55 protein-coding genes and 1 tRNA gene (2 of these 56 cut by a window edge) are annotated in these 56,520 nt (G+C 65.7%); 35 read left to right on the forward strand and 21 right to left on the reverse strand.

Going from position 1 to position 56,520, the window contains the following annotated elements; genetic code table 11:
* Positions 1-2,358 carry the 5' portion of a DUF3772 domain-containing protein gene (locus tag ICJ04_RS16745; RefSeq protein WP_188327372.1) on the reverse strand. The gene continues 15 nt to the left of window position 1, outside the view, so the window shows 2,358 of its 2,373 coding nt (coding positions 1-2,358); it begins with the start codon at positions 2,356-2,358; its stop codon lies off the left edge, out of view.
* Between the two features lie 120 nt (positions 2,359-2,478).
* A complete protein-coding gene (locus ICJ04_RS16750; protein ID WP_188325295.1) occupies positions 2,479-2,727 on the reverse strand; it encodes a hypothetical protein in 249 nt (82 codons plus the stop codon).
* Positions 2,728-2,889: 162 nt separating this feature from the next.
* On the opposite strand from ICJ04_RS16750, the gene ICJ04_RS16755 reads away from it, so the two are divergent.
* From ICJ04_RS16755 to ICJ04_RS16765, 3 genes are all read left to right on the forward strand, one after another.
* A complete protein-coding gene (locus tag ICJ04_RS16755; protein WP_188325296.1) occupies positions 2,890-3,384 on the forward strand; it encodes a lipocalin family protein in 495 nt (164 codons plus the stop codon).
* A gap of 4 nt (positions 3,385-3,388) precedes the next feature.
* Positions 3,389-4,603: an FAD-dependent oxidoreductase gene (locus ICJ04_RS16760; RefSeq protein WP_188325297.1), complete on the forward strand. Its 1,215-nt coding sequence runs from the start codon at positions 3,389-3,391 to the stop codon at positions 4,601-4,603.
* Positions 4,604-4,813: 210 nt separating this feature from the next.
* Entirely contained in the window at positions 4,814-5,314 is a 501-nt protein-coding gene (locus tag ICJ04_RS16765; protein WP_188325298.1) for a hypothetical protein, read from the forward strand.
* A gap of 113 nt (positions 5,315-5,427) precedes the next feature.
* Here the strand turns inward: ICJ04_RS16765 and ICJ04_RS16770 are convergent, their stop codons facing one another.
* Complete coding sequence (locus tag ICJ04_RS16770) at positions 5,428-5,871, reverse strand: PepSY domain-containing protein (protein ID WP_188325299.1); 444 nt, start codon at positions 5,869-5,871, stop codon at positions 5,428-5,430.
* Positions 5,872-5,992: 121 nt separating this feature from the next.
* Between ICJ04_RS16770 and ICJ04_RS16775 the strand changes: the two genes are divergently transcribed.
* Genes ICJ04_RS16775 through ICJ04_RS16785 form a run of 3 tightly spaced genes read left to right on the forward strand, consistent with a single transcriptional unit; the run spans position 5,993 to position 8,291 of the window.
* Positions 5,993-6,289: a PepSY domain-containing protein gene (locus ICJ04_RS16775; protein ID WP_188325300.1), complete on the forward strand. Its 297-nt coding sequence runs from the start codon at positions 5,993-5,995 to the stop codon at positions 6,287-6,289.
* Positions 6,289-6,951 (forward strand): response regulator transcription factor, encoded by a 663-nt coding sequence (locus tag ICJ04_RS16780; protein WP_188325301.1) that lies wholly within the window; start codon positions 6,289-6,291, stop codon positions 6,949-6,951. The genes ICJ04_RS16775 and ICJ04_RS16780 overlap by 1 nt, the downstream gene beginning before the upstream one ends.
* An 11-nt stretch (positions 6,952-6,962) precedes the next feature.
* On the forward strand, positions 6,963-8,291 hold the full coding sequence (locus tag ICJ04_RS16785) for a sensor histidine kinase (RefSeq protein WP_188325302.1): 1,329 nt from the start codon (positions 6,963-6,965) through the stop codon (positions 8,289-8,291).
* 71 nt (positions 8,292-8,362) lie between these two features.
* Here the strand turns inward: ICJ04_RS16785 and speA are convergent, their stop codons facing one another.
* The gene (gene speA / locus ICJ04_RS16790; protein ID WP_188325303.1) at positions 8,363-10,252 is read right to left on the reverse strand and encodes an arginine decarboxylase; all 1,890 of its coding nucleotides are present in this window, start codon (positions 10,250-10,252) and stop codon (positions 8,363-8,365) included.
* 175 nt (positions 10,253-10,427) lie between these two features.
* On the opposite strand from speA, the gene speE reads away from it, so the two are divergent.
* The 6 genes from speE to ICJ04_RS16820 all read left to right on the forward strand — a co-directional run bounded on the left by speE (position 10,428) and on the right by ICJ04_RS16820 (position 15,677).
* On the forward strand, positions 10,428-11,282 hold the full coding sequence (gene speE, locus ICJ04_RS16795) for a polyamine aminopropyltransferase (RefSeq protein ID WP_188325304.1): 855 nt from the start codon (positions 10,428-10,430) through the stop codon (positions 11,280-11,282).
* 164 nt (positions 11,283-11,446) lie between these two features.
* A complete protein-coding gene (locus ICJ04_RS16800; protein ID WP_188325305.1) occupies positions 11,447-12,337 on the forward strand; it encodes a sugar phosphate isomerase/epimerase in 891 nt (296 codons plus the stop codon).
* Positions 12,334-13,035 (forward strand): AzlC family ABC transporter permease, encoded by a 702-nt coding sequence (locus ICJ04_RS16805; RefSeq protein WP_188325306.1) that lies wholly within the window; start codon positions 12,334-12,336, stop codon positions 13,033-13,035. The genes ICJ04_RS16800 and ICJ04_RS16805 overlap by 4 nt, the downstream gene beginning before the upstream one ends.
* Positions 13,032-13,376, forward strand: coding sequence for an AzlD domain-containing protein (locus tag ICJ04_RS16810; RefSeq protein ID WP_188325307.1), 345 nt, complete (start codon positions 13,032-13,034; stop codon positions 13,374-13,376). The genes ICJ04_RS16805 and ICJ04_RS16810 overlap by 4 nt, the downstream gene beginning before the upstream one ends.
* Before the next feature lies 1 nt (position 13,377).
* Complete coding sequence (locus ICJ04_RS16815; protein WP_188325308.1) at positions 13,378-14,688, forward strand: aminotransferase class I/II-fold pyridoxal phosphate-dependent enzyme; 1,311 nt, start codon at positions 13,378-13,380, stop codon at positions 14,686-14,688.
* Positions 14,685-15,677, forward strand: a complete 993-nt coding sequence (locus ICJ04_RS16820) for a PDR/VanB family oxidoreductase (protein ID WP_188325309.1) — start codon at positions 14,685-14,687, stop codon at positions 15,675-15,677. The genes ICJ04_RS16815 and ICJ04_RS16820 overlap by 4 nt, the downstream gene beginning before the upstream one ends.
* A gap of 16 nt (positions 15,678-15,693) precedes the next feature.
* On the opposite strand, the gene ICJ04_RS16825 is transcribed toward ICJ04_RS16820, so the two are convergent.
* Positions 15,694-16,599 (reverse strand): aspartyl/asparaginyl beta-hydroxylase domain-containing protein, encoded by a 906-nt coding sequence (locus ICJ04_RS16825; RefSeq protein ID WP_188325310.1) that lies wholly within the window; start codon positions 16,597-16,599, stop codon positions 15,694-15,696.
* Between the two features lie 444 nt (positions 16,600-17,043).
* On the opposite strand from ICJ04_RS16825, the gene ICJ04_RS16830 reads away from it, so the two are divergent.
* On the forward strand, positions 17,044-17,709 hold the full coding sequence (locus tag ICJ04_RS16830; protein WP_188325311.1) for a kinase: 666 nt from the start codon (positions 17,044-17,046) through the stop codon (positions 17,707-17,709).
* 208 nt (positions 17,710-17,917) lie between these two features.
* Here the strand turns inward: ICJ04_RS16830 and ICJ04_RS16835 are convergent, their stop codons facing one another.
* Complete coding sequence (locus ICJ04_RS16835) at positions 17,918-18,256, reverse strand: P-II family nitrogen regulator (RefSeq protein ID WP_188325312.1); 339 nt, start codon at positions 18,254-18,256, stop codon at positions 17,918-17,920.
* A gap of 99 nt (positions 18,257-18,355) precedes the next feature.
* Here ICJ04_RS16835 and ICJ04_RS16840 point away from each other — a divergent pair, with 99 nt between their 5' ends.
* On the forward strand, positions 18,356-18,613 hold the full coding sequence (locus ICJ04_RS16840) for an accessory factor UbiK family protein (protein WP_188325313.1): 258 nt from the start codon (positions 18,356-18,358) through the stop codon (positions 18,611-18,613).
* A gap of 59 nt (positions 18,614-18,672) precedes the next feature.
* Here the strand turns inward: ICJ04_RS16840 and ICJ04_RS16845 are convergent, their stop codons facing one another.
* The 11 genes from ICJ04_RS16845 to ICJ04_RS16895 form a co-directional block, all read right to left on the reverse strand.
* Positions 18,673-20,499 carry a peptidoglycan-binding protein gene (locus tag ICJ04_RS16845; RefSeq protein WP_188325314.1) on the reverse strand — a complete coding sequence of 609 codons (1,827 nt, stop codon included), beginning with the start codon at positions 20,497-20,499 and terminating at the stop codon, positions 18,673-18,675.
* Positions 20,500-20,590: 91 nt separating this feature from the next.
* Complete coding sequence (locus ICJ04_RS16850; RefSeq protein WP_223202924.1) at positions 20,591-21,187, reverse strand: hypothetical protein; 597 nt, start codon at positions 21,185-21,187, stop codon at positions 20,591-20,593.
* A gap of 67 nt (positions 21,188-21,254) precedes the next feature.
* Positions 21,255-21,767: a hypothetical protein gene (locus tag ICJ04_RS16855; RefSeq protein ID WP_188325315.1), complete on the reverse strand. Its 513-nt coding sequence runs from the start codon at positions 21,765-21,767 to the stop codon at positions 21,255-21,257.
* A 282-nt stretch (positions 21,768-22,049) separates the two neighbouring features.
* Entirely contained in the window at positions 22,050-22,382 is a 333-nt protein-coding gene (locus ICJ04_RS16860) for a hypothetical protein (protein WP_188325316.1), read from the reverse strand.
* Positions 22,383-22,732: 350 nt separating this feature from the next.
* Complete coding sequence (locus ICJ04_RS16865; protein WP_188325317.1) at positions 22,733-23,803, reverse strand: tartrate dehydrogenase; 1,071 nt, start codon at positions 23,801-23,803, stop codon at positions 22,733-22,735.
* A gap of 98 nt (positions 23,804-23,901) precedes the next feature.
* Positions 23,902-24,300 (reverse strand): glycine zipper 2TM domain-containing protein, encoded by a 399-nt coding sequence (locus ICJ04_RS16870; protein WP_223202925.1) that lies wholly within the window; start codon positions 24,298-24,300, stop codon positions 23,902-23,904.
* Between the two features lie 192 nt (positions 24,301-24,492).
* Positions 24,493-25,443 carry a glutathione S-transferase family protein gene (locus ICJ04_RS16875; RefSeq protein ID WP_188325318.1) on the reverse strand — a complete coding sequence of 317 codons (951 nt, stop codon included), beginning with the start codon at positions 25,441-25,443 and terminating at the stop codon, positions 24,493-24,495.
* 156 nt (positions 25,444-25,599) lie between these two features.
* Entirely contained in the window at positions 25,600-25,842 is a 243-nt protein-coding gene (locus ICJ04_RS16880) for a hypothetical protein (protein WP_188325319.1), read from the reverse strand.
* A gap of 20 nt (positions 25,843-25,862) precedes the next feature.
* Positions 25,863-26,387, reverse strand: coding sequence for a hypothetical protein (locus ICJ04_RS16885; RefSeq protein WP_188325320.1), 525 nt, complete (start codon positions 26,385-26,387; stop codon positions 25,863-25,865).
* A gap of 99 nt (positions 26,388-26,486) precedes the next feature.
* Positions 26,487-27,110, reverse strand: coding sequence for a hypothetical protein (locus tag ICJ04_RS16890; RefSeq protein ID WP_188325321.1), 624 nt, complete (start codon positions 27,108-27,110; stop codon positions 26,487-26,489).
* 221 nt (positions 27,111-27,331) lie between these two features.
* Complete coding sequence (locus ICJ04_RS16895; RefSeq protein ID WP_188325322.1) at positions 27,332-27,589, reverse strand: hypothetical protein; 258 nt, start codon at positions 27,587-27,589, stop codon at positions 27,332-27,334.
* Positions 27,590-27,642: 53 nt separating this feature from the next.
* On the opposite strand from ICJ04_RS16895, the gene ICJ04_RS18420 reads away from it, so the two are divergent.
* From ICJ04_RS18420 to ICJ04_RS16920, 5 genes are all read left to right on the forward strand, one after another.
* The gene (locus ICJ04_RS18420) at positions 27,643-27,822 is read left to right on the forward strand and encodes a hypothetical protein (protein ID WP_223202926.1); all 180 of its coding nucleotides are present in this window, start codon (positions 27,643-27,645) and stop codon (positions 27,820-27,822) included.
* A gap of 323 nt (positions 27,823-28,145) precedes the next feature.
* Positions 28,146-35,351: an autotransporter-associated beta strand repeat-containing protein gene (locus ICJ04_RS16905; protein WP_188325323.1), complete on the forward strand. Its 7,206-nt coding sequence runs from the start codon at positions 28,146-28,148 to the stop codon at positions 35,349-35,351.
* A 701-nt stretch (positions 35,352-36,052) separates the two neighbouring features.
* Positions 36,053-37,555: a YifB family Mg chelatase-like AAA ATPase gene (locus ICJ04_RS16910; RefSeq protein WP_188325324.1), complete on the forward strand. Its 1,503-nt coding sequence runs from the start codon at positions 36,053-36,055 to the stop codon at positions 37,553-37,555.
* A 334-nt stretch (positions 37,556-37,889) separates the two neighbouring features.
* Entirely contained in the window at positions 37,890-38,561 is a 672-nt protein-coding gene (locus tag ICJ04_RS16915; protein WP_188325325.1) for a VOC family protein, read from the forward strand.
* 40 nt (positions 38,562-38,601) lie between these two features.
* Positions 38,602-39,165, forward strand: coding sequence for a hypothetical protein (locus ICJ04_RS16920; RefSeq protein WP_188325326.1), 564 nt, complete (start codon positions 38,602-38,604; stop codon positions 39,163-39,165).
* A gap of 22 nt (positions 39,166-39,187) precedes the next feature.
* Here ICJ04_RS16920 and ubiA read toward each other — a convergent pair whose 3' ends face one another.
* Complete coding sequence (ubiA, locus tag ICJ04_RS16925) at positions 39,188-40,078, reverse strand: 4-hydroxybenzoate octaprenyltransferase (protein ID WP_188325327.1); 891 nt, start codon at positions 40,076-40,078, stop codon at positions 39,188-39,190.
* 178 nt (positions 40,079-40,256) lie between these two features.
* Between ubiA and ICJ04_RS16930 the strand changes: the two genes are divergently transcribed.
* The 5 genes from ICJ04_RS16930 (at position 40,257) to ICJ04_RS16950 (ending at position 43,983) form a co-directional block, all read left to right on the forward strand.
* Positions 40,257-41,423, forward strand: coding sequence for a nucleotide sugar dehydrogenase (locus ICJ04_RS16930; RefSeq protein ID WP_188325328.1), 1,167 nt, complete (start codon positions 40,257-40,259; stop codon positions 41,421-41,423).
* A gap of 136 nt (positions 41,424-41,559) precedes the next feature.
* Positions 41,560-41,636, forward strand: a tRNA-Arg gene (locus ICJ04_RS16935).
* Positions 41,637-41,970: 334 nt separating this feature from the next.
* Positions 41,971-42,366, forward strand: coding sequence for a hypothetical protein (locus ICJ04_RS16940; RefSeq protein ID WP_188325329.1), 396 nt, complete (start codon positions 41,971-41,973; stop codon positions 42,364-42,366).
* A 303-nt stretch (positions 42,367-42,669) separates the two neighbouring features.
* Positions 42,670-43,122 (forward strand): PA2169 family four-helix-bundle protein, encoded by a 453-nt coding sequence (locus tag ICJ04_RS16945; RefSeq protein WP_188325330.1) that lies wholly within the window; start codon positions 42,670-42,672, stop codon positions 43,120-43,122.
* A gap of 510 nt (positions 43,123-43,632) precedes the next feature.
* The gene (locus ICJ04_RS16950; RefSeq protein ID WP_188325331.1) at positions 43,633-43,983 is read left to right on the forward strand and encodes a transcriptional regulator; all 351 of its coding nucleotides are present in this window, start codon (positions 43,633-43,635) and stop codon (positions 43,981-43,983) included.
* A 55-nt stretch (positions 43,984-44,038) separates the two neighbouring features.
* Here the strand turns inward: ICJ04_RS16950 and ICJ04_RS16955 are convergent, their stop codons facing one another.
* Complete coding sequence (locus ICJ04_RS16955) at positions 44,039-44,725, reverse strand: ComF family protein (RefSeq protein WP_188325332.1); 687 nt, start codon at positions 44,723-44,725, stop codon at positions 44,039-44,041.
* A gap of 270 nt (positions 44,726-44,995) precedes the next feature.
* Between ICJ04_RS16955 and ICJ04_RS16960 the strand changes: the two genes are divergently transcribed.
* The 5 genes from ICJ04_RS16960 to bioC all read left to right on the forward strand — a co-directional run bounded on the left by ICJ04_RS16960 (position 44,996) and on the right by bioC (position 49,098).
* On the forward strand, positions 44,996-45,262 hold the full coding sequence (locus ICJ04_RS16960) for a hypothetical protein (protein WP_188325333.1): 267 nt from the start codon (positions 44,996-44,998) through the stop codon (positions 45,260-45,262).
* A gap of 97 nt (positions 45,263-45,359) precedes the next feature.
* Positions 45,360-46,559: an aminotransferase class I/II-fold pyridoxal phosphate-dependent enzyme gene (locus ICJ04_RS16965; RefSeq protein ID WP_188325334.1), complete on the forward strand. Its 1,200-nt coding sequence runs from the start codon at positions 45,360-45,362 to the stop codon at positions 46,557-46,559.
* Between the two features lie 9 nt (positions 46,560-46,568).
* Positions 46,569-47,366 (forward strand): pimeloyl-ACP methyl ester esterase BioH, encoded by a 798-nt coding sequence (gene bioH, locus ICJ04_RS16970; protein WP_188325335.1) that lies wholly within the window; start codon positions 46,569-46,571, stop codon positions 47,364-47,366.
* A gap of 36 nt (positions 47,367-47,402) precedes the next feature.
* Complete coding sequence (locus tag ICJ04_RS16975; protein WP_188325336.1) at positions 47,403-48,185, forward strand: SDR family oxidoreductase; 783 nt, start codon at positions 47,403-47,405, stop codon at positions 48,183-48,185.
* A 28-nt stretch (positions 48,186-48,213) separates the two neighbouring features.
* Entirely contained in the window at positions 48,214-49,098 is an 885-nt protein-coding gene (gene bioC, locus ICJ04_RS16980) for a malonyl-ACP O-methyltransferase BioC (RefSeq protein WP_188325337.1), read from the forward strand.
* A 35-nt stretch (positions 49,099-49,133) separates the two neighbouring features.
* Here bioC and ICJ04_RS16985 read toward each other — a convergent pair whose 3' ends face one another.
* Complete coding sequence (locus ICJ04_RS16985) at positions 49,134-49,751, reverse strand: YdcF family protein (RefSeq protein WP_188325338.1); 618 nt, start codon at positions 49,749-49,751, stop codon at positions 49,134-49,136.
* Positions 49,736-50,695: a pyridoxal-phosphate dependent enzyme gene (locus ICJ04_RS16990; protein ID WP_188325339.1), complete on the reverse strand. Its 960-nt coding sequence runs from the start codon at positions 50,693-50,695 to the stop codon at positions 49,736-49,738. The genes ICJ04_RS16985 and ICJ04_RS16990 overlap by 16 nt, the downstream gene beginning before the upstream one ends.
* A gap of 157 nt (positions 50,696-50,852) precedes the next feature.
* On the opposite strand from ICJ04_RS16990, the gene ICJ04_RS16995 reads away from it, so the two are divergent.
* The 6 genes from ICJ04_RS16995 to ICJ04_RS17020 form a co-directional block, all read left to right on the forward strand.
* Positions 50,853-51,389, forward strand: coding sequence for a hypothetical protein (locus tag ICJ04_RS16995; RefSeq protein WP_188327375.1), 537 nt, complete (start codon positions 50,853-50,855; stop codon positions 51,387-51,389).
* A gap of 455 nt (positions 51,390-51,844) precedes the next feature.
* Complete coding sequence (gene mnmG, locus ICJ04_RS17000; RefSeq protein WP_188325340.1) at positions 51,845-53,734, forward strand: tRNA uridine-5-carboxymethylaminomethyl(34) synthesis enzyme MnmG; 1,890 nt, start codon at positions 51,845-51,847, stop codon at positions 53,732-53,734.
* A gap of 94 nt (positions 53,735-53,828) precedes the next feature.
* Positions 53,829-54,365, forward strand: coding sequence for a gamma carbonic anhydrase family protein (locus ICJ04_RS17005; RefSeq protein ID WP_188325341.1), 537 nt, complete (start codon positions 53,829-53,831; stop codon positions 54,363-54,365).
* 236 nt (positions 54,366-54,601) lie between these two features.
* A complete protein-coding gene (locus ICJ04_RS17010) occupies positions 54,602-55,294 on the forward strand; it encodes an RDD family protein (RefSeq protein WP_223202927.1) in 693 nt (230 codons plus the stop codon).
* Positions 55,291-56,292: a stage II sporulation protein M gene (locus ICJ04_RS17015; RefSeq protein WP_188325342.1), complete on the forward strand. Its 1,002-nt coding sequence runs from the start codon at positions 55,291-55,293 to the stop codon at positions 56,290-56,292. Before ICJ04_RS17010 ends, ICJ04_RS17015 begins: the two co-directional genes overlap by 4 nt.
* Positions 56,282-56,520: the beginning of a DUF4129 domain-containing protein gene (locus ICJ04_RS17020; RefSeq protein WP_188325343.1), read on the forward strand. The gene runs 1,399 nt beyond the window's last position; 239 of the gene's 1,638 nt are visible here — the first part of the coding sequence; the start codon lies at positions 56,282-56,284; its stop codon lies beyond the right edge, outside the window. The genes ICJ04_RS17015 and ICJ04_RS17020 overlap by 11 nt, the downstream gene beginning before the upstream one ends.

Genomic DNA, 56,520 nt, shown 5'->3' on the forward strand with positions numbered 1-56,520 from the left:
GGGGTCACGCACCAGATGAATGTCCGTGGGCGCAGACAACGCGATATCCCGCGCGGCCAATTCCTGCAGCAGGGTGAAAAACAGGTCGCTGCGGGTACCGTATACCTGCCGCGGGCTGGGCACGTAGGCAAAGCTGTTGATCGCCACTTGGCCACCGCTGATCGAATCGATGAACACCGATGGCGCCGGGTCGCTCAACACGCTCGAATGCGCCTCGTAACTGTCCAGCAGCACCTGCTTCACCGCTGCCACGTCTGCATTCAACGGCAGGGTGAACTGGATCTGGATGCGGCCCTGCGCGCTGCCCATGGTCATGTTGCGCACCGTCTTGGTGATCAGCTCCGAGTTCGGCACGATCAGCGTCGACTTGTCGCCCACGGTGATCTCGGTGGAGCGCACGTTGATCCGGCGGATGTCGCCTTCCTGGTCACCGATCTTGATCCAGTCACCGATCTTCACCGGCCGCTCGGCCAGCAATATCAAACCAGACACGAAGTTCTGCGTGATCGCCTGCAGGCCGAAACCAATACCCACCGACAACGCACTGACCACCAGCGCCAGCTGCCCGAAGCCGATACCCAGTGCACCCAGCGCCCACAGCACCGCCAGGATGATGCCCAGATAGCGCGCCACGGTACTGATCGAGTTCTGCGCACCCGAGTCCAGCTCGGTCTTCGGCAGGTAGGTATCGACCAGCCAGCGCTGCAGGGCCTGCATCAGCGCCAGCCCAGCCAGCAGCACCACCACGGCCAGCAGGATCTTGCCGGGCTGCAGCCTGATGTTCGGGCCGATCGGGATGCCGTTCGACAGTGCCTCAACGCTGCCCATCACCGAACCAAGATTGCCGAACGGTGCGGTGAAGATCAGCAGCGCCATCAGCACCAGCGCGATGCGGCTGAACGCAGACAACAGCACGCCCGCCTGTTCCACCTGCGCCGCGCTCAAGCCGGTGGTCAGCACCACGGTGCGGCCAACCCGGCTGTCCGGGTGCAACATCCACGTGCACAGGTCATCGGCGAATTTCAGCAGCAGACTGGTCGTCAGCGCGACGATGCCGCCCCATACCAGCTGCGAGGTCACGAACTTGGCGAAATTGAGATAGCCCAGCAGCGAGGCAATGATCGCCGCCACCACCACCACGTTGCCGGCGACGCGGGTCAGTACGATCCAGCCACTGCGCTGGGCCGGACCGCGTGCACGCGAATCGGCAGCCTGCGCTTCGGCACGCTCGGCGGCCTCGGCGGTCTGCCGCCGATGCAGGCGGGACAAGGTCACCAGCATGGCCATGATCAGGCACAGGTAGATCAGTGCGATCACCCCGTCCAGGGCGATGGTGTTGATCTCACTGGTGCGCGCCGCCCGGTCCACGGCCGCCAGCATGATGCTTACCCAGCTCACCACTGCCGCGCTCCACGCATACTTGCGCAGGTTGCCGGCGGCCCGGTCGTCCAGCTCCAGCAGCCGCCACGACGGGCGCTTCGGGGCCAGCAGACACGAGCTCAGCGCCACGATGAAGGCGGAGAAACACGTCGCCCCCAGGAAATAGTTGGACAGGGTTTGCAGACGCGGCGGGATGGCCCCCACCGCATCCATCGCCGACACCAGTGCCCACGCAGCAAGCCCCGGCAGCAGCGTGCCGACCACCAACAGCCACACGGCCAGACCGGTGCGGCGCAGGCGGCCCTTGGGGGCATGCTCTGCGGCCGCGTACCGCCGTCCCAGCGCGCGCAGCCACAGTCGCACAGGGAAGAACAGCACCAGGGCAACGCCAAGGCCCAGCAGCGGCAGGCCCCAGCCCTTGCGCTTCACCGCATCGCGTACGGCGCCTGTCCCCAGCCGATAGAGGGCCAGCACCCGGGTGGTATCGGTCGGTGCCGTCGCCGCCACCTGTGCCCACAGGGCCGGTGACAGCGGCGAGGCCACCTTGCGGCCCAGCTCTTCGCTGAACTGGCTGGCGCGCAGTTTTTCTATGTCGGCGGTGAGCTGATTGGCGTTGACCACTGCCAGTTCGGCGCGCTTGATCGTGCCGTCTACCGCGTTGCGTTGCTTGGTCAGGCTCGTCCGCTGCACGGCCACTTCGCGGGCCTCGGTGCTGCCCTCGGCCACCTCGCCCAGCGGCACCAACTGTTCGGTCAGCTGCGCCAACTGCGGCTGCAGCGCCTTGGCCGCCGCATTCGCATCATCCTTGGCCGACTGCGCGCGCTCGCTCAGCGTCGCCAGCGTGTCGGGGGTCTCGGCGTCCTCCAGCGATGCCCGGGCGGCCTTCAGCGTGGCCTCCGCCCGGGTCACCTGCGCTTCGGGGGTCAGCTCGGCCGGCTCCTGCGCCAGCGAGGGGGCACTGAGCAGGAACAGGAACATCAGCAGGCCGGCAAGGGCACCGCGCTTGGCTATCAGGCTGGAAAGAGACAAAACAAGGCACCGTCATGCACGGACCACCGCGCGTGCGCGGACTATACGACGACCCACGTGGTGAACGGATCAGTACTTCAGGCGCAGCTCTTCCACCTGCGGCTGCTGGGCCAGGTACCAGTCCTGGAAATCCTCTTCCGGGATCTCTTCCGGGGCATACACCGCAATGGGGTCCCACGCGTGGTCGGTCGGCAGCGGCTGGCGCGGACCGGCACGCAGCGTATAGGTCACGCCGTCGTGCTCCACCACGTCCTCGGCCTGCTCCCAGCGGGCGCGTTCGAAACTGGATTCGGTTTTCAGCAGGATCACCTGGTACATCAGCATCACTCCTTGGTACGTGCCATCAGCATGGGCCCGCACAGCGGCCCGTTAAAGCCATCCCCTGTTACGCAGCGTTGCGGCTACGCCACGAGAAGGCGGTTTCACCTGTCCATGTCGGCACGGGCGGCAAGGTGGCCTACCCCTTCAGGGACAAGACCCATGACCGCCCATAACGACCTCAAGACCGTCCCCGATCTCAAGCTGCCGCGCTACCTCGGCACCTGGTACGAAATCGCGCGCCTGCCTATGCGCCACGAGCCGGAGGCCTGCACCGATGTGTCGGCCCATTACAGCCTGCAGGACGACGGCAACATCCGCGTGCACAACCGCTGCCGCATGGAGGGCGAGATCGAGGAGGCCATCGGCGAAGCAAGCGTGGTCGACAATGACAGCGCCCGGCTTGCCGTCAGCTTCCTGCCCAAGGGCCTGCGCTGGCTGCCCTTCACCAAGGGCGATTACTGGGTCATCCAGATCGCGCCCGACTACAGCGTGTCGCTGGTCGGCAGCCCGGATCGTGACTACCTGTGGTTGCTTTCGCGTACCCCGCACCTGGACAAGACCATCCGCGATCATTATCTGGCCACTGCGCGCCAGCAGGGCTTCGATCTGTCCAAACTGATTGATACCCCGCACACCGGCAACCCGACGGCCTGATCCCATGGACCTGAAGAGTGGCTACCCGTACTGGTCCATCCGCAATGGGCTGATCCAGGCGTTTCCTCCGCTGGAGGCCGACCTGCACTGCGACGTGCTGATCGTGGGGGGAGGCATCACCGGCGCCCTGATTGCCGATGAACTGTCCGCCAATGGGCACGAGGTGGTGCTGATCGAACAGCGCGACATCGGCTGGGGCAGCACGGCAGCCAGCACGGCGCTGCTGCAGTATGAGATCGATACCCACCTGGTGGACCTCGCCAAGCAGTACGGCGAGGACGATGCCGCACTGGCCTACCAGGCCTGTGCGGACGCGCTGACACAGCTGCGCGAGGTGACATCCGGCCTGCGCGGGGTGGACTTCAAACAGATGGACAGCGTGTACCTGGCCAGCAAGTCGCGCCATGTGGCGGTGCTGCAGGACGAAGGTGCCGCACGCCGACGACACGGGCTGGATGCGCGCTGGCTGGACAGCGACGCGCTGCGCGAGCGCATGGGCATGGACGGCGCCGGCGCGCTGCTGACCCGTCAGGCCGCCCGTGTCGATCCTTACTGCCTGACCTACCGCTTGCTGGAGCGGGTAAAACGGCGCGGTGGCCACGTGCATGACCGCACCGTGCTGCATGCCCTGGAGCCCACCACACGCGGCGTCACCGCCCGCACCGAATCCGGGGTGGAGATCCGCGCGAAGCACGTGGTACTGGCGCAGGGTTACGCCAACCAACAGTGGCTGGACAAGCGCGTCGCGCGCAATCGCAGCAGCTACGCGTTGATCACCGACCCCCTGCACGAAGACGAACTGGGCGCATTGGCCGGCACGATGGTGTGGGAGAGCGCACGCCCCTATCTCTACCTGCGCAGCACGGGCGACAAGCGACTGCTGCTGGGCGGCCTGGACGACACGGTGGATGTGCCCGCGCGCCGCGACCGGCGGGTGGACAGCAAGTCGAAGAAGCTGTTGAAAGGGTTGAAGCAGTGGTTCCCTGCGCTGGATCCCACTCCGGCGTTTGCGTGGGCCGGGACGTTCGCCGAAACCGCGGACGGTCTGCCCTTCTTCGGCGTGCACGCGCAATGGGGCCCGAGGGTGCAGTTCGCGATGGCCTACGGTGGCAACGGCATCACCTATTCGACGATAGGCGCCGGGCTGCTGCGTGCCAACATCGAACGCCGACGCCACCCGCTGCAAGCGTTGTTCTCGTTCGAGCGGCTGGAACGCTGACCGCCCGTACGACACCCTGACGGTAGCGCCGAGCCACGCTCGGCGAGCAACGCGGCGCCTTCCCATCAGCCGTCGGCCGTCCGGCGCCGCCCGGGCAATCACCGCACGGCTACCGCAACCGCGCCACGACAGGCATCATTCAAGCTGCAGCTGCTAGCGTCGCCATGAGGGCCGCGCGCCCTGCCCCGTCCGCTGCTGGAGCGTTCCGTCATGATCCGCCCCCTGATCCTGCTCTGCCTGGCCTGCGCACCGTCCCTGGTGATGGCGCAGAGTGCAGCCGGTGCCACCGGCCCGCAGTCCGCGACCGGTCTCAATCTGGCCGTACCCAGCGAGCCGCTGCGCTATCTCAACGATCCCAGCTTCCAGCAGGACGCACCGGGCACGTATTACGGCGACAAGAGCGGCCCGCTGCCGCGTGGCGAGGACGGACGCGTGGCCGAGGTCACCGATGACAAGCTGCGCGTATCAGGCAGTGTCAGCACCGGCATCGGCTATTCCGAGGGCTACGGCAACAGCCACTACAACGCCGCCTCGTTGAACCTCAGCAAGAACTACACCACCGACGAGGGCAAGACCCGCGGCGTGAACGTCAACATCCATGTCAGCGAAGGCAAGGGGCCCGGGTTCTACGGCCCTTGGGGTGGCGGTTACGGCGGCGACTTCGGTCCCGGCCCGGGGTACTGGGACCGCCCGCCACCGTTCGGCTGGTAAGCCCCGCCACGCTGGGCGGGATCTGGGCACGTCGCGGGATCCTGACCGGTTCGCCGCTGCGCTCGCCGAGCATGGCTCGGCGCTCCCAGTCCGGGATCCGCCTTCGGCGTGGATCAATCCAACCAGCCATCACGCTCGCTGGCCAGCAGCCGGCCGTCATGCCCGCTCAGGCGCACGTCCACTTTCTGGTTGCGGTCATTACGCGCTTCCAGCTTCCACGTCGCGCCGTCCCGCTCGACCGAATGGATCTCACGCAGACCCTGGTCCTTCGCCTTCGCCAGCAGCTGATCGATGCTCAGCTGTGCACGGCCATCGAACTCGTCAAAGATCTCGCCGGTCTTCGGGTCGACATAGACCTCGCGGAAACGACCATCGTCGCGGGTCACGTCCGCTTCCCACAGACCATCGTCCTTCTCGATTTCATGGATGCGGCTGTAGCCGGCATCGCGCAGTTTCTGTTCCACCTGGGCCAAGCCCAGCGGGGCCGCATGGGCGGCGGCAGCGGTGCCCAGCAGGGCGGCGACGGTAGCAGTGGCGATCAGGGACAGCTTCTTCATGGGGTTCTCCTGGGGGGTGGACCAATGCAGGTCCGGCCAACACAGTCTGCGCACCCCACCTAACAGCTGCTTAGCCCACGCTGTTAGCCAACGGTTAGTCGGCCGCGCTATTACTACGCCCATGTATCCGTACAAAGCCGCCCTCATCGTTGCCCTGGCCCTGCTGCCCATCGTGCCGGCAGTCGCTGGCGACGACCATGCCCAGCAGACCGCGCGTCGCGCCGTCGAGCAGGGCCGCTATGTGCCGCTGGAAAACGTGGTGCGCGATGCCGTCCGCCGCCATCCCGGCAAACTGCTGGAAGTGGAGTTGGACGACGGCGTGTACGAGGTCGAGATCCTGCGCGCGGACGGCGTGGTCGTCGAGCTGGATTATGATGCCCGCAGCGGCAAGCTGCTTAAAACCGAACTGGATGACTGATGCGGATCCTGCTGGCCGAGGATGACACCGAACTGGCGCAGCGCCTGCAGCCCCTGCTGGAGCAGGCTGGTTATGTAGTGGATGCCTTCACCGATGGTCGTCTTGCTGAAGAGCACGGCCAAGTGGAGGACATCCAGGCCGCCATCGTCGACCTGGGCCTGCCGGGGCTTGATGGACTGAGCATCATCGAGCGCTGGCGCGCCAACGGGCGGGGCTTCCCCGTGCTGGTGCTGACAGCGCGCGGACGCTGGCACGACAAGCTGGCCGGCTTCGATGCCGGTGCCGACGACTACCTGACCAAACCGTTCCAGCCGGATGAACTGGTGCTGCGCCTGCGCGCCCTCATCCGTCGCAGCACCGGCCATGCCAGTCCGCGCCTGCAGTGTGGGCCCCTGCAGCTGGACGTCAACGCAGGGCGTTTCAGCCTCGATGGCCACGAGCTGGCACTGAGCCCGCAGGAGTTCCGGCTGCTCGGCTATTTCATCCACCACGCGGACAGCGTGATCGGCCGCGAGCGGCTGGGTGAGCATGTGTTCGACAGCGGATTCGATCCGGACTCCAATGCACTGGACGTGCTGTTGGGCAGGGTGCGACGCAAACTCGGCGTCGATCTGATCCAGACCGTGCGCGGCCAGGGCTGGCGCTTGACCGCGCCGGCATGAAGGTCGCGGGCATGAAGCGTGCGTCGCTGCGCAACCGTCTGTTGCTGGCCGGTGGCCTCGGTCTGCTGCTGGTGACAGCGCTTGCCAGCGCCCTGCTGGGACACCTGTTCGAGCGCGCCGCGCGTGACAGTCTGGATGCTGCGCTGGAACAGGACCTGCTGACCGTTCTCGCGCAGGCCGAAGTGGATGCCGAAGGGCGCGTGGTGTTGCGGCAAGAGCCCAATGAAGCACGCTTCCAGCGCGTGTTCTCCGGCGCTTATTGGCAACTGAGCAGCGCCGAGGGCGCGCCGCTGCTGCAGTCACGGTCGCTGTGGGACCAGAGCCTCACCGCGCCGGTAGCCCCCGGCGAGGGCACCGCCAGTGACATCGAAGGCCCGCTGCAGCAGCCGCTGCGCGTGTTGGTGCGCGAGGTCAGGCTTCCGCGTGCACACGCCCCGCTGCAGCTGCTGGTCGCGCTGGATCGCAGCGACCTGCAGGCGCAGGTGGCGCAGTTCCGGCAGCGCAGTGCGTTGGCGCTGGCGGTGCTGGTCGCCGCCTGGCTTGCCGTATTGGCCAGCCAGATCCATTTCGGCCTGCGCCCATTGCGTCGGCTCGGGCAGCAGGTGGAACGCGTGCGGCGCGGCGACGCGCAGCGCGTGGATACCGCCGGACTGAGTGCGGAGATCGCGCCGCTGGGCGATGAGCTCAATGCGCTGCTCGACCATCACCAGCGCATGGTGGCGCGTGCCCGCACCAGCGCCCAGGATCTGGCGCACGCACTGAAGACACCGCTGACCGTGCTGGCGGCCGAGGCGGACCACGATGCAGCCCAGGCCACGTGGCGGCAGACCGTGCGCGAGCAGGGTGCCCGCATGCAGGGCAGCATCGACCGGTATCTCGCGGCGGGGCTGGCGGTCGATCACCGGCAGCGCGCGGACGTGGCCCCGGTGTTGTCCGCGCTGTGTCGGCTGATGGCACGCGTGCATGCCGGGCGCGGCGTGGCGTTCGCCAGCGAGGACATCGATCCTGCGCTGCAGTTCGCCGGTGATGCGGCGGACCTGGAGGAGATGCTGGGCAACCTGATGGACAACGCAGGCAAATGGGCCACCCAGCAGGTGCAGGTGCTTGCCCACGCAGAAGGCGGCCGGCTGCGTATCGACGTGGTGGACGACGGCCCGGGCCTGCAGCCGACCCAACTGCAGGCAGTGCTGCAGCGTGGCGTCCGATTGGACCAGCGCGAAAACAGCAGCGGCCTGGGGCTGGCCATCGTGGCCGACATCGCCGCCAGCCACGGCGGCGAGCTGGCGCTCGACAACGCCCACCCCGGCCTGCGGGCCACCCTGTGGTTGCCGGCAGGCTGACCCGCCGGTAGTGACGGCCGCTGGCCGTCAACCAGATGACGGCCAGCGGCCGTCACTACCGGGTCCCCCGCTTACACCAATGGTTCGTCGGACAGGTAGGTGTACCCGGTCAAGCCCGTTTCCAGCGCATCAGCCAGTTCCTGCGCGCGCTCGGCGCTCAGGTCCGCTGCCGCCACGCGCTCGGCATAGGTCGCACGCAGTTCGTCCAGGCTGTATCCCACGTAATCCAGCATCACATCGGTGGTGTCACCGCGACGCTGCTGGGTGATCGCATAGCCGCCCTGCGTCGCACGCACTTCCACCGCATCGGTATCACCGAACAGATTGTGGATGTCGCCGAGGATCTCCTGGTAGGCACCCACCATGAAGAACCCGATACGGTAGCTCTCGCCAGAGCGCAGCGCATGCAGCGGCAACGAGCTGTCCAGCGTCTCATTGCCGACGTACGTTTCCACCATGCCATCCGAATCACACGTCATGTCGGCAATGATGCCGCGACGGTCAGGCTGCTCGTCCAGGCGCTCGATCGGTACGATCGGGAACACCTGGTCGATGGCCCACACATCCGGGATCGACTCGAACACGCTGAAGTTGACGAAGTACTTGTCCACCAGCCGTTCATTGAGCTCATCCAGCACCGGACGGTGGCTCTTCTCGTCGAAGCTCAGGCGCGCACGCACGGCATGGGCGATGGCATAGAACAAGTCATCGATACGCGCGCGCTGCGGCAGGTCGATCTGGCCCAGCGCATAGCTGGACAGGCCTTCGGCATGGAAATGCTGCGCTTCCTGGAAGAGTTCGATCGCCGGACGCTCGCCCAGCTCGGAATGGATCTCGCGCAGGTGGCGGATCGATGCCGGCTCGTCATCGTGCTGGTCCGGCACGCGACCTTCCATCGCCTGCTCCACCTCGGACACGTTGGCGATCAGCACCGCATGGTGCGCGGTCATCGCCCGGCCACATTCGGTGACGATGCGCGGCGGGGTCAGGCCGTGTTCCTTGCAGGCGTCGGCCAGCGGCTGCACGATGCTGCCGGCATACGAGTTCAGGCCGTAGTTGATCGAGCAGAAGCTGCGCGAACGCGTGCCTTCGTAATCCACGCCCAGGCCACCGCCCACGTCCACGTGGGTGATCTTCGCGCCCAGCTGCGACATTTCCACGAAGTAACGCGTCGCTTCGCGCATGCCGTTGGCAATGTCGCGCACGTTGGAGATCTGCGAGCCCATGTGGAAATGCAGCAGGCTCAGGCAGTCGGCATATTCGGTATCGCGCAGCGACTTCCACAGATCCAGCAGCTGGCGCGGGGACAGGCCGAACTTGGCTTTGTCACCGCCGCTGTTCTGCCACTTGCCCGCACCCAGCGAGGCCAGACGCATGCGCACGCCCAGGCCCGGCATCACGTCCAGCGCCTTGGATTCCTCCAGCACCAGTTTCAGCTCGGACGGCTTCTCGATGACGATGTAGGTCTGCAGGCCGAGCTTGCGCCCGATCAGCGCCAGGCGGATGTATTCGCGATCCTTGTAGCCGTTGCAGACGATCAGCCCGCCCGGGCGCGACAGCGCCAGCACGGCCATCAGTTCCGGCTTGCTGCCTGCTTCCAGGCCGAAGCCCTCGCCGTGGTGGCTGGCCAGGGTGCCGGCCACGCCGCGGTGCTGGTTGACCTTGATCGGGTACACGGCCGTGTAACCGCCCGGGTACTCCCAGTCAGCCTGCGCCTGCTTGAAGGCGGCCTGCAGCTTGCCCAAGCGCTGGCCCAGGATGTCCGGGAAGCGCACCAGCAAGGGCAGTTTGGCCCCGTTGGCGCGCGCCGCATCCACCACATCCGGCAGCGAAACCACCGGACCATCGGCCCCGGTCGGCCTCACCACCATGTGCCCGGCCTGATCCACGTCGAAGTAACCGTCCGCCCAATGCGGGATCGAGTAGGTCTTGCGGGCTTGGTCGAGGGACCAATCGGTCATTGAAGTCGGCCTGGTTGGTAAAAATGGGGGTGCATGATAACCCCTGATCGACGAAGGGTTCGTTATCATGCGCGCCCGCGCCCGTGGTCGCTGCCCAGGACCTGAACGGGTCGGTCGCCACGCGGCCTGCCGCCGCCCGCCCGGCTTCCCATCCTCACAACAGGATTGCTTCTCCATGACTGACAACAACAACTGGTACATCGAGCACTTCGAGCGCACCGGCTCGGCGATCGGCTACCGCATCACCGGCAAGCTGGACGAAGTGCAGTCGCCCTTCCAGAAGATCGAGATCTTCCAGACCACCGACTGGGGCAACCTGATGACCATCGATGGGGCCATCATGCTGACCAGCAAGGACAATTTCTTCTACCACGAGATGATCAGCCACCCGGTGCTGTTCACCCACGCCGCGCCCAAGCGCGTGGTGATCATCGGTGGCGGTGACTGCGGCACCCTGCGCGAAGTGCTCAAGCACAAGGGCGTGCAGAGCGTCACCCAGTGCGACATCGATGAGCAGGTCACGGTGATGGCGCGCAAGCACTTCCCGGAACTGTGCGATTCCAACGATGACCCGCGCGCCGAGCTGATGTTCGACGACGGTGTGGCCTACATGGCCAACTGCCCGGCGGGCAGCGTGGACGTGGTGATCGTCGATTCCACCGATCCGGTCGGTCCGGGCGAAGGCCTGTTCAACAAGGCGTTCTACGAGAGCTGCTTCAAGGCCCTGAAGGACGACGGCATCCTGGTGCAGCAGTCCGAATCGCCGCTGATGCAGCTGGACCTGATCAACGAAATGCGCACGGAAATGGGCAAGGCCGGCTTCGGCTCGTTCAAGACCCTGCCGTTCCCGCAGCCGTGCTACCCCACCGGCTGGTGGAGCGTGACGCTGGCACGCAAGGGCGAAAGCGGATTCGACTTCCGCCAGTCCGACGCTGCCGCCAAGGGGTTCGACACCCTGTACTACACCGCCGCGCTGCACACCGGCGTGCTGGTGACCCCGCCGTTCGTGCAGGCCGCACTGAAAGGCTGATTTCACCGACGATGGGTAGGGCCGAGCGACCTCGGCCCTACCGTGGCGACTATCCGCTTACGGCAGACGCCTGCAAACTGCCATCGCCGGGGTCGCCATTGCCTGACATACGACGCGTCCTGCCTTGGGCAGAGTAGCTGCACTTCCTGCAGCGAGCGTCGACCATGCGCAGCCCGGCTTCCGATTACGCAGCGTTCTCCCCCTCGTCCGCCAGCTCATGGCCGGACTTCATGGCAGCCGCCGCCCAGCAGGACTACCTCGATGCCGAGTCGGGCCTCGCCCGCGCCCTGCAACAGGGTTACAGCCACTGGTACGTGGACGGGAGCCTGCACGGGGAACGCCCGGAAGATTTCCCACCAGCGCGTCTGGACGCACTGCTGGAACGGATGCAGCAGACCGGCATGCGGCCGATCTATCACGGCAATTTCAAGTCTCCGCTGGGCAGCGACGTACCGGCGCTGGCCGCAGCGGCGCTCCATTACGCGTGCCGCGAAGTCGACGTCTGTGCCCGGCTGGGCGGCGCGCCGCTGATCGTGCACGGGGGTGGCGTTGTGGAGCCACGGCTGGTCGCCGACGTACGGCAGGCGGGACTGGACCAGCTGATCGCCAACCTTCGCGCACTGGTTGCCTATGCAGCAGCGCGCGGTGTGGAGGTCTGGCTGGAGAACCTGTCCAACTACACCCGCTTCCATCCCTTCTATTACATCTGCACCACTCCCGATGAAATCGCCACGGTGCTGGAACAGGTGCCCGGCCTGCATCTTTTCTTCGATGTGTCCCATGCCTACGTCAACGGCGGCGACCCGGTCGCGATGTTCCAGCGCTTTCACCGTCGTATCGTCGGCATGTCCTTCAGTGACAACAACCAGGATCGCGACGCGCACCTGCCGTTGGGTGCGGGCACCCTGCCGTTCGATGCGCTGGTCGCTGCCATCCACACCGCCCACTGGCGGGGCATGGTGGGGTTCGAAACCCGCGGCGGCACGCTGGCTGAAAGTGTGCAGCTGCTCGCTGGGCTGCGTTGCCGCCTTGATGATCCGGGAGACGCGAGGTGAATGCACAGCGTGTCGCGCGCAAGAGCTTCCTGCAGGGATGCCGCGACTCCCTGCCTGTGTGCCTGACCTTCCTGTTCCTGTTCTCATCCATCGGCGCATTGGCCAGCAAGGCGGGATTCTCGCTCCTGCAGGCCACCGCCATGACCCTGACCGTCCATGCCGCCCCACTGCAGGCCCTGATCGTCCAGCAATCAGACACGTTGGGTGTGGCTGCCCTGCTGGTTGCCACGGTGCTGGTCAACTTCCGCTTCGTCATCATGTCCTCGGTGCTTGCCGAGCAGTTCCAGCACATAAGCCTGGGGCGTTCGCTGCTGTCCGCCCAGCTGTTGTCCATTTCCACCTTTACCCTTTCCAATCGATGCAGCACAGGACCAGGCGATGCGTACGCCTATTACCTCGGCTGCGGCATCACAACGCTGGGCTGCGCCATCGCGGCCACGGCGGCTGGCCACCTCATCGGCGCATCCCCGTCGGCACAGCTGGCACAGCTTGTCGCCATCATCCTGCCGGTGCACTTCACCGCACTGGCCTGCCACGCTGCCGGTGGCAACCGGGCACTGCAGGCCACCGTGGCCGGCTTCGTGCTCACTCCGCTGATCGGGGGCCCATTGGGCAGCCTGCATGTGCTGGTGGTTCCGCTGGGCATCGCCGCCCTGCTATGTGCGATGGATGCCCGCTCACAGGGGGACGCCTCATGAACGGATGGACCCTGATCGGCACCGCCGCAGCCGCCTCCTACCTCATGCGTTCCATCCCCCTGCTGGTGTTCCGCCGCCTTTCATTGAGTCGGGACAGCCCGGCGATCCGGTTCCTCCAGCATGCGGCGTCAGCGGTGATGGGCAGCGTGATCTACCTGGCCCTGTTCGGCGAGACCTTCTTTTCGCGCCCCGCTGCCCATCTTCAGGACACCGATGGCCTGTTGAAGCTGGCCATTGTCATGTTCGCGGGGGCGCTGGCCCTGTGGCGGCGCAGTGTGTTCATTCCCCTGATAGCCTGCACCGCGCTCTACGCGGCGGCGTTGTTGCTGGGGGAGGGCTGATATGACCGGTCCCATCCTCGCCTGCAATGGATCCGACGGACTCGGCAAATTGCTGAGATGGCACGCCGCCTGCCGAGCCGCACCGCTGGGACTGGATATGACCCGCGGACTGCCGTCCCGCGAGCAGATCGCGCTGTCCCACGCTATGTTGTCCCTGCCAGGAGTCGCGCCATTCGACAGCGAGGACGGCCAGGATTGGCTCAACTATGGGGGGCAGCAGGGCATTCCGCAGCTGCGCGCCCTGTTGGCGCCGCTGCTGCTCGGCGTGCCGCCCGCGCAGGCCGCCGTGGGCGGCAACAGCAGCCTGGCGATGATGCACGGGGCCATCGGGTTGGCGTGGCGTATCGGGTTGCCCGGGCACGCCCCGTGGTCAGCCGCCAGTGAAGTGCGCTTCCTCTGCCCGGTTCCGGGGTACGACCGCCATTTCGCCATCTGCCGCGACCATGGCATCGCGATGGTGCCGGTGCCGATGGGTGTCGATGGGCCCGACATGGACCAGGTGGAGGAACGGGCTGCCCGCGATCCCCTGATCCGCGGCATGTGGTGCGTGCCACGGCATTCCAACCCCTGCGGCGCCATCTACAGCGCGGAAGTGATACACCGCCTGGCGACGATGAACACCGCCGCGCCGGACTTCACCCTGTTCTGCGACAACGCCTACGCCGCCCATGACTTTGCTCCGCAGGCATCCGCGCTGCCGGGCCTGTACGACGCCTGCGCGACGGCCGGTCATCCGGATCGTCCGCTGATGTTCGCCTCGACATCGAAGATGACCATCCCGGGCGCCGGCATCGCAATGCTGGGAGGCAGTGCACAGCGTGTGCACTGGTGGCTGTCGGCGCAGCAGCGTTGCACGATCGGGCCCGACAAGGTGAACCAGGTCCGCCACCTTCGCTTTTTCGTGGACGCAGCAGGTGTTGCGCGCCACATGCAACAGCATGGAACGCTGTTGCAGCAGCGCTTCGAGCGCGTCCAGCAGGTTTTCGCGCGCCGGCTCTCGGCGCTGCAGGACGTGTACTGGAGCCGGCCATCCGGCGGCTACTTCATCACCCTCTGGGTGCCGCCCGGCTGCGCCCGCCGCATCGTCCGCTTGGCCGCCGAGGCCGGTGTGGCGATCACACCGGCGGGAACGACTCACTGCAGCGGTATTGATAGCGAAGACCGTTGCCTGCGCATCGCGCCGTCCCGCCTCTCGCCTGACCACGCAGCGCAGGCTGCCGACATCATCGCAGGGTGTGTATTGCTGGCCTGCGCGGAAGTGGCATCGGGCACGAGCACTCATGACACCCACGCCGTGAAGCGAGCCCCTTGAACGCCACTACGCCCTTCACCATGGCCGCGTCCCTGCAGGCCGCCTGGCAGTCCACGTTCGTCAGCCGCCTGCAGCGCCGCAGCAGCCGCGTGATCGTGATCGAACTCGCTCCCGCCACCCCTGTCCCGCTGGCGGGATTCGCGGCCGGCGCGCATGTCGACCTGGTACTTCCAGATGCGCGGGTGCGCAGCTACTCGCTGATGAATCCGCCGCAGCATGCGCAGTGTTACCAGCTTGGCATCCTGCGGGTAGACGAGGGACGCGGCGGATCACGCTATCTGCATGAGCAGCTGCGCGAAGGCGATCCATTGCAGGTGTCCTTGCCGCGCAACGCGTTCCCTCTGCACGACCATGCCGGACAGAGCGTGCTCATCGCCGGCGGCATCGGTATTACCCCGCTGCTGTGCATGGCCCGGCAGCTTGTCGCGCGGGGCCGCCCTGTGCAGCTCTACTACGGCGCGCGTTCGCGCAGCGACGCGGTGTTCCTCGATGACATCTCCACGTTGGGCATCGTGCCGACCTGCCTGTTCGATGATGAATGCGACGGCCCGCCTGATCTTCCCGGCCTGCTGTCGGCACACCCGTCCGACGCGCACTTCTACTGCTGCGGGCCCGGGCCGATGCTCGACGCCTTTGCGCAGGCTTGTCAGCGATTGCAGATCCCCCATGCCCACATGGAGCGCTTCAGCGCTTCGTCCCATGTGTCCGACAGCGCACCCCAAAAAGAGTACGACGTGGTGCTGGCGCGGTCGCGTCGACGACTCCACTATGAAGGCAAGGAAAGCCTGCTGGCCTTCCTGCTGCGCAGCGGCGTCCCGATTCCGAGCGGCTGCCGCCAAGGCGTCTGCGGCAGCTGTGCCACACGAGTGATCAGCGGCGAGGTCGATCACCGTGATGGCATCCTGAGCGACCACGAGCGACAGCAGTCGCAGCTGATGCTGCCCTGCGTATCCAGCTGTCACGGCACCCACCTGGAGCTGGACCTCTAGCTCCAGAGCGCCGCCTTCAGATCGCCCAGATCCCCGCGATCACCGCGACCACCAAGCCCCACTTGATCACGTGGTAGGCCAGCGGGCTGCGCGCGCGCAGCGCTTTGGCCTTCAGCCGCACCTTGTATACGCCACCAAAGGCCTTGTTCACGCCACCGGTCGGATCACCCGGCAGGTTCGGCGACGCGCCGCCCGCGAGCAGGGTCGAGGCCACCGCGCGGTTGAACAGCATCGGCAGCCCGAAGCGCAGCGGACGGGCGATATCGCAGAACAGGATCACCCGGTCCTGGTCGGTTTCATTGTGTGCGTGATGGATGTAGGTCTCGTCGAACATCATCCACTCGCCGTCACGCCAGCTCTTCTTCACCCCGTCCACTTCGATATAGCAGCGGTCATCGTTCGGCGTGCTCAGGCCCAGATGCAGACGCAGCGAACCGGCGAAGGGGTCGCGGTGCGGACGCAGCTCGCTGCCCGGCGGCAGCTGCGCGAACATGGCCGCGCGCACATCGGGAATCGATTCGATCAGCGCCACCGTCTGCGGGCAGAACTGCTTGGCCGAGGGGTGCGACGGGCCGTACCAGCGCAGGTAGAACCGCTTCCAGCCACGGCGGAAGAACGAGTTGAACCCCGCATCGTTGAAGCTGCTCGATGCCGCGATCTTCTGTGCATCGCGCAGCGCCAGCGCCTCATCGCGGATCACCTGCCAGTTCTGGCGCAGCGGCTCCAGCTGCGGGAACTCCTTGCCGGGATCCAGGAATGGCGTGGTGGGCACCTTGGAAAACAGGTACATCACCACGTTGATCGGGGCCATGAAGCTGGAATGGTCCAGCAGCTGACGCGACCAGCGGGCGCGGACCTTTCCGCGGTAATGGATGTACAGCACGCAGGCGACGAACAGCACGGCCAGCACGATCTTGATCATTGGGTTTCCTCCGGCGGTGACCGGACGCAGGTTGCAGGGGCGGTGCCGGCGCGGACCGGGGCCGTTGGCACAGGATCAGGGGACGTGCCGATGAAGGGGCGGCCCGACCTGCGCGCAGGTAACAGGCAATGGTCGGCAGGTGCGGGGCCCGGGTCAAGCGCTGCTTGATCGCGAGATGCTGCCGGATATCGCGCAGATACCCTGATTCAGGAGGCGTTATGCCGGACGATTCCCGGCAATGGTGGCGGTAGACACGTGGAAAGCGCAAAAAATAATGAGTGAGACGCAACTGTCCGAATAGCAGCCACACACTGTTCCGGTGGCAAAGCCGTCAACGCATGGATTAGCGAACTCACCAGTATTAAAATTAACGAAAGTTTAGCTAGTCCCCCTTACCGGTTCGCTTGACGCTCTGCGCCACCCACCGGGCTGTCAGAGAACGTCATGAACGCCCCCACGTTTACCCCCTCCCCTGCCTGCGGCGACGATGCCGCGTTGCCGCCGTTGCTGCTCAAGCGCGGCGAACGGTTCCTGGAACCGGATGTCTACCGCACCTGCTTCGACGGACAGCCCGCCGTGGTCAAGGACTACACCCGGTATCGCGGTACGCCGGTATCGCTGCTAGCCCGGGTGCTGGTCCGGCACGAAGCGCACATGCTGCAACGGCTGAGTGGCTGGGAGCATGCGCCCGCCCTGCTGGGCACCATCGGCGGACTCGCCCTGGGCATGGAGTACATCCCCGGCCAGACCCTGAGTACCGCACAGGCGGTGGGCGGGGAGGTCTTCGAGCAGTTGCAGCAGGCGCTGGACCGGCTGCACGCCGCAGGCATCACCCATAACGACCTGCACGGCACCAACGTGGTGGTGAGCGCCGGCGTGCCCGTGCTGCTGGATTTCACCTCGGCCTGGCGCACCCCGCGCTGGCTGCGCCGCAACCCGATCACCCGGCAGCTCAGCCGCAGCGACCTGAAGAATCTGGTGAAGATGCGCCAGCGCCTGACCGGCCAACGGCCGAGTGCGGCCTTGGCTGCGCGCGTTGCGGATCCTGGCTGGGTGGCGGTCGTTCGCCGCGGGTGGAAGCGGTTCTACGCGTGGGCGAAGCGGGTCTGAGGGCTGTAGAGCGCCGCTGCGCTCGCCGAGCGTGGCTCGGCGCTACCCGGCACACCCGAAGGTAGAGCCGACTTCAGTCGGCTGCGTTCAACCACACAGCAGCCGACTGAAGTCGGCTCTACCCCGGCCGTTCCCCCGGCCGTTCCCCCACCGTCGCCGCGCGTAGTTCCGGAGTCGTTCCCCCGCGCCGGTCTGGCTTCGTGGCGCGTTACAGAGCGTCGCCGTCCAGCTCGCCGGTGCGGATGCGCACCACGCTCCCCAACTCATAGACGAACACTTTGCCGTCGCCGATCTTGCCGGTGCCGGCGGCTTTGACGATGGATTCCACCACTGCATCCACCTGGTCATCGGTGACCGCCACTTCCAGCTTCACCTTCGGCAGGAAATCGACCACGTACTCGGCGCCGCGGTACAACTCGGTATGGCCTTTCTGCCGGCCGAAGCCTTTCACCTCGGTGACCGTGATGCCGGTAACACCGCGCTCGGCCAGTGCTTCACGCACATCATCAAGCTTGAACGGCTTGATCACTGCCATGACCATCTTCATCGTATTTACTCCGTTGCTCCGGTCGCGAGGATAGCGCCTGCCACCGTCCGGCGCGATGCAGCAGTATCCTTGTCAGCCACGGACAGGCCAGGAGCCCCCATGATCGACCTCAACCATCTTGATGACCTCGCCCGCCGCCTGAGCGATCTGGTCCCGCCGGGCCTGCGTCAATCGCGCGAAGAACTGCAGTCCACATTCAAGACCGCCCTGCAGGCCGGCCTGGGCAAGCTGGACCTGGTGACCCGCGAAGAATTCGACGTGCAGCGCGCGGTACTGCTGCGCACGCGGGAGAAACTGGAGGCGCTGGAGCGCGCCGTCGCGGAAATGGAGAAGCCGGGTACCCCACCATCGGCGTGATACCCGGCTGATGACGGGCCAGACTCCTTCCGCCAAGCGAAAGGAGCCTGACCCCGCAGTCAGCGCATCGCCACTGCGGCGCGCTGCTGCTCTTCCTGCCCCTGCTGTACCTGGGCGCTCAACTTCTCGCCCTGCAAGGCCGCACTGGTCTGCTCGGCCGGAGGTGCCGGCTGGCTCATGTCCACCATTGCGCGGAAGCCCGGCGTGGTCCCCATGACGAACGCCTTGCCGTCCTGCACCGCCACCGACTGCAGCTTCTCGGGACTGTCGATGCCCGCTTCCTTGGCCGTGCGCGTAACGTGCGCGGCCATGTCGTTGGACACCGCGGACGGCAACTGCGCGCGGATGGCCGCATGCAATGGCGTGTCCCGGTGGCCCGGTTCGCCGAGCTGCGGGCCACGTGCAGGCGCTGCGTGCGAATGGCTGTCGGCCGCAGGCTTCGGCTCGGCAAGCCGACCCAGCGTCTGCGGCCCGGCCACGCCGTCGGCCTTCAGGCCCTGAGCACGCTGATACGCGGTCAGCGCTTCGCGGGTGTTGTCACCGAAACGTCCGTCTTCGGCCAGCGGCTTGCCATGCGCATCGCGTACGCCGGCCTGGTTGAGCTCTTTCTGCAGGCGCGTCACATCCTCACCGCGTGCGCCATGGCGCAATACCGACGAGGCCTCTTCGCCCCGCGCCTGGCCTGCCGGCGCATCCTGCACCCGCCGCTGGTCCCAGAACGCTTCCGGGCTCTGCAGCTTGCCGCTGGGATCGCGCAGCTGGTAATGCACGTGCTGCGCATACTGATCGGCGCCATTCGGGCCGCGCCCGCCCATCGTGCCGATCGGCTGGCCGGCCTCGATCTGCTGGCCGTCCTTCACCTGCACGCCCTGCATGTGCAGGATCTCGTGCGAATTGCCCTGCGCGTCCTGGATCTTCACCGTGCCGTAGGTGCCGCCGGCGAAGGTGACCTTGCCGGAGATCGGCGCGTTGATGGTCGGATGCTGCAGATTGCGCCCGGCTTGGCCACCGACGTAGTTGAAGTCGGTGCCGCCGTGGTCCTTGTGCCCGCGCTCTTCACCGTAGTGGCCGGTGATGTGCGGCTTGACGCCATTCTGCGGCGGCAGCATCACCTGCATGGTGTGCTGGAACGAGCTGGCCGACTGCTGGCTGGCCGGCTGCGCCTGCGCCTGCGACTGCGACTGCGACTGCGACTGAGCCTGATGCAGCGCGGCCACACCGGCCCCTGCCGCAGCACCCACCGCCGCCGCAGCACCCACGGTCGACTGTGCCTGGCCCTGCGATTGGGTCTGCGCGGGTGCCTGGGTCTGTCCCTGCGACTGCGACAAGCGCTCGTTGACGAACCGGGTGTACTCATCCAGATGCGGCAGCACCTTGCGCTCTGCCAAGCCCAGACCGCCGTAATCGCGGGTCGGGCCATCATGGTGGTACTTGTAGATGTACTCCTCGCCCTGGCCGCGACGCTGCGCCAGTTCGCGGTTGTCGATGAAGTGCTTCACCAACGCGTCGGACTGCGCTTCCACATCGAAGCGGTTGCGATTGCCCAGGCCGTAGGCACTGCCGGTGCCGTCGATGAACTGGCCCAGGCCAGAGGCCGACGTGGTGCCTGCCGCAGCATCCGGATTGAAGCCGGATTCCACGCGGGCAATGGCCAGCACGTGCGCGGTTTCGCGCGGCGACAGCCCGGCGTCCCGCGACGATTCAATCAGCGTATCGATGACACGCGACTGCACTTCCGGGGTGGCATCGCCCCAGCGCCGCGACTCGCCGTGCAGGCGGCCATCGGTCTGGTCGATCGGCTCACGATAGTGGCTGTAGGGTTTGATCTGATCACTGCGGTAACCAGCCCCGCGGGGCTGGACCATGTCTTGGTAGATGTCAGGCATAGCGGTGCGATCCATTCTATGAAAAAGGGAATTTCCTTAAGGGGTGTTGCTCCATGTTGCGAGGATCCCGTTGCCGGGACCCCTGAACGCGTCAAGGCTTGAAGTACGTCACCTCGGGATGATTCACGCCGAGCTTGCTCAACCACTGCTCGTATTCGTCGTTGTTGGGCTCCTGCGCATCGCCCTCGCCACGCAACGGCGGGGTGCTGTGGGTCAGCTGCTTGCCCTGCGCGTCATACAGATAGAACCACTCGCAGAACTGGCAACCAAAGGGCAGCTCGCCGTACTGGACGACAAAGTACGGTGCGCCTTCCTTGTCCTGCACGCAGGCCAGGCCCACGGCGGTGTAGTCGGCCATTTCGGCCGGCTTGTCGAGGCTGCGCGTCTGGCCGTCTTTCTCAAGCTCCAGCCGGGTCTGCGGCGAGGCGTCGTTGCCGGCAGCAGGCAGACCCGCCACGGTCAGGCGGGTTCCCTGGCATTCGATGTGCATTCCTGTCTCGTCCTGATGGGGGATGGTGGGCGTGGCCGCAGAAGCGGCCGACGCAGGTGCAGTGGGCGGTGCGGGCGTTGCCGCAGCAGCCGTCGGCGCAGCGGTGGCCGGTGCCGCGGCGGGGGCGGTTGCGTCCGGCGCATTGCATGCGGTGAGCAGCATCAGCGCCAAGGCAGGTGCGACCATTTTTGTCGTCATGTACTGCTCCGTGAAAAGGCGCAGGCCGGTCAGCGGGCTGCGCCGGGCTCAGTTCAAAGGGCGTGGGTCAGATCGACTCGTCCACCACCTTCTGCAGCTGCCAGCACGGCTTCTGCGCGAAGGTATAGGTCTGCTGATCGCTGGTGTCCGGCTTGTTGATGCGCACCTGCACGCTCCCATCGGCCTGCGGGGTCACCTGCATTTCCCGGCCCTGACGCGGCAACGTGGCCGTGTCGGGCATCACCGGCCATTCCACCTCGGCCAGCGGCACCTGCTTGGTGACCGGGCGCGGCTCCGGCTGTGCCTCGGCATCCACTGATTGAACCGTCAGCGGATCCGCTACGGACTTCTCCTGCAGGGCGATGTCATTGCTGAAGTAGGTCAGGAAGGCATTGAAATCGGCATGCGGGCACTGCGCCGCCGTGGTGTCAGCCGCAGTAGCGGTAATCGGCGCGGCACCAGGCGTCGCCGCCGCCGGATCGGCCGCAGCGGTCGTTTCGGCCGAAGGCGTGGGCTTGCAGGCGGACAGGGCCAGGCCCAGGGACAACGCCAGCAGGGTAAGGGAGCGGGACTTGAACAACGGATCCTCCTGATCGGTCGTGCGTCGCCGCAAGTGGCGCGCATGTGGGCGGAGAATAACGTGCCGCGTGTTAAGGGCTGTATACAGGGGCTAAGCGTCTGATTCAATTGATTTTACAAATCACTCCACTGCCTGGCAGCTCCGCACCCAGAGACCGCCCATCCTGAGCGCCGCGCACAAAAAAGCACGCCGCCCAAGCGGCGGGATGCCTGCTTGGTTACGGCGTGCTGGTCAAACAAACGTCGTGTTGGCCGGCCTGAACCGGCGGGCGTCGCGAACGCGCTACGAAGGCCGCACGCGGAACCGCAGATCCATGGCGCGCAGTACCTTCACCACGGTCTGCAGCGACGGCGCCCGCTGCCCTGACAGCTCCCGGCGCAGCGCATCGGCCGACAGCCCACCGCAGGCGCGGGCGATGTCGTTGATGCCATGCACGTCGGCGAGCAGGCCCAGCGTGCGGACGAACAGCATGGCCTCGCTATCGCCTTCGCGCATGCAGTTGGTCAGCAGCGCGGCACTCTCTTCGGGGCTGCGCCGCGGCGCATCAGGCAGGCCCGCGCTGGGCTTGCTGGTGGGCGGGGTGCGTTCTTGGTGTTCGACGGATTTCTGCAGCATCGGTGGCCTCACATCGGGTTGTGGCCACCTGCCCGATTGCAAGGTGGCGGACGATGCGGGTTGCAGTACCGGTGAGCAAGCGCGAAAAGCCGGCGGATTGAGAAACATCCCCACACATCGCCCGCCATGGTTCCGGCAGGACGATGCATTCTCCGCCGTGCCCGTGAGGGCAAAACAGAGGTAATCACGCTTAGTCATGCGGGACTGCAATCCCGGCTGGCGCATTGCGGCACCAGCGGGACCTATCGTGCGCAGCAGCGATCCTGCGGGTACATCAGGAAAGTTGCGTTGTGGACGCGCCATGCGTCATCCGCGACGTCACTGCATTGGATGGCATAACGAGGGCGCCATCACCCCGCGACCGCCAAGGCCACTGCTTCGCCCAGCTCGCGCGTCGTCGCCGTGCCGCCCAGGTCCGGCGTCAGCGGACCACGCGCCAGCACACCCTCCACCGCCGCAAGGATCGCGTCGTGGGCCGGCTGACAACCGAGGAACTGCAGCATCAATGCCGCCGACCAGATCATCGCAACTGGATTGGCTACGCCTTTGCCATAGATGTCCGGTGCCGACCCATGCACCGGCTCGAACAAGGACGGGAAGTCCCGCTCCGGGTTGAGGTTTGCCGACGGCGCCAAGCCGATCGTGCCCGTGCACGCCGGGCCCAGATCAGACAGGATGTCGCCGAACAGGTTGCTCGCCACCACCACGTCGAATCGCTGCGGCTGCAGCACGAATCGCGCCGTCAGGATGTCGATGTGCTGCTTGTCCACGGTCACATCCGGATACGCCGCACCCACCGCGTCGGCACGACCATCCCACCACGGCATGCTGATGGCGATGCCGTTGCTCTTGGTTGCCATGGTCAGGTGCTTGCGTGCGCGCGACTGCGCGAGCTCATAGGCGTACTTCAGCACCCGATCCGCGCCGTGGCGGCTCATCACCGTTTCCTGGATCACGATCTCGCGCGGGGTGCCCTCGTACATGATGCCGCCGAGGTTGGTGTACTCGCCTTCGGTATTTTCGCGCACGACGAAGAAATCGATATCACCGGGCTTGCGGCCGGACAGCGGGCACGGCACGCCCTCGAACAGGCGCACGGGCCGCAGGTTGATGTACTGATCGAATTCCCGACGGAACTTCAGCAACGAGCCCCACAACGAGATGTGGTCCGGCACGACGTCGGGCCAGCCCACCGCGCCGAACAGAATCGCATCCTGATCCTGCAGCTGCTGCTTCCAGTCGTCCGGCATCATCTGACCGTGCTGCTGGTAGTACGCACAGCTGGCCCAGTCGATGGGGGTGAAGTTGAACGACAGATCGAAGCGCTTGGCCGCCGCTTCAAGTGCACGGAGGCCTTCGGGCATCACTTCCTTGCCGATGCCGTCGCCGGGGATGACGGCGATGTTGAACGTGCGTGCCATGAGGGGCTCCCTGTGTGACGGAAACCACCATGATGCCAAGAAAAAGGGTCAGACCGCTCCCGGATGGCGGAAGCGCTCTGATCCCATTCTTGGCTTACTCAGCGCCAGCCACCGTTGTGGTGGCGACGATCATAGCCACGACGATCATCCCAGCGACGCTGGTCATGGCGGCGATCCCGCTCGCGGTAACTGGTGCGCTGGTAGCGCTGGTCGCGGTCATAGCGATGACCACGGTCATATCGGTAATCGCGGTTGTTGCGGCGATCCTTGGTGGCGACATTACCAATCGCACCACCGGCCACTGCGCCGCCTGCCGTCATAAGCGGGTCGCCGTTGGACAGCACATGGCCCGCCACGCCGCCTACCACTGCACCCACCAGGGTGTTCTTGTCCTTGCGCGACAGCGCGTCTGCATTGCCTGCGGCGGTCACGCCTGCGGTGAGTGCCAATGCCAGCGCCAAGCCACGGAAGCTGAAAACAGTAGAAGTGAGCATCATCGGATCCTCTAATCGGGAAGGTGATCAGCTACGAAGCTGGCGGGTCATCAGTGCCCCCGCACAATCGAATCTGTGCCTCGAAGATTGCCGCAACATTGCGTACCCGGGGATGAACCGGCGCCTGTTCAGGTTGGCGCAAGCAACGCGGCCAGCGCCTGCAACCGGTTACAAGCCCTTGTTGCCGTTGTATTTTCAGTACGGCGCCGCTGGGCCAGCGGGCACGATGCCGGACGGATTCAGATGGGCATGGCTTTCATAATAATGGTGCTTGATGTGCTGGAAGTTCACCGTCGAAGCCACTGCTTCGATGTCCATCATCCGTTGCACGAACGCATGCAGGCCGGGGTAGTCCGCGATACGTTTCACGTTGCACTTGAAGTGGACGTAATAGACCGAATCGAAGCGGATCAGTGTGGTGAACAGACGGATGTCCGCTTCGGTCATGACGCCGCCCACCAACCAGTCCTGGGTCTGCAGCAGGGCATCCAGCTCGTCCAGCGTCTCGAACAGCGGCCCGATGGCTTCTTCATAGGCCTGCTGCGTGGCGGCGAAGCCCGCCTTGTACACACCGTTGTTTACGGCGTCGTAGACCTTGTCATTGACCTGGTCGATCTCACCTCGCAGCTCGGCCGGATAGAAGTCACCGGGACGGGCACCCAGCGCGTCATAAGCCTCGTTGAACATGCGGATGATGTCGGCGGATTCATTGCTGACGATCTCACCCCGCTCGCTATCCCACAGCACCGGCACCGTCACCTTGCCGGTCATGCCCGGCTTCGCCGCCTGGTAGAGCTCGTGCAGGTAGGTGGCGTTGCGCTCCGGGTCCGGCGTCACCAGCGGGCCAGGCGCGAAGCTCCAGCCGTTGTCGCCCATGTGCCAGTTCACCACGGACAACGGAATCAGGGTTTCCAGACCTTTCAGGGCGCGAACAATCAGCGTGCGGTGGGCCCACGGACAGGCCAGGCTGACATAGAGGCGAAAGCGTGCGGGTTCAGCCTGCACGGCCGGCTCACCGGTGGGGGCGTTGCCGCCGTCCGCCGTCAGCCATCTACGGAACGAAGCTTCCTCGCGATGGAATTGCCCATCCTCGCCCGCTGCACCCGCCGTACCCTTCTGCCATACGCCATCAATCAACATGCCCATCTGGGAACACCCTCCTCTTCAATCAGTGTGGGTGACCGCGATGTTGGCTATGCGGCCACGCTTCTGTTGTAACGGAGGGGACGACAACCTGCGGTGAGGGCTGCCGTCATGCCGTGAGTGCGCGTGGTGTTTCGCCCAGCGTGAATCGCAGGCGGATTACTTGCCCCAGCGCCATTTCGGCGGCTCGCCTTTCAGCCAGCAGATCAGTACCAGCACCAGCAGGACGGCCCACGTATAGAGCTGGAATTTCAGCATTTCACGGGCCGGCGGAAACAGGAAGAAGCCGGCGATCAAGGCGGCTGCCGCCACGGTGTAGATCACCCAGCCCTGCCATGCGCTGGGCAGTCCCCAGCCCCATCCGTAGGTGCGCGAGGTAAACCAGTAGTTCTTGTTGCTCATCCTTGCTCTCCTTCGTCCTGTCATGGGGTCTGGCGCGCGGCCAGACATGCACGTATTTCCTCGTACAACGGTCGGTCAAGCACCAGATCGGCCTTACCGCGAACGGGTATGCGCAGTGACCCCGCGCCAGCGCGGAGGGCGAACACCTCGCGACCTGTTTCCGTCTCGAATCTGCCCATCTGCACGCTCCCGGTGCTGGTTCCGAGTTTACGACGAGGGAGTGCCAGCGTTGAAGCATCCACTGCGTCACCGAACTGGATGGCCGATAGCGGGATGGTTGTGGAAACAAACAGGGCGGAGGCTGTCAGTGTGTCGCCCTGCACGGTAATGTGCGCACTGCGTGCCTGATGGATCAGGCCGGCGGATACAGTAAGTACCAAGGCGAGGGAGCCGCCGAGCACGATGTGCCTGGAGCGGGTGCTGGTGCCTTTGGCGACGGGCGCGCGCCAAGTGGCGGCCACTGCCAGTGCGGACAGCAGGCAGATTGCCAACGGCAGGGCGTAGGCGCTGGACAGCGGGACGTGCAGTGTTGCTTCACAGGCCATGCGTCGTCCTGGTTTGAAGACACGGTTACCGTAACGCGTTGGGCGGACATGTCTGCTTTCAAAAATCGCGCAGCGTCTTGGTAGCCTGCACTGTGACGGCTACTCCATACCGCCACCGCTCATTGGCGCTGCCATGTTCATGGACTTCGGCATGTTGGGTCTCAGCGAAATCTTGAAGCCGAGCACACGATCCAGCTTCGCAATGGTGTCCTTGAGGCGGTCTGCCTGATCGGCATCCCCTGAAATGTAGATCAGCACGCGATCCTCGCCAGGAAAGGCCGAAGACCCTGTGATGCCTGGAATTTCTCTGTAGATCAAGGACCGGTGTCTGTCCAGCACCTGATGAAACTCTTCGTTCGTGTAGCGATGGCCTGCCTCGAACACCACACGCGTCGCCCCACTCGGCGTCCGCGCAACCCTGTTCGGGACGGAACCGGGCCCTTTGAGCTCAACGAGGATGTGCTGGTCTGGATCGTGCTGTATGGAAATATCGGTCAGGCGCTCGGCAAACTCTTCGCGTAGCGACTCCGCCACAGGCGCGAGCTCGCTTTGGATGGCCATACGTGAAACCGCATCGTCGATCGATACTCCGGGGTGCCGTGCCACGTAGCTTCTAACGAGCATTTCCAGTTCCAGCATCGCCTCGGTGCCCGGCGGCGGTATCTGTGCAGCCGCGGTGGAAGAGGCGAGTGCGAGGGCGACGGCTGCGGATATCCTTTTCATGCGGCGTACCTCTCCATGTCCATAATGGTCGTTGCCTTTCCTGGGTTTGACGCTAACAGAAAAGCTCGTTCTGAGCTGCGGCCGACATCTCACCAGTCAGTACAACGGCAATGACGTAGTCGCTCCACCGGGTGCGCTTTCGACGTCCCACCGCGTTTGATTGATCACCCGCTTTTCGCCCAAGCGATTTGGGCATGCGCGGAGGCGTGGCGGCCACTCAGCTAACGTTGCCCATTGCCGCGACGAACGCCAGCAAAGCCGCCATAGCTGGCGAGCAGCGCCGCGCTGATGATCCGTCGCTTTGTGTCGACGAGTGCGACCGAGACAACTGTACACACCACGGAGGCCAGCGCTCCTGCGATGAAGATCTGTTGCGCCGCAAATATCCTTGGACCGGCTCCGGCAGTAAACAGCCGCCACGTGGAGAGCGCAGCGCACAGCAATGACATCACCGCCAATACACACCAAGCCGTTTTCATCCGATCCGCTCCAGAGGAAGTGTTTCGCTGCATGGCGCAGCCGGGCAAGTGTCTTGCTGAACGCGTACCGACACACACCGGAACGCAGCCTCACCGCAGACTACGACGGCGGCGATGACACGGCCTCCCTTGAGCAGAACGTGCGCCAATTCATGCCGACGTGGATGGCCTACGACATGCGACAGATGGCCGAGCGTTTTCATCAGCGACGGCATGAGGCCGAGCGCGGGTGACATGGAGCGGTTGATGCAACTGCTGGGTCGGCCGTTACGTACCTACGGCGCATTTGCGGCGGAGCTTGTGTCAGCGAGCTGAGGGCGGACAGCAGCATGTCGGAGGGCCGCTTTGTGCGGCCCTTTTTCATGGGCCGAGATCACCTCCGGGCTCGACGGCGGTGCGCGCCCGAATGCCTACAACCTACTGTTTTTCTTAACGATTCATGCAGGGCGCTCGGCGTCTGCAGGAAAAATTAAAGATTGGTCGACCTCTGCCGATCATGTGATGCACGGCACACTTTCATGTTTTCTAAACATTTGCGTCATCAGGGGACCAGGGAATGAACAGAGTATTCAAGGTGGTATGGAGCAAGGCCGTGGGTCAGTGGGTTGTGACCTCGGAATTCGGGGGGCGCGCAGGTGGCCGCACCCGTCGCACAGCCAACCGGCTGACCACCGGCCCTCTGGCGGCCCTGAGCCTGATGACCGCCCTGGCACTGTATGGTCCCTCTGCAATGGCGGCGGTGGACATCACCAACGTCGGGTTTGAAACCGGTACGTTGAGCGGCTGGACGTATTCCAAGACCGGCACCCAGGGCTCGACGAGCTATGGCAGCACCGGTGTCGGCGCTTCGGTGGTCACCGGCATGACCGATTTCGAGGCCGACAACGGCAGCCATAGCTGGACGGTGACGCCGTTCGGCAACAACATGGCCTCATTGCAGGCGGGTGCCGGTTCGGACTCGTTCGCCACGGCTGCAGGCGCACTTGGGCTGAGCGCTGCAAGCCGTTCGCTGGTGGCAAGCACGATGGCCGGGTCGCCCACGAATGCTTCGTGGCTGTACCAGGACCTGACCCTCGCTGCGGGTGACTACTTCAGCATGGCGTGGCAGTACGTCTCGACCGACTACGAGCCGTACAACGATGCCTCGCTGACCTCGCTGATCAACCTCGGCGACGCCTCGGTGTTCGCGACGGTGAACAACCAGAACGCGCAGTACGCGCTGCTGGGGGCCACCAACCTCGGCACGGGCAGCTACTCCACCGGCAGTTATGGTGCGACCGGCTGGCAGGTCGCCACGTACCAGGTCAGCACGGCCGGCACGTACCGCCTGGGTTTCATGTCATTGAATCTGCAGGACATGCAACTGAGCCCCGTGCTGTTCGTCGACCAGGCGCCGGGCCTGACCTTCGACAAGGGCGTGCCCTTCGGTCCGGTCGCGCCCAACCCGGGCAGCGGCGCGCCAACCACGCCGACGACCCCAACCGGCCCGATCGTCATCGATGGGCCCAAGGGCACCGATGACCTGGGCAGCGAAGACGAGGCCTCGTTCGAAGGCGGTACGTTGGTGGTCGACAAGGACACCAACGTGGATGTCGACTTCAAGATCGACGACAAGCCCGCCACCATTGATCAGAACGGCCACGACTCGACGTTCACCGGCAAGATCGACGACGCCACCGCCGGCGTTCCGGGCTCGCTGATCGTCAAGAACAGCGGCAACGGCGGCTCGGTCACGCTGACCAACACCAACGGCTACACCGGTACCACCGAGGTCGACGAGAACACTACGCTGGCATTGTCGGGCAATGGTTCCATCGACAAGTCGAAAAAGCTTGTGATCGACGGTACGCTGGACGTGACCCAGGCCGGTCCGGTCGTGAACATCACCTCGCTGAACGGCAAGGGCGATGTGGCGCTGGGCAACAACACGCTGTCCATCACCGATGCCAACGGCGACGAGTTCGAAGGCACCATCGGCGGGCAGGGCGACGTGGCCATCAAGGGTGGCACGCAGGTGCTTTCGGGGACGAACACCTACGCTGGCGGTACCTCGGTCAGCAACGCCGTCCTGCAGGTCAGCAGTGATGAGAACCTGGGCGACGCCGCAGGCAAGCTCACGCTTGATGGCGGCACGCTGCACACCACTGGCGACGTCACCAGCGATCGCGACGTGGTCCTTGCGGGCAATGGCACCTTCACCACCGATACCAACACCACGCTGACCAACAGCGGCGACGTGTCCGGTAATGGTGGCCTGATCAAGAACGGCGAAGGCGGCCTGGACCTGACCGGTACGGTGAGCCACAGCGGTGGCACGACCGTCAACGAAGGCGAGCTGACCCTGTCGGGCCAGAATACCTACACCGGTGGCACCACGCTCAACGGCGGCGTGCTCAACGTCAGCAGCGACGGCAACCTCGGCGATGCCGCAGGCAACCTGACCTTCAATGGCGGCGAGCTGCATACCACCGGCGACGTCAACAGTGATCGCGACGTGGTCCTTGCGGGCAATGGCACCTTCACCACCGATACCAACACCACACTGACCAACAGTGGCGACGTGTCCGGTAATGGCGGCCTGATCAAGAACGGCGAAGGTGGCCTGGACCTGACCGGTACGGTGAGCCACAGCGGTGGCACGACCGTCAACGAAGGCGAGCTGACCCTGTCGGGCCAGAATACCTACACCGGTGGCACCACGCTCAACGGCGGCGTGCTCAACGTCAGCAGCGACGGCAACCTCGGCGATGCCGCAGGCAACCTGACCTTCAATGGCGGCGAGCTGCATACCACCGGCGACGTCAACAGTGATCGCGACGTGGTCCTTGCGGGCAATGGCACCTTCACCACCGATACCAACACCACGCTGACCAACAGCGGCGACGTGTCCGGTAATGGTGGCCTGATCAAGAACGGCGAAGGCGGCCTGGACCTGACCGGTACGGTGAGCCACAGCGGTGGCACCACGGTGAATGACGGCGAGCTGACCCTGTCGGGCCAGAATACCTACACCGGCGGCACCACGCTCAACGGCGGCGTGCTCAACGTCAGCAGCGACGGCAACCTCGGCGATGCCGCAGGCAACCTGACCTTCAATGGCGGCGAGCTGCATACCACCGGCGACGTCAACAGTGATCGCGACGTGGTTCTTGCGGGCAATGGCACCTTCACCACCGACACCAACACCACGCTGACCAACAGTGGCGACGTGTCCGGTAATGGCGGCCTGATCAAGAACGGCGAAGGCGGCCTGGACCTGACCGGTACGGTGAGCCACAGCGGTGGCACGACCGTCAACGAAGGCGAGCTGACCCTGTCGGGCCAGAATACCTACACCGGTGGCACCACGCTCAACGGCGGCGTGCTCAACGTCAGCAGCGACGGCAACCTCGGCGATGCCGCAGGCAACCTGACCTTCAATGGCGGCGAGCTGCATACCACCGGCGACGTCAACAGTGATCGCGACGTGGTCCTTGCGGGCAATGGCACCTTCACCACCGATACCAACACCACGCTGACCAACAGCGGCGACGTGTCCGGTAATGGTGGCCTGATCAAGAACGGCGAAGGCGGCCTGGACCTGACCGGTACGGTGAGCCACAGCGGTGGCACCACGGTGAATGACGGCGAGCTGACCCTGTCGGGCCAGAATACCTACACCGGCGGCACCACGCTCAACGGCGGCGTGCTCAACGTCAGCAGCGACGGCAACCTCGGCGATGCCGCAGGCAACCTGACCTTCAATGGCGGCGAGCTGCATACCACCGGCGACGTCAACAGTGATCGCGACGTGGTTCTTGCGGGCAATGGCACCTTCACCACCGACACCAACACCACGCTGACCAACAGTGGCGACGTGTCCGGTAATGGCGGCCTGATCAAGAACGGCGAAGGTGGCCTGGACCTGACCGGTACGGTGAGCCACAGCGGTGGCACCACGGTGAATGACGGCGAGCTGACCCTGTCGGGCCAGAATACCTACACCGGCGGCACCACGCTCAACGGCGGCGTGCTCAACGTCAGCAGCGACGGCAACCTCGGCGATGCCGCAGGCAACCTGACCTTCAATGGCGGCGAACTGCACACCACCGGCGACGTCACCAGTGATCGCAACGTGGTCCTTGCGGGCAATGGCACCTTCACCACCGACACCAACACCACGCTGACCAACAGCGGCGACGTGTCCGGTAATGGCGGCCTGATCAAGAACGGCGAAGGTGGCCTGGACCTGACCGGTACGGTGAGCCACAGCGGTGGCACGACCGTCAACGAAGGCGAGCTGACCCTGTCGGGCCAGAATACCTACACCGGCGGCACCACGCTCAACGGCGGCGTGCTCAACGTCAGCAGCGACGGCAACCTCGGCGATGCCGCAGGCAACCTGACCTTCAATGGCGGCGAACTGCACACCACCGGCGACGTCACCAGTGATCGCAACGTGGTCCTTGCGGGCAATGGCACCTTCACCACCGATACCAACACCACGCTGACCAACAGTGGCGACGTGTCCGGTAATGGCGGCCTGATCAAGAACGGCGAAGGCGGCCTGGACCTGACCGGTACGGTGAGCCACAGCGGTGGCACCACGGTGAATGACGGCGAGCTGACCCTGTCGGGCCAGAATACCTACACCGGCGGCACCACGCTCAACGGCGGCGTGCTCAACGTCAGCAGCGACGGCAACCTCGGCGATGCCGCAGGCAACCTGACCTTCAATGGCGGCGAGCTGCATACCACCGGCGACGTCAACAGTGATCGCGACGTGGTCCTTGCGGGCAATGGCACCTTCACCACTGATACCAACACCACGCTGACCAACAGCGGCGACGTGTCCGGTAATGGCGGCCTGATCAAGAACGGCGAAGGTGGCCTGGACCTGACCGGTACGGTGAGCCACAGCGGCGGCACCACGGTGAATGACGGCGAGCTGACCCTGTCGGGCCAGAATACCTACACCGGCGGCACCACGCTCAACGGCGGCGTGCTCAACGTCAGCAGCGACGGCAACCTCGGCGATGCCGCAGGCAACCTGACCTTCAATGGCGGCGAACTGCACACCACCGGCGACGTCACCAGTGATCGCAACGTGGTCCTTGCGGGCAATGGCACCTTCACCACCAACACCACGCTGACCAACAGTGGCGACGTTTCCGGTAATGGCGGCCTGATCAAGAACGGCGAAGGTGGCCTGGACCTGACCGGTACGGTGAGCCACAGCGGCGGCACCACGGTGAATGACGGCGAGCTGACCCTGTCGGGCCAGAATACCTACACCGGCGGCACCACGCTCAACGGCGGCGTGCTCAACGTCAGCAGCGACGGCAACCTCGGCGATGCCGCAGGCAACCTGACCTTCAATGGCGGCACGCTGCACACCACCGACGACGTCACCAGTGATCGCGACGTGGTCCTTGCGGGCAATGGCACCTTCACCACCGACACCAACACCACGCTGACCAACAGTGGCGACGTGTCCGGTAATGGCGGCCTGATCAAGAACGGCGAAGGTGGCCTGGACCTGACCGGTACGGTGAGCCACAGCGGTGGCACGACCGTCAACGAAGGCGAGCTGACCCTGTCGGGCCAGAATACCTACACCGGTGGCACCACGCTCAACGGTGGCGTGCTCAACGTCAGCAGCGACGGCAACCTCGGCGATGCCGCAGGCAACCTGACCTTCAACGGCGGCGTGCTGCAGGCATCCTCGTCGATGACAACCGGCCGATCAATGGTGCTGGACAGCGTGGGCGCGCTGCGCAGCGGTGAAGGCAGCACCCTTACGGTCACCGGCCCGATCAGCGGCGGCGGCACCTTGGTGGCGGACGGCCAAGGCACGTTGGTGCTTGGCGGGGTGAACACCCACGTAGGCGGCACGCTGATCAGTGGCGGCACGGTCGTGCTGGCACATGCTGGCGGCCTGAGCTCCGGCGCCGTGGCGATCAATGATGCGACTCTGCGCACGACGGTCGACACCCAAGTGTCGCAGCCGCTGTTTGTGATGGGCGAGGCCACTCTGGATGTGGCCTCGGGCACCACGACGCAGCTGACCGGCATGCTGGACGGTTCGCGCAGCACCGGCTGCTTCATCAAGAGTGGTGCGGGTCGCCTCAACATGGCAGGCACTGCGGTTCTGGCCAATGGCACGTGCGTCAACGAAGGCACACTCAGTGCCAATGGCGTGCTGCTGAGCAATGTGCAGGTGGAACGTGCCGGCACGGTCCGTGGCACGGGCGCCATCGCCGGCAACATGCGCGTCGATGGCACGCTGGCCCCGGGTAACTCGCCGGGCACGCTGGCAGTGACGGGTACGGTCACGCTGACCGACAACGCCACGCTGCAGATAGACATCGACGGGTACGGCACCGGCGCCGGGGCCGGCAACTACTCGCGCCTGCTGGTGTCCGGCGCGGCCGGTCGCTTCGTCGCCAACGGCACCCTGCAGCCCCTGCTACGCGGCATCAGTGGCAATGCGGGCAACACCTTCACCCCGAAGGTGGGCGACATGTTCCGCATCGTCAGCGGCGAAGGCGGAGTGACCGGTACGTTCGACAGGCTCCTGCAGCCGACCGAGGGCCTGGCCGCTAGCACGCGCTTCCAGGTGTACTACACCACCGGTTTCGACATCGATCTGTACGTGACACCGACGGCCTACAGCTCTGACCTGGTGGGCAAGGTCAACGGCAACGGCCTGGCCACTGCGGCTGCACTGGACGCCCTGGTGGAAGCCAGCGACGCCGGCACCACCACCGCAGAACAGACCGATCTGCTGCGCGCGGTGTGGCAGCAGGATGCAGTGGCACTGCCGGTGCTGGTGACCGCCCTGACCGGCGAGAACCACGCCAAGCTGGCCGCGCTGGCGCAGTCCAATGCGACCGCACTGGCCGACGATGTGACCGGTCGACTGGACCAGGGTGTACTGGTGGATGCATCCAGCACGCGTATCGAACAGCTGCTGTGGGCCAACATCGGCTACGGGGATGTGTCGGTTGACGCGGATGCCAGCGCCGATCGCCTCGATGCCCGCCAGCGTCGTGCCACGGCCGGTATCGACGTGTACCGCTCCTCCAACGTGGCGTGGGGCGCGGGCCTGGGTCGCACGACTTCGGAACTGGAACGCAGCCCGCTGGACAACACGCTCGACAGCAACGCGTTCTTTGCCTATGGCGCCGCCAGGGCAGGTGCGGTGGTGCTGGACGGCATGCTGTCCTACTCGGCCGATCGCTGGGAAAGCCAGCGTCCGGACGTTCTGGGTGCCGATGGTGCACTGTCCGGCAAGGCTTCGGGTACTACCGTGATGGCCAGTGCCGGTGTCAGCTTGCCCTTCACGGCGGCAGGCCTGAGCTGGCAGCCCTCACTTCGCGGCAACTGGCAGAAAGTTGAGCGCAATGCCTACCGCGAAGGTGGTGACTCGCTGGCGGCGCTGGACGTTGCACGCCTCCAAGCCGAAGGCAGCCGCGCCACGCTCGGCCTGGCGGTCGGCTCGCTGGTGAATGATCCGCTGGCGGCGCGTGCGACCTGGCAGTTCGGTCTGCAGGCGGGTATCAACCACGGCCAGGCCCGCCAGGCCACGGTGACAACCGCATTGGCCGGCCAGCGGGTGGACCTGTCCGCCGCCGAGGCGGGCAAGGCCTTCGGTCGGGTCCAGCTGCAGGGCACCGTGCGCCTGGGAGCGTCGAGCTACCTGTACGGTGGCGTCAGCACCGAGCAGGGGTCGGGCGTGGAGAACAACAGCGTCAACGCGGGTATCCGCATCGCGCTGTGATGCCAAGCAGCGGGAGGGCCCTGCCTTCCCGCTGCGGCATGCAACCGAGGCCGCGCAGCCCACTGGGGTGCGCGGCCTTTTCCATTCACTGGGTCGAAGGCAAGCATTCCGTTTTCTACGATAGACCCGGTTCGGCGGAGCAGTCTTCCGATCGGCTCGCGGTTCACTTCAAGAAGGAGCTGGCGCCCCGCGGCGAGCCGTGCCCGGGCTATAGACACCAGTTCGCAGTCACTGAAAAACGAATTCCATGTTCAGTCTGCGACGCCAAGCATTCCCATCGCCCACTTCAACTACATGAATCCCACGATCCTCGACGCTGAAGCTCGGTAACTTCAAGCGAGGTACGAGGAATACTGTGCAGCAGCCCCCAATCGCCTTCTATAGCTTTCGCTGCATGCGCGCGGACAGCTGATCCACGCATTCGGTCAGATCGGCCCTGAGGCATTCGAACAAGGTCGAACTCCATTCGATCGTGGGACGGTTGACAGGAACGCAGGGGGCGGTGGGATTGGCGCCCGATCAGGCATTCCGCCGAGCGTCGCTCGGCGCTACCGAAAGCGCAGTGTTGACGTCGGACTCCGAACAACTTCCCCCTCAATAGTTAGAGGGATGTCGGCCTACCTTCGCAGTGATTGATCTCTGACTGATCGCCCATACGAAGCAGGCCCACACTGGTCCCACCACCCCAAGGGACCCACCTCATGAGCCTCGCGCTGGTCCACAGCCGCGCCCGCTCCGGTGCCGATGCGCCGCTGGTTCGTGTGGAGGTGCACCTGTCCGGCGGGTTGCCCGTCACGCAGATCGTCGGCCTGCCGGAAACCACCGTGCGCGAGTCACGCGAACGCGTCCGTGCCGCCCTGCTCTGCGCGCGCTTCGACTACCCGCAACGACGTATCACCATCAACCTCGGGCCGGCCGATCTGCCCAAAGAAGGCGGCCGCTTCGACCTGGCCATCGCGATGGGCATCCTCGCCGCCAGCGGCCAGTTGGATCCGCAGCAGGTGGTCCGTCATGAGTACGTGGCCGAACTGGCGCTTACCGGCGAGCTGCGCCCGGTAGACGGCGTGTTGCCCGCCGCCATCGCCGCTGCTGAGGCCGGACGCACGTTGTTCGTGCCACCTGCCAATGCCGCCGAGGCGGCGCTGGCGGAACATGCGGATGTGCGCGTGGCCCGCACGCTGTTGGAAGTCTGTGCCTCCGTGGATAACCCGGCGCGACTGCCGCGGGCGGAAAGGGAGAGCATTGAGGCGGATCCACCGCTGGACCTGACCGACGTGCGGGGCCAGGCGCATGCACGGCGCGCTTTGGAAGTGGCTGCGGCGGGCGGGCATCACCTGCTGCTGATCGGCAGCCCGGGTTGCGGTAAGACGCTGCTGGCGTCGCGGCTGCCCGGCATCCTGCCGGAGGCCAGCCAGGCCGAGGCGCTGCAGACGGCTGCGGTGGCGTCGATCAGCGGCAGTGGATTGGATCCACGACGATGGCGGCAGCGGGCGTTCCGGGCGCCGCACCACAGTGCGAGTGCAGCGGCGCTGGCGGGCGGCGGCAATCCGCCGCATCCCGGAGAAATCTCGCTTGCGCACAATGGCGTGTTGTTCCTGGATGAGCTTCCCGAATGGTCACGCAGTGCGTTGGAGATCCTGCGTGAGCCGTTGGAGTCGGGCCATATCCGTATCAGCCGGGCGGCACGCAGCGTGGTGTTTCCTGCACGGTTCCAACTGGTGACGGCGATGAACCCCTGCCCTTGCGGCTGGGCGGGTGATCGCAGCAATCGGTGTCTGTGTACCAGCGAGCGTATCCAGCGTTATCGCGGCCGGGTGTCTGGGCCGCTGCTGGATCGCATTGATCTGCATGTCACGGTGATGCGGCTGTCGCCGGAAGAGCTACGGGAAGGTGCGCCTGCGGGCGAATGCAGTGCGGATGTGCGGGCGCGTGTGATTGCAGCGCGCGAGCGGCAGTTGGCGCGCGGGGCGCTCAATGCGCATCTGGACAGCAAGGCGCTGCGGGCGTGTGCGTCGCTGGTGGAGGCGGATCAGGGGCTGTTGGAGCAAGCGATCGAGCGGTTGCAGCTGTCGGCGCGTGCGATGCATCGGATTCTGCGCGTGGCGCGGACGATTGCGGATCTTGCCGGGTGTGAGGATATCGGGACGGAGCATCTGGCGGAGGCGATCGGCTATCGGCAGTTGGATCGTGGGGGTGGTGTGTAGGGGGCGTCTGGGGGCGCGGGCGATCAGGCGTTCCGCCGAGCGTGGCTCGGCGCCGCACGCGTTTCCACGCGACGTTATCGACTGCCACATACAAAGAGCCCCCTTACGCGACCCGACGGGTCACGGCTGCTCGGCGCAGGCCAGGGACGGATGAAAAGGCAAGCTGGGTGTTGGGGTCCGCATCGGTGCGAAGAGCCGGACTCCCTGCTGCTGCACAACCATCCACTGGTCTACCGAACGACGCAATGCTATCAATACGTGACGGCCGTCGTCATTTATATGAGACGCACGTCACAGTTATGCCCCTCTGTACCCAGTTCGGTACAGTGGAGCCATGCGTATACGTGACCTCACCCTCCCGGCTTTCGAGCCGGCCGCGTTGGCCGCCTACTTCGCCGACGTGCTGCAGATGGACGTGGATGGCGGCGCCACCGTGATCGGTTGGAGCACGATCCGACCGGTGCCTGCCGATGACCGTCCGACGGGCGGCGTGCACTTGGCCTTCAATGTGCCGGACAACCGTTTCGTCGAAGCAATGGCGTGGCTGCGCGAGCGCGCGCCGTTGCAGCGCTCGCCGGACGGCAAGGAGTACTTCGCGCTGGAGAGCAACTGGAAATCGCAGTCGGTGTATTTCACCGGACCGGACGGCCTGATTCTGGAGCTGATCGGGCGCAAGCGCTTGCCGCTCTCCTCGCGCACGGGTCCTTTCCATGGCAGCGAGATCACCTGCCTGAGCGAAGTCGGCCTGCCCGTTGACGATGTGCCCGGCACGCAGCGCCGGTTGGCGGACACCTTCGGTCTGACGCCGCTGTCCGAGCCTTCAGATGCGTTCGCCCCGATGGGCGATGATGAGGGGCTGCTCATCGTGGTGGACGCCACCCGGCCTTGGTTCCCCGAGCAACGCGACCTGCCCAATGCGGTGGGTATCGAACTTGTCATCGAGGCATCGCAATGCGGCGAACAGGTTGCTGACGCACAGCAGCGATGGCGCTGCGTTTCACTGTAGAGGCGCTGGAAGCAAATGCGCTAAAAACAAAGCCCCGCGATTGCGGGGCTTTGTCTCTTCAGGGCAGTGCGACAACTCATTCTTCTTCTTCGTTGCCGCCCTGCTGCTGGTTCTGGTTGCGCTGCTGCTGTCCCTGCTGCTGTTGCTGCTGCTGGTCGCGGCCGCCGCGCTGCTGGCCCTGCTGATCCTGCTGGTTCTGCTGACCCTGCTGCGGGTTCTGCTGATTCTGCTGGTTTGCCATGTCGGTGCTCCCAAGCCGCATGCGGAATGCCGCGGTCATGGCCATCCTCTGCAAGCATTGGTTAACCACGCGTGGGAACGTGTGGAGGACGGCATCACACGGATTGCCCTGTTGCCACCCAGGCTTAGTGGCACAAGCACCTTAAGGATTCAGACGGTGTTTGCATGTGGTCATTCCGGGCAGTTGTTTAGCCTGTTCATCGGGCAATGCCGGGTAGGGATGGCGCTGGTGGTCATGCGCTTGCCGCTGCGCTCGCCGAGCGTGGCTCGGCGCTACCGATTCCGGTCCCATGGTGCATGGCCCTGTCGGTCTCACCGCCCCTTCATCGCCCCGGTAGAGCCGACTTCAGTCGGCTTCGCCTGACAGCAGCCGACTGAAGTCGGCTCTACCGGAGCAGGGCCACGGCGATACCCGCGAACAACGCAGCCCCCACCCAGTTGTTATGCAGGAACGCTTTGAAACACGGGTCGCGCTCGCGGTTGCGGCACAGCCAGAACTCATAGCCGACCAGCACGGCAGCCACGGCCACCGCGCCGAAGTACCACAGGCCCAGCCCGGCCCATGCCCCTACCCCGATCATGACCGCCAGGAACACGGCATACAGCACGCCCTGGATCACCAGGTCGTATCGACCGAACAGGATCGCGGTGGAGTGCGAACCCATTATCAGATCGTCATCGCGATCCACCATGGCGTACCACGTGTCATACGCGGTGGACCACACGATATTGCCTACGTACAGCAGCCACGCCAGCGCCGGTACTTCGCCCTGCACTGCCGCGAAGGCCATCGGAATCCCCCAGCCGAAGGCCATGCCCAGGTAGACCTGCGGCAGGTGCGTGTAACGCTTCAGATAGGGATAGCTGGCCGCCAGGAAGATGCCCACGAAGCTCAGCGCCACGGTGAGCCAGTTCATCGTCAGCACGAGTGCGAACGCCGCCACCATCAAGGCGGCGAACAGCATCAGTGCATGCCGGCCCCTCACCGCGCCGCTGGCCAGGGGTCGATCCTTGGTGCGCTTTACATGCGGGTCCAGCCAGCGGTCGGCGTAATCGTTGATCACGCAGCCAGCCGAGCGGGTCAGCCAGACGCCCGCGGTAAACACGAACAGCGTCCACAGCGGAGGCACCCCGCCAGAGGCCAGCCACAGCGCCCACCAGGTGGGCCACAGCAGCAGCAGCGTGCCGATCGGGCGATCGGCGCGCATCAGTTTCCAGTAGTGCCGCCAGCGCGGCGTGGCGTCCCCGGGGGACGCGTCAATAGAGGGGTGTGACATGGGCAAATGATACTCCCGACAATTGCATTACCGACACGCCAGCAAGCCAAGCCCCGCGGTAACCGCTACTTCAGACCGTGCGGGTACAATTCCCGCTGCGCCCCTGCCATCGGGGTACGTTGAACGCGGCCGTTCCTCGCCAGCGCCTCCCCCAGATTGAGCTATAAGGATTTCCGCAATGAAAATTGCCGTGGCCGGTACGGGCTATGTCGGACTGTCCAACGCCGTCCTGTTGGCGCAGCACCACCAGGTGGTCGCGCTGGATATCGATGCGGGCCGCGTGGCGATGATCAACGCCCGGCAGTCGCCGATCGAGGATCGCGAGATCGAGGACTTCCTGCGCAACAAGAAACTGGACCTCACGGCCACACTGGATCGACAGCAGGCCTACGGTGATGCGTCTTTCGTCATCATCGCCACGCCCACCGACTACGACCCGCACACGAACTGTTTCAATACCGGCTCGGTCGAGTCGGTCATCCGTGACGTGATCGAGGTCAATCCAGATGCCGTGATGGTGATCAAGTCCACCGTTCCCGTCGGCTGCACGCTGTCGCTTCGTGAGAAATTCGGCACGCAGAACATCATCTTCTCGCCGGAGTTTCTCCGCGAAGGCAAGGCGCTGCATGACAACCTGCACCCCAGCCGGATCATCGTCGGTGAGCGTTCCGAGCGCGCGGAAGTGTTCGCCAACCTGCTGAAGGAAGGTGCCATCCGCCAGGACGTCGCCGTGCTGTTCACCGACGCAACCGAAGCGGAGGCCATCAAGCTCTTCGCCAACACCTACCTGGCCATGCGCGTGGCGTACTTCAACGAGCTGGACACGTACGCGGCTGCCCACGGCATGGACACCCGCCAGATCATTGAAGGGGTGAGCCTGGATCCGCGGATCGGCAACCACTACAACAATCCGTCGTTCGGCTATGGCGGCTACTGCCTGCCCAAGGACACCAAGCAGTTGCTGGCCAACTACAGCAACGTCCCGCAGAACCTGATCCACGCCATCGTTGAATCCAACCGCACGCGCAAGGACTTCATCGCAGACGAGGTCATCCGTCGTAATCCGAAGGTCGTGGGCATCTATCGCCTGGTCATGAAGGCCGGCTCGGATAATTTCCGTGCCTCCGCCATCCAGGGCGTGATGAAGCGGATCAAGGCCAAGGGAATCACGGTCATCGTCCATGAGCCCGTGCTCGACAAGCCGGACTTCTACCGCTCCACCGTGGTGAACGACCTGGCCGCCTTCAAACAGCAGGCCGACATCATCATCGCGAATCGGCTCACCGACGACCTCAAGGATGTGGCCGACAAGGTCTATACGCGCGATCTGTTCGGCAGCGACTGAGGCGCGGTTGACAAGGTGCCCGGGGCGGCCGCTTAGGCCCGCGCGCGGGTGGGTGGGGGCGATCGGCCCGTCCCGTTCCCGGTCAGGCGCATTGCTTCTACACCGGCTAGGTTTTCCGTTACACTAGTCGGCCAGCGCGCTCGTAGCTCAGCCGGATAGAGTAGTGGCTTCCGAAGCCATTGGTCGGGGGTTCGAATCCCTCCGGGCGCACCATTTCCCTTGCTTCTCCTCGGTTCCGGGCTTTTCGCACGGGGTGGAAAGCACAGGGTAGAGCCGACTTCAGTCGGCTGATTTGCGCAGAAGACGTCTGCCTTCAGAAGCAACAGCAGCCGACTGAAGCCGGCTCGACCGTCAGGCCGCCATCAGACCGACCGTCGCCCGGCCGTTGGCCCGGCCGTAAGCTCGACCGTCGGCGGCCCCGCAAACCGTCACCCGGCCACTTCCTGTCAGCTGTTGCCATCGCCCCGGTTCACATCATCACCAACTCCTCTGGGCCAGCATCGGCCTACCGTCGGGCAGCTGCCCGCATCAACGAGGAGTGGCAACGATGAACTTCCTGCGTACCCCGCTTATCCGTCCCTTGGTCATGGCTGCCGCATTCGGCATGGCCGCTCCGGCTGCGTTCGCCGCGCCTGCCAATGAATGGAACATCGATCTGAAGGGTCGGGCCAAGACGGATGGCGAGATCACCTTGGCCGTCACCCCAGCAGGCGGTGAAGCGACCAATGTCGCGATTCCGATTCCTGCGGCTACCAACCACGAGGCGGCCGCGGTGATGATCTCCAATGCGTTGTCGAAGGAGTTCGGCACCGGCGTGTATGCGATCAGGACCGATGGCACCGACGAGGTCGAGATGAAAGCCATCAACGGCAATCGGGATTTCGACGTGATCGTGGTGCGCAATACGGCCGATGGGTTGGCGATCAAATTGGACCGCGATTGACCCATCGCTGGCAGCGCTTGGCCGCAGGGTAGAGCCGACTTCAGTCGGCTGCTCTACCGGAACGGCCCAGCCGACTGAAGTCGGCTCTACCGAAGTATCCAACGGCCGCGCAGCGCGAAGGCCGTGTAGCCCAAGTCCCTGGTAGCGCGAGGTCCGGCGGGTCTGTTAAACCCCCGTTCCGGCACATGACGAAGCCATCAATGGGTCCTCACCCGCGCTGCATATGCACTCGTCCAAGGTGGTCTCCAACGGCACGGCATCTGTCTCGCCGTTCCAAACGACCACTCACATGGAGCACTACACATGAGCACCCAGTCCAAGATCGAACACAGCCTCAACGACCTGATCGAGATCGCCCGTGATGGTCAGAAGTTCTACAGCGAAGCCGCTACCAAGGTGAAGGACGCCGAGCTGGCTGCCCTGTTCACCCGCATTGCCGGCAGCAAGTCGGACATCGTGTCCTCGCTGAGCAGCACCGTTGCCGCCACCGGCGGTGAGCCGGCAGAGCACGGTACCTTCGTGGGTTCGGTGCAGAAGATGTACGGCAACATCCGCGCCACCCTGGGCGACACCCAGTACGGCTATGTGGCTGAGCTGGAAGAGTCCGAAGATCGCCTGCTGAAGGCCTTCAAGGATGTGCTGACCGACAACGACGTGCCGGCTCCGGTGCGCACTGAAGTCACCCGTCTGCTGCCGGAAGTGCAGGAGACCCATGCGGTCATGCGCGCCCGCAAGCATGCGATGAAGGCTTCCTGATCTTCGCTGACGGGGTTCGCCCCGTCGCCGTAGACAATGCCGAAACCGACGCTGCCCCACGCAGCGTCGGTTTTTTTATGGGCCATGCGTTATCTCCCGCTCGAGGGCTGACTGACGAAAGAATCCAGCTTTCCTGATGGACGCGCCTGCGGAAGGCCACGCAGGATGATCGGGTTGACGCTGTACGCGTCAGCCGGGATTGGCGTCCCGATCAGTTCGCAGGTGTTCGGCTCTGTTGTTGCCTTCGGGCTCGGCGGAGAATGCATTGCCCTGCCGGTCATACGGCGGGCGGTGCGCGGGGATCGCCCGATCCGCCGGTTATACACCTGTTAGCTGTCCGGTACGCCAACCCGCACCGCCCGCCACCCTGCGCTCCGGCGCAGGTGGTTTCCCTGCGCTGCGCGAGGCCCCAATGACCCACCTCTTTTCCATCACCGTACGTCCGTACGATGTGATCGGCTGCCTGTCCGACGTCCTGCCCCCCTTCATAGCCGCACATCGGGGCGTCAAGTGAGCCCGCGGCCACCGGAACCGCCCTCAAAGCCCGAGGCGAGCACCTTCGCCGCTGACGAGCGACCGCAGACGGCCCTGCAGATAGCGGACTACATCGACGCCAGCATCCACGAAAGCGTTGGTGATCCCGTCACCATGGGCGAGACCCTGTTGTTCATCATCGGCCACGACGATCTGCATCACGTTGCAAGCGAATGCGGCCTGTCCATCGACGTGCTGCGCCGGCAGCTGACCGGTAAACGCACACTCACCTTCAGCACCGTACTGGGCGCAATGCGCGCGCTCGGCGTAGAGCTGCGCGCTAGTGTGTATTCGCGCGAAGGACGGATCGCATCACGCCGGGTATGAGGCGGGTTCCAAGCAAACACTCACATGTGCCACGCCTTGGCGTAGGCATCTGCCATCACGGCACGCGTGCACACACCCATGCCCTCACGTCCTGGCATCCCGCGTTGCGCAAGGCCTCGGCACACGCATGCAACGTGCTTCCCGTTGTCATCACGTCATCCACCAGGACAACCGACTCCGGCACGTCGCCGCGCACGGCGAACGCGCCGTCCAGATTGTGGCGTCGGGCATCAGCGCTGCGTTCGGATTGGGGCAAGGTGGCACGTACGCGATGCAGTCCCTGCCAGCACGGCAGTCCAAGCTGCCTGGCCAACTGCGCGGCCTGGTCATACCCGCGTCGGCGCAGCCGCGACGGGTGTAGTGGCACTGCTACAAGCGGCACGGCGTCCCATGGCGGCGGTGACAACACCATCAACTGCGCCAACAGTCGCCCCGCGGCGAGGTCTTCGTGGAATTTGTAGCGCAGCATCAGCCCGGAGATCGGATCTTCGTAGCGGAATCCGGCCCAGGCGGCATCCAGCAGCGGCGGCGATTCCTCGCAACGAAAGCAGAGTGCCGTGGCATCGTCCGGCAGGGGCGCGGCACAGCGCGCGCAGGCGTCGGTATGCCAAGGCAGCGCAAGGCAACAGGCCGCGCAGAGCTCGCGGTCCTGCTCGCCGGGTTCTGCACAGACCTGGCAGACGGGGGGCAGCAGCGTGCGGGCGAGGCGGCTGGCCAGCGTAAGGAGGCCGGGGATATGCATGGACTGAGCATGCGAAGCGCGGGCAACGCGCGGTATCGGGAAAGTGCGGGAGGGACTCATGCTTGTGATGACTCGAGGCTCGCCCGCCGAACGCGAAGCCAGGTGGCTCATTGATCTCTGCTATCAGTTCCCGACGCAGGTGTGGAAAACGTGGCGATTTCTGGTAGCGGCAGGGCACGATTCCTGATGGCTGCGTCTAATGAGACGCTTACAATGAGATGCACACCCAAGCATGTTGAAGCCCTGCCCCTTCCACCGGACGATACTGCGATGGAATCCCGCCTCGCCAAGCTCGAAGGCATCACCCCCACGCTGGCCACGAAGTCAGACGTAGAGGCCGTGCATGCGGATCTCCACAAAGTCTCAAGTGAAATAAAGGGGTGGTTCATTGCGACCGCTGTTCTCGTGCTGGTGGGGCTCTTCACCATCGCCAACATCACGGTGGGGACGGTTCGTTCTTATTCCGAGAGGGGTGTTTCTTCCCCTCCGCCCCCTATCGTGATCCAGGTTCCCGCGGCGCCGGCGCTGCGCCACTGAAACAGGACGTACGGCTTGACGGCCGGCCGCGGTCACCGCCCGGTTGCGGCCGCACCGTTTTGCTACGCTAGGCCGCCCTTGCATCGCTGCCGCCGCCATGGCCCGTCCTGATCTGCTTGCCCGCGTCCCGACCCTGCCCGCCAGCGGGGGCACGGCGCTGCCTGCGGCGATCGGCCGTCGCGATGGCGTGCGCGTTGAAGTGGCGGGCCAGTGGCTGACCAGCTTCCGTAGCAGCGACTACCTGGGCCTGGCGCAGCAGTTCGGCGTGGTCAACGCCCTGCAGGATGCGGCTGCACGCGACGGCAGCACCACCGCCTCGCCTGCCAATGGCGGCCGCCATGCGGTGCACGATGTCCTGGAACGCGAAGCGGCGCAGTGGCTCGGTTACCCCCGTGCGCTGCTGTTTGGCAGCGCTTACCTGGCCAACCTGGCCGTGCAGCAGACGCTGCTGGGCGAAGACGGCGATGTCTGCGTGCAGGACCAGCTCAACCATCCCAGCCTGCTGGACGCCACCGCGCTGGCAGGCGCGCGCCTGCGCCGCTATCCGCATCTGGATTCAGAAGGTGCGATGCGCCAGCTCAAGCATGCCGGTGAAGGTGCGGCGATGTTGGCCACCGAGGCGGTGTTCTGCACCGATGGCGACGCCGCCCCGCTACGGTCGTTGGCCTTGGTTGCGCGGCTGCAGGAAGCGCTTCTGTACGTGGATGATGCGCACGGCGTCGGCGTGCTGGGCGAACACGGCGCCGGCAGCGTGGCGGCCGCCGGACTGGGCGTGGCCGACGTGCCGCTGCAGGCCGTGACGCTGGACACTGCGTTGGGCGGTGCCGGTGCGCTGGTGCTGGGCGATGCGCACGTGATCGAGCACCTGGCCACCTGTGCACGCCCCTACCTGTATGCACCGATGCTGCCGCCTGCACTGGCCGCCGCATCGACGGCCGCACTCCGCCTGGCCTGCCGTGATGACTGGCGCCGCGAAAAGCTGGGCGAGCTGGTGGCCACCTTCCGCACTGCAGCGCGCACCCGCGGGCTCGCGATGATGGCCTCGGAAATGCCCATCCAGTCACTCAGCTTTCCCTCCGATTCGCACGCACAGGCCATCGCCCGGAATCTGCAGCAGGCCGGCTGGTGGATCGAGACCATCGACGCGGCAGCCAGCGGCGATGGCGCGGCACGCGTGCGTGTGCGTCTGTCCGCGCTGCACGTTCCCGCGCAGGTCCAGGCCCTGGTGGATGCCATTGCGCTCGCCCGTGATGGGCTGCAGTCCGGCACCGTGCTGCCTGTCGCAGCCACCGTCTGAGCTACCCGAATGCATATTGCAGTCAGCGGTAGCGGCCCCGATCTGGTGCTGCTGCACGGCTGGGCGTTGCAGGGCGATGTGTTCGCGCCCTTGCTGCAGCGTCTCACCCACCACTTCACCGTGCACGTCGTGGACCTTCCCGGCCATGGCCGCAGCCGCGATGACACCACGCCGCTGCAGCTGGCACCGGTCGTCAGCGCCATTGCGGCGTCGACGCCACCGGCGGTGTGGTGCGGTTGGTCACTGGGCGGACTGTTCGCCCTGCATGCCGCGGCGACGCTGACGCAGGTACAGGGTCTGGTGATGCTGGCCTCGTCGCCGCGCTTCGTGCGCGATGAGCGCTGGACCCACGCGGTTCCTGCGACGGTATTCGCGCAGTTCGCCGCCGACCTGTCCGAGGATTTCCCTGCCACGGTGGATCGCTTCCTTGCCTTGGACCTGATGAACGTCGCGCCAGGCCGGGAGGATCTGCGCGGCCTGCGCCAGCGCCTGCTGGACAGCGGGGCGCCGGCTGCGCGCGTACCGGAGGACGGCCGGCACCTGCTCGAAGCCACCGATCTGCGGGCCGCCCTGCCCACGTTGCCTGTACCCAGCCTGTGGCTGGCCGGCCAGCGCGATCGGTTGGTGCCGCCCGCTGCGGCCCATGCCGCAGCGACGATGGCCCCGCACGCCTGTGCGTACACGATTGCCCACGGTGGCCACGCCCCGTTCCTCGGCCATGCCGACGAGGTGGCGGAGCAGCTGCAACGCTTCGTCATGCAGCGGATAGTGACGGCTGCGGGCTGTCACCCGACAATGCACGGATGACGGCCAACCGCCGTACGCGTAGCAAGGTGAAATGACATGGATCTGGGAATCGCGGGACGTTGGGCGCTGGTATGCGGCGCCAGCAAGGGGCTCGGCCTGGGCTGCGCGCGTGCGCTGGCCGCCGAAGGGGTCAACGTGGTCATCGTCGCCCGGGGCGAGACCGCCCTGGAGCAGGCCGCGGCGGTGCTGCGTACCCTGCCCCGCGCAGGCCAGGTGATCGCCGTGGCCGCCGATGTCACCACCGAAGCAGGACGGGCCGCCGTGCTGGCGGCCTGCCCGCAGGTGGACATCCTGGTCACCAACGCCGCTGGCCCGCCTGCCGGTGATTTCCGCACCTTCGAGCGCGATGACTGGATCGCCGCGCTGGATGCCAACATGCTCGCACCGATAGCCCTGATCCGCGCCACGGTGGATGCGATGATGGCGCGCGGTTTCGGCCGCATCGTCAACATCACGTCGTCATCGGTGAAGGCGCCGATCGACATTCTGGCGCTGTCCAATGGTGCGCGTTCCGGGCTCACCGGCTTCGTCGCGGGGCTGGCACGGCGTACGGTGGCGGCCAACGTCACCATCAACAACCTGTTGCCTGGCCAGTTCGATACCGACCGCCTGCGTGGCAACTTCGCCTTCCTGGCCGAGCAGCAGGGCGGGGACATGGAGTCGATCGCCGCGCAGAAACGCGACCACATCCCGGCAGGGCGCTTTGGCCAGCCGGATGAGTTCGGCGCCGCCTGTGCTTTCCTGTGCAGCCTGCAGGCCGGCTACCTTACCGGGCAGAACCTGCTGATCGACGGCGGCGCCTACCCCGGAACGTTCTGACGCCGCACCGTTTTTCATCGAGATCCGCATGGACCCCCGTACCGACCACCGCCACCTTCGCCGCGCCTTTTCGCGGGCCGCCACGACCTACGACGAAGCGGCTGCACTGCCGCGCGAGGTGCGTCAGCGCCTGATGGAGTCGCTGGACTATCTGGAAACGCGCAGCCCGGAGGTCGTGCTGGACGTGGGGGCCGGTACCGGCCATGCCAGCGCCCTGATCAAGAAGCGCTGGCCGAAAGCGCAGGTGATCGCGCTGGACGTGGCGATGCCGATGCTGCACGAAGCCAGGCGGCAGGCGGGTTGGTGGAAGCCGTTCCAGCGCCTGTGCGCCGACGCGGCTGCGCTGCCGCTGGCCGACAACAGCGTGGATGTGATCTTCAGCAACCTGTGCCTGCAGTATGTAGACGAACTGCCGGCCGTCTTCGCCGGGTTCCGCCGGGTGTTGAAGCCGGGCGGCCTGCTGCTGTGTTCGACATTCGGCCCGGAAACGCTGATCGAGCTCGCGGAGGCGTTCCACGCCGACGACGCGTCACCGCACGTCAGCCGCTTCGCACCGATCGCGCAGTTCGGCGATGCGCTGATGATGGCCGGTTTCCGCGATCCGGTGCTGGACCGCGATCTGTTCACCCTGACCTACGACGACCTGCCGGCGCTGATGCGTGAGCTGCGGGCGTTGGGCGCCACCAATGCGCGGAGGGATCGTCGCCGCACGCTGACCGGACGCGCCCGCTTCACTGCGGCGGCGGCGGCGTATGAAGCGATGCGGCGCGCTGACGGAAAGTTGCCCAGCAGCTGGGATGTCATCTATGCGCATGCCTGGGCACCGGAGGCCGGCGCCCCGATCCGCGAGCAGGGCCAGGACATCGCCGCCGTGCCGGTATCGGCGATCCCGATCCGCCGTCGGCCGGTGTAAGTTTTGCCACGGTGCCGGCCGAAGCCGGCACGTCCCTAGCCTGCGGCTTTTACGAACAGGTCGCGGTGGAAGAAATACACTTCCTGCGCCAGGAATCGCCAGCTGGTGTGGAAGCTGCGGAAGCGCGTGCTCGGTGTGGACGAGGCCAGTGCGTCGATGCCCATCGCGCGGCTGAGACGCAGCGCGCGCGCCATGTGCAACGGGTCGCTGACGATGATCACGCGGTGCAGCCCGCGCTGGTCCATCAGCCGCTTGGCTTCCACCAGGTTCTGCACGGTGTTGCGCGATGCGGTTTCAATCAGGATCGCCCTGTCCGGTATGCCCTGCTTCAAGGCATAACGCCGCGCCACCTGCGATTCGGAGAAACGCGCACCGCTGCCGCCATAGCCGCCGGTGAAGATCAGCAGCGGCGCGTAGCCCGCGTCGTACAGATCCAGCCCGTGACGGATGCGTTCCTGGAACACAGGCGACGGCTTGGCATCGTAAGCGGCTGCGCCCAGCACGATGATCGCGTCAGCATGCGCGGCCTGGTCGCGTTCGCCGATCCACACGATCCACGCGGTCACGGCGAACAGCCAGACCATCAGCAGCACGAACACCCGCCATAGCCAACCGAATACGCCAGTCCGCTGCCCGCTCATGCCGTTCCCCACGGCAACGCATCGATATCCACATTGCCACCGGACAGCACCAGCCCCACGCGCAGGCCGGCGAAGCGCTGCGGCTGGGCCAATATGGCGGCGAGCGCGATCGCCGAGGACGGCTCCACCACTTGCTTGAGGACCTGCCACAGCAATCGCATGGCCTGCACAGTGGCCGCGTCGTCCACCACGATCACGTCGGCCTTGGCCGCGCGCAGCACCTCGAAATTCGGCGCCCCCAGCGTGCCTCGCAGGCCGTCGCAGATCGTATTCGGCACGAATTCGATACGCCGCTCGCCCGCCTGCAACGAGCGCGCAGTGTCTGCAGCGCCGGCTGGCTCGGCAAGCACCAGGCGGGTCTGCGGCGCGGCATGCTGCAGGGCCAACGCGGTGCCTGCGGCCAAGCCGCCGCCGCCCACCGGCACCACCAGTACGTCGAACGGACCCTCGGCGTGCAGCAGTTCCAGCGCGGCCGTGCCCTGGCCCGCGATCACTCGCGCATCGGCATACGGATGGACCAAGGTGGCGCCGGTATCCGCCTGCACCTGCGCGCACAGCTGTTCGCGGGCGGCAATGCTGGCGGCGCAACGCCACAGGGTGGCGCCATGGCGTTCGATGTTGGCCAGCTTGGCCGCCACCGCGCCCTCGGGCACCACGACGTGGCAGGCGATGCCCCGGGTCAGCGCCGCCAGCGCCAGTGCGGCCCCATGGTTGCCTGAAGAATGGGTCACCACGCCCGCGGCGGCCTGTTCGGCCGACAACGCCCACACCGCATTGCAGGCACCGCGGAACTTGAAGGCGCCGCTGCGCTGCAGGTGCTCCGCCTTGAACGCCAACCGGGCACCCGCCAGCTCATCCAGCGTGCGCGAGCGCAGCACCGGCGTCACCGTGGCATGCGGGGCGATCCGTGCAGCGGCGACCAACACATCGATGGCAGGGGGCGGGGCCTCGTTCATGTGCAAAGATTAACGTATGCCCGCCATCGGTCGCGGCCTATCTCGTCGTGCCAGGATGTCCGCTTCGCCTAACCATTCATGCTTCGTTGCACGAATTAAGGGGCGATTCAACGCATTAGGCAGAAGCTGGAGTCCATAACCCATGGGGGGTCTTGTCATGAAGATGCGTCTGATCGTTGCCGGAGGGCTGCTGCTGGCCCTGTCCGGCTGCGCCACTTACGATTACGTGGGCGGCAGCGGAGGCGGCGGCAGTGGCTATTACCACGGCGCCCCGTCGACCGAATACCGCTATCCGGCCGGCTACCCCTACGGTTCGCCCTATGGCTACGGCGGCGGCTATTACGGCGGTGGCGGTGGCTATTACGGCGGGGGTTACGGTGGCGGCTACGGCTATCCGGTCTATCGTCCCTACCCCAACTACCGTCCGCCGCATCACGGCCACCGACCGCCCAACACCCGGCCGCCGAACAACAATGGTCCGCGCCCGCCCCGCCCGCCGGGCAACAACGGTGGCTCGCCGTGGCGCAACCTGGATTCGACCACCCGTCCGCGTCCGCAGCAGGGCATGAACCGCCCGTCGCCGCAGCAGCAGGTCCGCCCGGCCGCGCCGCCGCGTCCCGCCTCTGCCCCGCGTCCGAGCGGTTCGCCGTGGCGAAATTTGAACCGTTCCACAGAACGACAGGCCGAGCCGTGATCGGGTCTTGAACCTTCCGTCGGGAAGGTTCAAGCTAGACCGTCAATGACCCGCCGCGTCCAAAAGTGACAAAGCAGACGCAGCTGGTCATGCAAGCTATGTCGATATCCGATGGGAAACTCTGGATCCCCCCTGTTCCGGCCCTGTCGGATGTCGGCACCTACTAAACAACAAGGCCCCGCTCGCGCGGGGCCTTGTTGTTTAAGCCAACAGCAAAAAACTGGGCCGGACAGTCCCCCGACTGCCGGCCCGTCGCTTCCCCCTCGTGCATCTGGACCGGCCCCTGTTCCAATTCCGGTCCATAGCGCCTGAGGCGCCGATCACGCTGGGTGCTATTGGGTTATCTGCAGGTAGCGTGCCAACTTTAGGGTTGATTTGAAAAAGCGACCTGACCGCCTCGTCCGATTGGCGTTAAAATCGCCACCTGCCGCTTCCGGCCCCGCATTGCATGAGCCATGACTGATTCCTTCCATCGTTACGACGTCATCGTCATCGGCGGCGGCCACGCCGGCACCGAGGCCGCCCTGGCTGCGGCGCGCAGCGGTGCGCGCACCCTGCTGCTGACCCACAACATCGAAACCGTGGGCGCCATGAGCTGCAACCCGGCCATCGGCGGCATCGGCAAGGGGCATCTGGTCAAGGAAATCGATGCGCTGGGCGGGGCCATGGCCCATGCGGCCGACCGCGCCGGGATCCAGTGGCGCACCTTGAATGCTTCCAAGGGCCCGGCGGTGCGGGCGACCCGCTGCCAGGCCGACCGCAACCTGTACCGCATGGCGATTCGTTCGCTGGTGGAGGCGCAGCCGAACCTCACCGTGTTCCAGGCCGCCGTGGATGATCTGGTCATCGAAGGCGACCAGGTGCGCGGCGTGCTCACCCAGACCGGGCTGCGCTTCGATGCAGCGGCCGTGGTGCTGACTGCCGGCACCTTCCTGGCCGGCAAGATCCATGTCGGGCCCACCCAGTACGCGGCCGGCCGCATGGGCGATCCACCGGCGACCACGCTGGCGGCCCGCCTGCGCGAGCGCCCGTTCCAGGTGGACAGGCTGAAGACCGGCACCCCGCCGCGCATCGACGGCCGTTCGCTGGACTACAGCGTGATGGACGAGCAGCCCGGCGACGATCCGCGCCCGGTGATGTCCTTCCTCGGCTCGGTGGATGAGCATCCGCCGCAGGTCAGCTGCTGGATCACCCATACCAGCGCGCGTACCCACGACATCATCCGCGAGTCGCTGCATCGCTCGCCGCTGTACAGCGGCCAGATCGAGGGCATCGGCCCGCGTTACTGCCCGTCCATCGAAGACAAGGTGGTGCGTTTCGCCGAGAAGGAAAGCCACCAGATTTTCGTCGAACCGGAAGGCCTGGGCATCGTCGAGATCTACCCCAACGGCATCTCGACGTCGCTGCCGTTTGATGTGCAGCTGGCCATGGTGCGCAGCATCCGCGGCTTCGAGAACGCGCACATCACCCGCCCCGGCTATGCCATCGAGTACGACTACTTCGATCCGCGTGGGCTTAAAGCGTCGCTGGAGACCAAGACCGTGGGCGGCCTGTTCTTTGCCGGCCAGATCAATGGCACCACGGGGTACGAGGAAGCCGCCGCGCAGGGGCTGCTGGCCGGCCTCAACGCGGCGCGCCAGGTGCGTGGGCTGGACGGCTGGTGCCCGCGCCGCGACGAAGCCTATCTGGGTGTGCTGGTGGATGACCTGATCACCCATGGCACCACCGAGCCGTACCGCATGTTCACCAGCCGCGCCGAGTACCGGCTGCAGCTGCGCGAAGACAATGCCGACCAGCGGCTGACGCCGGTGGGCCGGAAGATGGGCCTGGTGGACGACCGGCGCTGGGCCGCCTTCGAGACGAAGCAGTCTGCCGTGCATGCCGAGAGCGCGCGCCTGCGCGCGGTGTGGGCGACGCCGGGCAACGCGCTGGGCCGCGAAGTCGAGCAGGTGCTGGGCGTGGCGGTCAGCCGCGAAACCAACGTGCTGGACCTGATCAAGCGCCCGGAACTGGATTACGCCAAGCTGATGCAGGTGCCGTCGCTGGGCCCCGGCGTGGCGGATGCCAAGGTGGCAGAACAGGTGGAGATCGGTGTGAAGTACGCCGGCTACCTGGACCGTCAGCGCGACGAGATAGAGCGCCAGCAGCGCCATGAGTCCACCCCGATCCACGACAGCTTCGACTACGCCATCGTGCGTGGACTGTCGGCCGAAGCCCTGCAGAAGCTGGAGCGCGTGCGGCCGCAGACCATCGGCCAGGCGCAGCGCATTCCCGGCATGACCCCGGCGGCGATCTCGCTGCTGCTGGTGCACCTGGAGCGTTCGCGCCGCGGTCGCGTCGCCTGATACACCGAACACGGTGGCGCCGAGCCCTGCTTGGCGGCTGCCTGCCCGCCGCTGCGTTCGCCGAGCTTGGCTCGGCGCTACATTGGAGAATCCCTTGACCCCACTACGTCCCTTCCGCGACAAAATGCCGGTACTCGGCGCGCGCGCCTATGTGGATCCCGCCTGCACGATCATTGGTGATGTCGAGCTGGCCGAGGATGTGTCGGTATGGCCGGGCACGGTGATCCGCGGTGACGTCAACTTCGTCCGCATCGGTGCCCGCACCAATGTGCAGGACGGCACCATCATCCATGTCAGCCACCACAGCCCCTTCAACAAGGCCGGGTATCCGACGCTGATCGGCGAGGGCGTGACCGTGGGTCATGGCTGCATCCTCCATGCGTGCACCATCGGCGACTACAGCCTGATCGGAATGGGCGCGTGCATCCTGGATGGGGCGCGCGTGGAGAAGCACGGCTTCGTCGGCGCCGGTGCGGTAGTGGGACCGGGCAAGGTGGTGGGCGAAGGCGAGTTGTGGCTGGGCAACCCGGCACGGCCCTCGCGGTTGTTGAAAGACAGTGAGATCGAAGCGCTGCATTACTCGGCTGATCATTACGTGCGGTTGAAGGATGAGTACCTGGGCGCGTCGTGATGCCGTGAGTGGTGCCGATGGTTAGAGCCGCCTGGTAGAGCCGACTTCAGTCGGCTGGCCTCTCGCGCGTTGGTGGGGCAGCCGACTGAAGTCGGCTCTACCTGGCGGCTCTACCATTGGCGGGGCGCGGGTCTGCTAAAGTCGAGCCCCGACCAGGATGACGTCGAGATTTCCATGCCCGTGGCGCCCTGCCGGAGAGCAACCCGGCGCCTTCCCTCATTACGCGTGGCCTGTCGATGACCGCCGCGACGATGCTGGATACCTACCGCGAGGTGGTCACGCCGGAAGGCGTGCCGCTGCAGCTGCGTGCGGCCGGTCCCCTGCCGCGTGCGGTGGCATGGCTGGTTGACCTGGCCATCCGTGGTGCCGCGCTGGTGCTGCTCTCTTTCCCGTTGATGCTGCTTGATGAGCTCGGCCGTGGCATCTATCTGGCACTGATGTTCCTGCTCAACTGGGCCTATGCCATCGTGCTCGAGGCGGTGTGGGGGCAGACGCTGGGCAAGCGGGCGATGGGGCTGCGGGTGATTGCGCGCGATGGGGCACCGGTCGGGTGGAGCGGTGCGGTCACCCGCAACCTGCTGCGCACCGTGGACATGCTGCCGTTCGGTTACGCCGTCGGGCTGGTGAGCAGCCTGTTCGATGCGCACGGCCGGCGGTTGGGTGATCTGGTCGCCGGCACGCTGGTGGTGCATGGCGATGCATCCCCCCGCCACGCACCCGCCACCATCGACAGCGCCTTGCCGCCGCCGGTGCCGCTGCAGCCGCAGGAGCAGTCCGCCGTGATCGCCTTTGCCGAGCGGGCGCCCCTGCTCTCACCCGCACGCCAGCAGGAGCTGGCCGGCATCGTCACCCCGTTGACCGAAACCGGCGGCCAGGTCGGTGTGCTGCGCCTGTATGCGATGGCCAACTGGTTGCTGGGCCGCCGATGAAACAGGAACAATTCGTCGCCCGCCACCAAGGGGAATGGGAAGCACTGGAGGCCTGGCTGCAGCAGCGTGCCCATCTGCGTGCCCGCACACGTGCACGCGTGGCTGCCGATCCCACCCTGCCCGCGGATGCGGAGTTCCCGCAACGCTACCGAAGGCTTTGCCAGCAGTTGGCGCTGGCCCGCCAGCGCGGGTACAGCCCGCAGCTGGTGGAGCGCCTGCAGCAGTTGATGCAGCGCGGCCACACGCTGTTGTATCGCACCCCGGCCTTCCGCTGGCGCAGCGTGCTGGAGTTCCTGTTAGCTGATTTTCCCCACCTGGTGCGCAGCCAGGCGACGGTGATGTGGGTGGCGCTGGCCTTGTTCACCGTGCCGCTGATCGCCAGCTTCGTGCTGGTGCAGCTGCACCCGGATCTGATCCACCTGCTGATGGACAGCGCGCGCGTTGCACAGATGGAGCGCATGTACGATCCGTCGTCACCGAACCTGGGCCGCGACAGCGGCACCGACTGGATGATGTTCGGCTACTACATCATGAACAACATCAGCATCGGCCTGCGCACGTTTGCCAGCGGCCTGCTGGCCGGCGTGGGCACGGTGATCGTGCTGTTGTTCAACGGCATCACCATCGGCGCGGTCGCCGGCCACCTGCAGCATGTCGGCCACGGTGATCCGTTCTGGCGTTTCGTGGTCGGCCACGGTGCCTTCGAACTCACCGCGATCGTGATCGCCGGCGGGGCGGGCCTGCAACTGGGCATGCGCCTGGTGGCGCCGGGGCGCAAGCGCCGCATCGATGCGCTGGTGGAGGGCGGCCGCATCGGCGCGCGACTATGCCTGGGCATCGCCGCGATGCTGCTGGTGGCGGCGTTCATCGAAGCATTCTGGTCCTCCATCGCCGCGGTGCCCGCATGGGGCAAGTACAGCGTGGCGGCAGTGCTGTGGTCGCTGGTGGGGCTGTGGCTGTGGCGCGGCGGCCGGGGCGAGGCGCAGCATGCGGATTGATCAGCTCAACGTGGTGCTGCGTGCCCGCAGCAGCTGGGAAGCAATGGAACTGGGCACTGCACTGGCGCGCCGGCAGTGGCGGGCGGCGTGGGGCGCGTGGCTGCTGGCCAGTGCACCGGTGTTCCTGTTGGCCAATGCGCTGGCGTGGTGGCTGGGTGCCGGATTCGGTTGGGCGTGGCTGCTGCTGTGGTGGTGCAAGCCGGCGTTTGAACGGGTGGTCCTGTACGT

The sequence above is a fragment of the Stenotrophomonas sp. 169 genome, from assembly GCF_014621775.1.
Classification (GTDB): domain Bacteria; phylum Pseudomonadota; class Gammaproteobacteria; order Xanthomonadales; family Xanthomonadaceae; genus Stenotrophomonas.

Bases quoted from the DNA above. Each gene is read 5' to 3' on its own strand.
- ICJ04_RS16905 (WP_188325323.1), top strand. From the start codon at position 28,146: ATGAACAGAGTATTCAAGGTGGTATGGAGCAAGGCCGTGGGTCAGTGG.
- ICJ04_RS16755 (WP_188325296.1), top strand. From the start codon at position 2,890: ATGACCGCCCATAACGACCTCAAGACCGTCCCCGATCTCAAGCTGCCG.
- ICJ04_RS16930 (WP_188325328.1), top strand. From the start codon at position 40,257: ATGAAAATTGCCGTGGCCGGTACGGGCTATGTCGGACTGTCCAACGCC.
- ICJ04_RS16990 (WP_188325339.1), bottom strand. From the start codon at position 50,695: ATGAACGAGGCCCCGCCCCCTGCCATCGATGTGTTGGTCGCCGCTGCA.
- ICJ04_RS16960 (WP_188325333.1), top strand. From the start codon at position 44,996: ATGGAATCCCGCCTCGCCAAGCTCGAAGGCATCACCCCCACGCTGGCC.
- ICJ04_RS16885 (WP_188325320.1), bottom strand. From the start codon at position 26,387: ATGGCCTGTGAAGCAACACTGCACGTCCCGCTGTCCAGCGCCTACGCC.
- ICJ04_RS16785 (WP_188325302.1), top strand. From the start codon at position 6,963: ATGAAGCGTGCGTCGCTGCGCAACCGTCTGTTGCTGGCCGGTGGCCTC.
- ICJ04_RS16800 (WP_188325305.1), top strand. From the start codon at position 11,447: ATGCGCAGCCCGGCTTCCGATTACGCAGCGTTCTCCCCCTCGTCCGCC.
- ICJ04_RS16875 (WP_188325318.1), bottom strand. From the start codon at position 25,443: ATGGGCATGTTGATTGATGGCGTATGGCAGAAGGGTACGGCGGGTGCA.
- ICJ04_RS17010 (WP_223202927.1), top strand. From the start codon at position 54,602: ATGACCGCCGCGACGATGCTGGATACCTACCGCGAGGTGGTCACGCCG.
- ICJ04_RS17015 (WP_188325342.1), top strand. From the start codon at position 55,291: ATGAAACAGGAACAATTCGTCGCCCGCCACCAAGGGGAATGGGAAGCA.
- ICJ04_RS16860 (WP_188325316.1), bottom strand. From the start codon at position 22,382: ATGCTGCAGAAATCCGTCGAACACCAAGAACGCACCCCGCCCACCAGC.
- ICJ04_RS16995 (WP_188327375.1), top strand. From the start codon at position 50,853: ATGAAGATGCGTCTGATCGTTGCCGGAGGGCTGCTGCTGGCCCTGTCC.
- ICJ04_RS16915 (WP_188325325.1), top strand. From the start codon at position 37,890: ATGCGTATACGTGACCTCACCCTCCCGGCTTTCGAGCCGGCCGCGTTG.
- ICJ04_RS16775 (WP_188325300.1), top strand. From the start codon at position 5,993: ATGTATCCGTACAAAGCCGCCCTCATCGTTGCCCTGGCCCTGCTGCCC.
- ICJ04_RS16815 (WP_188325308.1), top strand. From the start codon at position 13,378: ATGACCGGTCCCATCCTCGCCTGCAATGGATCCGACGGACTCGGCAAA.
- ICJ04_RS16895 (WP_188325322.1), bottom strand. From the start codon at position 27,589: ATGAAAACGGCTTGGTGTGTATTGGCGGTGATGTCATTGCTGTGCGCT.
- ICJ04_RS16765 (WP_188325298.1), top strand. From the start codon at position 4,814: ATGATCCGCCCCCTGATCCTGCTCTGCCTGGCCTGCGCACCGTCCCTG.
- ICJ04_RS16810 (WP_188325307.1), top strand. From the start codon at position 13,032: ATGAACGGATGGACCCTGATCGGCACCGCCGCAGCCGCCTCCTACCTC.
- ICJ04_RS16825 (WP_188325310.1), bottom strand. From the start codon at position 16,599: ATGATCAAGATCGTGCTGGCCGTGCTGTTCGTCGCCTGCGTGCTGTAC.
- ICJ04_RS16770 (WP_188325299.1), bottom strand. From the start codon at position 5,871: ATGAAGAAGCTGTCCCTGATCGCCACTGCTACCGTCGCCGCCCTGCTG.
- ICJ04_RS16940 (WP_188325329.1), top strand. From the start codon at position 41,971: ATGAACTTCCTGCGTACCCCGCTTATCCGTCCCTTGGTCATGGCTGCC.
- ICJ04_RS16750 (WP_188325295.1), bottom strand. From the start codon at position 2,727: ATGTACCAGGTGATCCTGCTGAAAACCGAATCCAGTTTCGAACGCGCC.
- ICJ04_RS16890 (WP_188325321.1), bottom strand. From the start codon at position 27,110: ATGAAAAGGATATCCGCAGCCGTCGCCCTCGCACTCGCCTCTTCCACC.
- speE (WP_188325304.1), top strand. From the start codon at position 10,428: ATGACTGACAACAACAACTGGTACATCGAGCACTTCGAGCGCACCGGC.
- mnmG (WP_188325340.1), top strand. From the start codon at position 51,845: ATGACTGATTCCTTCCATCGTTACGACGTCATCGTCATCGGCGGCGGC.
- ICJ04_RS16975 (WP_188325336.1), top strand. From the start codon at position 47,403: ATGGATCTGGGAATCGCGGGACGTTGGGCGCTGGTATGCGGCGCCAGC.
- ICJ04_RS16845 (WP_188325314.1), bottom strand. From the start codon at position 20,499: ATGCCTGACATCTACCAAGACATGGTCCAGCCCCGCGGGGCTGGTTAC.
- ICJ04_RS16965 (WP_188325334.1), top strand. From the start codon at position 45,360: ATGGCCCGTCCTGATCTGCTTGCCCGCGTCCCGACCCTGCCCGCCAGC.
- ICJ04_RS16835 (WP_188325312.1), bottom strand. From the start codon at position 18,256: ATGAAGATGGTCATGGCAGTGATCAAGCCGTTCAAGCTTGATGATGTG.
- ICJ04_RS16910 (WP_188325324.1), top strand. From the start codon at position 36,053: ATGAGCCTCGCGCTGGTCCACAGCCGCGCCCGCTCCGGTGCCGATGCG.
- ICJ04_RS16760 (WP_188325297.1), top strand. From the start codon at position 3,389: ATGGACCTGAAGAGTGGCTACCCGTACTGGTCCATCCGCAATGGGCTG.
- ICJ04_RS16880 (WP_188325319.1), bottom strand. From the start codon at position 25,842: ATGAGCAACAAGAACTACTGGTTTACCTCGCGCACCTACGGATGGGGC.
- ICJ04_RS16840 (WP_188325313.1), top strand. From the start codon at position 18,356: ATGATCGACCTCAACCATCTTGATGACCTCGCCCGCCGCCTGAGCGAT.
- ICJ04_RS16870 (WP_223202925.1), bottom strand. From the start codon at position 24,300: ATGATGCTCACTTCTACTGTTTTCAGCTTCCGTGGCTTGGCGCTGGCA.
- ubiA (WP_188325327.1), bottom strand. From the start codon at position 40,078: ATGTCACACCCCTCTATTGACGCGTCCCCCGGGGACGCCACGCCGCGC.
- speA (WP_188325303.1), bottom strand. From the start codon at position 10,252: ATGACCGATTGGTCCCTCGACCAAGCCCGCAAGACCTACTCGATCCCG.
- ICJ04_RS16865 (WP_188325317.1), bottom strand. From the start codon at position 23,803: ATGGCACGCACGTTCAACATCGCCGTCATCCCCGGCGACGGCATCGGC.
- ICJ04_RS16850 (WP_223202924.1), bottom strand. From the start codon at position 21,187: ATGACGACAAAAATGGTCGCACCTGCCTTGGCGCTGATGCTGCTCACC.
- bioC (WP_188325337.1), top strand. From the start codon at position 48,214: ATGGACCCCCGTACCGACCACCGCCACCTTCGCCGCGCCTTTTCGCGG.
- ICJ04_RS16955 (WP_188325332.1), bottom strand. From the start codon at position 44,725: ATGCATATCCCCGGCCTCCTTACGCTGGCCAGCCGCCTCGCCCGCACG.
- ICJ04_RS16945 (WP_188325330.1), top strand. From the start codon at position 42,670: ATGAGCACCCAGTCCAAGATCGAACACAGCCTCAACGACCTGATCGAG.
- bioH (WP_188325335.1), top strand. From the start codon at position 46,569: ATGCATATTGCAGTCAGCGGTAGCGGCCCCGATCTGGTGCTGCTGCAC.
- ICJ04_RS16780 (WP_188325301.1), top strand. From the start codon at position 6,289: ATGCGGATCCTGCTGGCCGAGGATGACACCGAACTGGCGCAGCGCCTG.
- ICJ04_RS16830 (WP_188325311.1), top strand. From the start codon at position 17,044: ATGAACGCCCCCACGTTTACCCCCTCCCCTGCCTGCGGCGACGATGCC.